This window comes from Bifidobacterium sp. LH_416, from assembly GCF_056357055.1.
This window is the reverse complement of record NZ_JBKEVJ010000007.1, coordinates 1-57671: the sequence shown is the minus strand read 5'-3', so window position 1 is coordinate 57671 and position 57671 is coordinate 1. Positions and strand designations below refer to the sequence as shown.

Genomic DNA, 57671 nt, shown 5'->3' with positions numbered 1-57671 from the left:
GCCTGTACTTCAAGGATGGTCGAGTCAAGGCATCGATTGCTTTGGCACGAGGCAAGAAGGAATTCGATAAGCGCCAGGCACTGCGCGAAGAGCAGGATAAGCGTGAGGCTTTGCGCGCGATGCGCTACGCCAATATGCGCCACTAGTCCTATTGGCTCCCCTGTACTTGTGCAGGGGAGCTTTTGTATGAGCCTGATAGCTGTAGGTGTCCACAAAGTGAACGATTTCTCGTAATATTAACCGCTCCGTAGCATTGCGATTCTACTCTCTGGAGCCAGCTGGGAAACATACCCGCCCAGTTGACTAGATGGAGAGAGGAAATCCAATGTCTCTAAGCAAGGGAATACGATCCGTGGCCGCAGCTACTTTGAGCGCGGCAATGCTTATCGCCGTGGCTGCCTGCGGCACCACCGATAGTGCGGACAATGCTTCCGCAAGCAATGATTCTGGTTCATCGTCCAGCAGCACGCAAGGCTTCGATACCAGCAGCATCAAGAAGGATGACGCGATTGCCGCGTTGCTTCCTGACTCGGTTGCCGGCGACGGTACGCTGACCGTTGGCACTGATACGTCCTATGCTCCGGCTGAATTCTTGGCCGAAGATGGCAAGACTCCGGTCGGATTCGATGTCGATTTGTCTAAGGCGCTGGCTGCAGTCTTCGGTTTGAAGGAAAAGACTGTTTCGTCTACGTTCGATTCGATTATTCCGTCCGTAGGCTCCAAGTACGATATCGGCATTTCGTCCTTCACTGTGACCAAGGAACGTCTGGACGCCGTTGATTTCGTCACCTATTTCAAGGCTGGCTCCACGTGGGTCACCAAGAAGGGCAACCCAGATAAGGTCGATACCACGAACCTGTGTGGCGTTAAGGTTGCTGTGCAGACCGGCACCACTCAGGAAGAGGAAGTCAACGCCGCCAACGATAAGTGCAAGGCGGATGGCAAGGCTGAAATCGATATTCAGTCCTCTAAGCTGCAAACCGATGTGACTACTGCTGTGGCTTCCGGCAAGGCATCTGTGTTCTATGCGGATTCGCCGGTGGCTGGTTACGCTATCGAACAGACCGGCGATACGCTGGCTGCTCTGGGCGACGATACTGGCGTGACGCCTGAGGCTGTGGCCATCAAGAAAGGTGATTCTGCCACTGCTGAGGCTGTGCAGAAGGCCATTCAAAAGCTGATGGATGATGGCACGTACAAGAAGATTCTTGATACGTGGGGCGTCTCCTCCGGCGCTATTGATACGGCTGAAATCAATCCTGCCGTTGATGAGTGATAAGGTCGGTGAGTTCCTGTGTATGCAGGGCTCACCGATTTTATATCGTATATGTATGCACGTTAGTGTATAAATATACCTAATGGTTCATGACGGTCGGTTCTGAGAGTGCCGACCGCCCAAAAGAAGAAGAGAAGAAGTTATGCAGTCCAAGAAGCTGAAGACTATCGCGGCCGCCGCTTTGAGCGCGGCAATGCTGTTCACCGCCGCTGCCTGCGGTACTACCGATGAGGCCACCTCCGGTTCCGACTCCACCTCTGGCGAGGCCAAGGCCATCACCAGCTACGATGTGAGCTCCGTAAAGAAGGATGATGCCATCGCTGCGCTGCTGCCGGAATCCGTGACCAAGGATGGCAAGCTCACCATCGGCACCAACCCGTCCTACGCTCCGGCTGAGTTCCTGGACGCAGACGGCAAGACCCAGATCGGCTACGATATGGATCTCGCCCACGCTCTGGGCAACGTCTTCGGACTGGATACGGAAATCGTCTCCTCGAACTTCGACACCATCATTCCGGCCATCGGTTCCAAGTACGATCTCGGCATTGCGGCATTCACCATTACCAAGGATCGTATGGAATCGGTTGATTTCGTTTCCTACTTCACCTCCGGTATGGCTTACGCTGTGGCCAAGGGCAACCCGAACAAGGTTGACGAAAACGATCTGTGCGGCCTGAAGGTGGCTGTGGAAACCGGTACCGTCGAAGAAGAAGCCATCAACGAAACCGCCAAGCAGTGCAAGGCTGACGGCAAGAAGGACATCACCATTCAGTCCTCCAAGCAGCAGACCGACGCTACCACCGCAGTGGTGACCGGCAAGGCTGACGTGTTCTTCGCTGACTCCCCAGTGGTCGGCTACGCCATCGCCCAGACCGACGGCCAGCTCGAGCAGCTGGGCAAGGACTTCGACTCCGTGCCGAACGCCATCGCCATCAAGAAGGGTGATACCGGCACCACCGAAGCCGTGCAGAAGGCCATGCAGAAGCTGATGGACGACGGTACCTACGGCAAGATCCTGAAGCACTGGGGCGTTGAGTCCGGTGCCCTGACCAAGGCCGAAATCAACCCTGACGTCGAGTAATCAAGGGGTAGTTCACCCTGTATAAAGAATGGGACGCTTCTGTTCACGTATGTTCACGTAACACAGGCGCCCCATTCATGCGTTAAGGTGCAACTTTAGTTCTTCAGGCTGTGACCAAACAGCCTCATTACATACACAAGGAATCAACACATGGCGAAGAAAGTAGTTGACGGCGAAGGACTCGATATCCCTAACCGCATCAAAGCCCTACCGGTTAAGCGCCCAGGCCCCATTGTGGCCGCAGTCATTGTGGCGCTGCTCGCCGCAATGCTCATTCAGGGCATGATCACCAATCCGCGACTGGATTGGCCTACCGTATGGAAGTACCTGTTTAACGAAAACGTGCTCGAAGGCATTCGCTACACCCTCGAGCTCACCGTAATCTCCATGGTGGTGGCCATCATCCTTTCCGTGATTCTCGCCATCATGCGTAAATCCATCAACCCGGTACTGCGCGGCGTCAGCTGGTTCTTCATCTGGTTCTTCCGCGGCACCCCTGTGTATACGCAGCTGATTTTCTGGGGCCTGTTCTCCGTGCTGATTCCTAAGCTCAGCCTCGGCATTCCTTTCACTTCCGTTGAATTCTGGAGCATCGACTCCAATGTGGTGGTTACCGCATTCAACGCGGCATGGATTGGTCTGGCACTGAACGAAGCCGCCTACCTGTCTGAAATCGTGCGCGCAGGTCTCGAAGCCGTTGATCCAGGCCAGACCGAAGCCGCAGAAGCACTGGGCATGAACCGTACGCTGATCATGCGCCGCATCGTCTTGCCGCAGGCCATGCGCATCATCATTCCGCCAACCGGCAACGAAACCATCGGCATGCTGAAGACCACATCATTGGTTACGGCAGTGCCATTCACACTTGAACTCCAGTTCGCCACGAACGCTATCGCCAACCGAATCTACAAGCCGATTCCGCTGCTGCTCGTGGCCTGCTTCTGGTACCTGCTCATCACGTCCATCCTCATGGTGCTGCAGTCTCGCTTGGAGAAGCACTTCGGCAAGGGCTTTGACGCTCGCGCTATGGGCACCCGCGGCAAGCAGCCGCCACTGCCGGGCAAAACCGAAGGCGAACCCAAGGATAACGTGAACAAACTGAACGAAGCCGCATTCACCGGCATGACCGCGTGAGAGGGAAGGCGAATCACATCATGACTGAACCAATGAATACCTCCACTCCGGCAGGCCAAGTAGTTCCCGCTATCAAAGCCACGCAAGTGCATAAGGCGTTCGGTACGCTGCACGTGCTCAAAGGCGTTGATTTGACTGTGATGCCCGGCACGGTAACAGTGATTCTGGGCCCCTCCGGTTCCGGAAAGTCCACGTTCCTGCGTCTGATCAACCAGTTGGAAACCCTGACTGGTGGCTCCATCGAAGTCAACGGCGAGCTCGTCGGCTACAAGCATGTTGAAAAAGACGGAAAAGACATGCTGCAAACCCTCAACGACAAAGAGATCGCAGCACAGCGCTCCAAGCTCGGCATGGTGTTCCAGCGTTTCAACCTGTTCCCGCATATGACCGCCATCGAAAACGTGATGGAAGCACCGGTTCACGTGCAGCACAAGTCCAAGAAGGAAGCTCACGATTTGGCCGTTGCCGAACTGGAGCGAGTCGGACTTGGCGATCGTCTGGATTACTACCCATCTCAGCTTTCTGGCGGTCAGCAGCAGCGCGTGGCCATTGCTCGCGCACTTGCTATGAAGCCGGAAATCATGCTGTTCGACGAGCCGACCTCCGCACTTGATCCGGAATTGGTGGGTGAAGTGCTGAACGTCATGCGTTCGCTCGCCAAGGAAGGCATGACCATGGTGTGCGTGACCCACGAGATCGGCTTTGCCCGCGAAGTGGCCGATCAGGTGGTGTTTATGGACGGAGGAGTCGTAGTCGAAAAGGGCGGCCCCGAAATCATCGATAACCCCACCGAGCCCCGCTTCAAGGACTTCTTGCAGCACGTGCTGTAATTAAATTTCGGCTCTCCTCTTGTGAGGAGAGCCGTTGTCGTAAACGCGACACGTTGCGCTGATAATGCGAAAACGTTCGGGTCGGTTCGACTCAAGACATATACGTCCGCTAGGGTAGAGGGCTATGTGTGGAATTGTTGGATATGCAGGAAATGTTGAAACCGCTTGTGGCAAGCCGCTAGAAGTTTGTCTTCAAGGCTTGGCTCGTCTTGAATATCGTGGATATGATTCGGCCGGTGTGGCATTGAGCGCGCCTGGCATGGATAAGGTGGCCGTGCGTAAGAAGGCCGGCCGTTTGAAGAACCTGGTCGAAGATATCGAACGTAAGCCGATGCCGCTGGCCACCGTAGGTATCGGCCACACTCGTTGGGCCACCAATGGTGAGCCGAGCGATGTGAACGCTCACCCGCACACCAGCATGGACGGCAAGGTTGCCATCATTCACAATGGCATCATCGAAAACGCATCCCAGCTGCGACTCGACCTGCAGGCCGAAGGTTATCGTTTCGCCTCCGCTACCGATACGGAAGTGGCTGCCAAGCTACTCGGCAAAATCGTAGACAAAATCATTGAAGAAGAAGGCCACCCAGACCTGTTCAAGGCAGTGCGTCGCATGGCTCGCATGCTCGATGGTGCGTTCACCATTCTTGCCACCGACTGCCGCCAGCCGGATATCGTAGTGGGCGCTCGCCATGATTCTCCGCTGGTCGTAGGCCTCGGCGAGGGCGAAAACTTCCTCGGCTCCGACGTGGCCGCATTCGTGGCATACACCAAGCGCGCCATGGAAATCGACCAGGATCAAGCCGTATGCGTGTCCGCAGACAAGGTTGTCGTCACCGACTTCGATGGCAACGTTGTTGCCAATCCGAAGACGTACACCGTGGATTGGGACGCTTCAGCTGCCGAAAAGGGCGGTTGGGATTCCTTCATGGATAAGGAAATCCATGAAGATCCGGCTGCCGTTCAGCGCACATTGCTCGGCCGTTTCGATACCAAGGGCGACATCACCCTTGATGAGGTTCGTATTGACGAGCATGATTTCAAGGCAATCGACAAAATCATCGTCGTAGCCTGCGGTACCGCAAGCTATGCCGGCCAGGTAGCCAAGTATGCCATCGAACACTGGGTGCGCATCCCCGTGGAAATCGAACTGGCACACGAATTCCGTTACCGTGACCCGATTCTGACCCCGCGTACTCTCGTGGTGGCCATCTCTCAGTCCGGCGAAACCATGGATACGCTGATGGCATTGCGTCACGCACGCGAGCAGGGTTCCAAGGTGCTGGCCATCTGCAATACTCAGGGCGCTTCCATTCCACGTGAATCTGATGCTGTGTTGTACACGCACGCTGGCCCGGAAGTGGCAGTGGCTTCTACCAAGGCATTCGTGGCGCAGATTACCGCCGCATATCTGCTTGGCCTCTACCTGGCTCAGGTCAAGGGAGCCATGTTCCGCGATGAGATTCACCAGGTATTGGACTCCCTGAAGGATATGCCGCGCAAGATCCAGTGGGTGCTCGATACGCAGCCTAAGGCCATTCAGGCCGCCGCCGAACGCATGGTGAACGCTAACTCCTTCCTGTTCCTTGGCCGCCACGTGGGCTATCCGGTGGCCTTGGAGGGCGCACTGAAGCTTAAGGAAATCGCTTACACCTTTACTGAAGGCTTTGCAGCCGGCGAATTGAAGCATGGCCCAATCGCCTTGGTGGACGAAGGCGAGCCGGTGGTGTTTATTGTGCCGCCGGAGCGTGGCCGTAACGTGCTGCATGCCAAGGTGATTTCCGGCATTGAGGAAGTCAAGGCTCGTGGCGCATATATTATCGCGGTAGCTGAGCAGGGAGACCCTGATGTGGAGCGGTACGCGGACGTGGTGTTCTGGCGCCCGGCATGCCCGACGCTGATGAGCCCGCTCGTAGACGTGGTGCCGCTGCAGCTGTTCGCCATGGACATGGCCAAGCTCAAGGGCTACGACGTCGATAAGCCGCGCAACCTCGCCAAGTCCGTTACCGTTGAGTGATGTTGAGATAGCAGTACCAGCATCGTCCGGGAGGGACCGGCAGGCACATTGTCCGACACGCTCCGGGCCGCTCTGGCCAAGCCTTTACGGTCTGACAATGTGTCTGCCGGCCCCTCCCTCGTATGTAGTTATGTGTTGCGTTGGATTGTGTAATGAGTAGACCACATCGATATGTCACTGAGGAGCCTCATATTCCGTTTGATGTGAACGTGCTCTATGAGGACGAGCGCATCATCGTGGTGGATAAGCCGCATTTTCTGGCAACCATGCCGCGCGGTATGTGGTACCGCGAAACAGTTTTGATTCGTTTGCGTGAGCAATTTGGTGAGCCGGATATTATTCCTGCACATCGTTTGGATCGTATGACGGCAGGCGTACTGGTATTTGTGCGCGATAAAGCCTGCCGCGGAGCGTATCAGATGCTGTTCCAAAACAAGCAGGCTGTGAAGGTCTACGAATGCGTGGCTCCTTGTGCACCGATTGCGCGTCCGCGCTTCGGCACAGTAACGCGATTGGAATCGCCCAGACCATTTCCGCTATTGCGATGCTCGCACATCACCAAATTACGTGGCGTTATGACTGCGTACGAAGAGCCGGGCGCAATCAATGCCGAAACATTGATTGAACGCGGCGAGTTGATATCAGCCAATCCCATGATGTGCCGCTACACACTCCATCCGCGAACTGGCAAAACCCACCAATTGCGCGTCCATATGAACTCGCTCGGCCTGCCGATTCTAGGAGACGACTTCTACCCGCGCATCGCCACCCGTCCGTACGACGATTTCAGTCAACCGCTGCAGCTAATCGCACGTGTGTTACGTTTCACCGATCCAATAACGGGGGAGAATCGTGAATTCGTTTCCCGCCAGACGCTTCAGATTTGATTTTTTAGAATGGCAAGGCCAGCCAATCCCTGCTCACTGAATCAACTGATGTCGCGCACGGAACCGCGTTCGATTAGTTCGGTGGGGATTACGGTTTTAACGCCGGTCGCTACTCTTTCTCCTTCGCACATGCGGCGCACCATGGAAAATGCAGTGGCTCCAACATCATTAAAGCGCATGCGCATGGTGGTGAGGTTTAGCCGTGGCACCATATCCACTAGAGAATTATCTACGCCGACTACGCTCACATCTTCCGGTACGCGCTTGCCGACCGATTGCAAGCCAAGAATAGCGCCATAGGCCATCTGATCGTTGGCGGCATAAATCGCCGTGCAGTTCGGATCATGAGCCAAAGCCACGCCGGCCTGATAGCCGGAGTCCGCGCACCAATCGCCAATGTACATACTGGGCACGGGCGCGCCCATTTGCTCTAACGCCTCACGCCAGCCGCGTGCGCGGGATTCCGCTGCGCGAGAGGTGGAGGGGCCGGCGATGTGGTACACGGTTTTGTGCCCCTTGCTCATCAGATAATCCACGATGGCTGTGGAGCAGCCGTACTGATCGCTATCCACAGTGGGACAGTAGTCGGCAGCACCTTCGGTAACCAGTACGACAGGAAGTTCCTTTGGTGGCTTGTAACCGACGAAATCGGAGATGCGTTCCTCGAGCACCACAATCACTCCGTCCACGGGCTGGCGCTGCATACGTTCGATGGCGGCGGCAAGTGTGCGCTCTGAACCGTGACGCATGGTTTGAATGGTGACTGAGTAATCGTCTTCTGCGGCGGCTGAGATGATGGCGTCGAGAATGCGGGAGTTACCGAAGGTGGCGGTATTGAACATCACTACGCCGATATCTTGGAACTTTCCGCGCTTGAGTGCACGCGCCGCATAATTCGGGCGATAGCCGAGCTTTTGCATGGCGGCTTCCACGCGCTGACGAGTTTCAGGTTTTACTGCGCTGCTGTCGTTGGCCACGCGGGAAACAGTCTGAGGGGAGACGCCTGCGGCTTTCGCTACATCTTGCATAGATACTTGTGATGCTCGCGCCATAATGAACCCCCGGTCAGTATCAACTTCAACTGTGTTCTCATGAATCTCTCATGAATAATGTCATTCATCATCGAACAAAACGGTAACGATAACATCATTGTTTTCGTGACCATTGTATCAGATATGACGAAAACCCTTGAATTCAACACGAGTGGACAATGTTTGAAATCGTGTTATGATGATAACGCAAACATTTTAGCAACCTTCGAAGGAGAGGGGTTGGAATGGCTTCAGCCGATATCTCTGCCGAACCTGTGAGCACGGGTGCGGTGCGTGTGAACAAGCATAAGGCGGATTGGCGTGGATGGAAGTTCATGTGGCCGTTCGCAGTGGTGTTCATCTTCGTGTTCATCATCCCGATCGTGTACGCCATCTACATTTCGTTCTTCAAGAAGCAGATGATTGGCGGCACCAAGTTCGTTGGCCTGCAGAACTACCAGCGTCTGCTTGTCGACCAGCAGTTCTGGAGCTCGGTCGGTCGTGTGGCCCTGTTCACTGTGGTGCAGGTGCCGATCATGCTGTTCCTTGCAGCTGCAATGGCATTGGCCATCGATTCGATGAAGCTGCACGGCACGAAGTTCTTCCGCATCTCCACCTTCCTGCCTTACGCAGTGCCCGCCGTGGTCTCCACGTTGATCTGGGGCTTCGTATACGGCGCCAAATACGGCCTGGTCGGCTCCTTCAACGACTTCTTCGGCACCAACATTGATGTGCTAAAGCCTTCCGTGCTGCTTGCCGCAATCGGCAACATCAACACTTGGGAGTTCACCGGTTACAACATGCTGATCTTCTACAGCTCGCTCTCCACGATTCCGCACAGCTTGTATGAGGCCGCCTCGATCGATGGTGCCTCCGAGTGGCAGATCGTCAAGTCGATTAAGCTGCCGGAGCTCAAGGGCTCGCTGGCGATCACGGTGATCTTCTCGATCATCGGTTCGTTCCAGCTGTTCAACGAGCCTTCGATTTTGCAGAACATGGTGCCGGGCAACGCGATCACCACGTACTACACGCCGAACATGTACGCGTACAACCTGAGCTTCTCCGGCAACCAGTCAAATTACGCCGCGGCTCTGGCCATCGTCATGGCCGTGATCACTATGGCCATCGCCTACGCGGTCCAGCTCAACAGCATGAAGGAGCAGATGAAGTGATGTGCCGGATGCTGATTGCTGAAATGACTGTGACTGTGATTGTGAAGGAGCGTGCGTGATGAGTGCAGCAACAAGTGCCCGTCTGACCGAGGCGGAATTGAGGGCCCAGGAGAAGGCTGCCAAAAGGGCCGAGAAGGAACGTCAGAAGCGTATCGCTCGCGATGAGGCTGCTGAGCGTAAGCGCAGCGAGAAGGCCGGCTTCGCGAACGTGAATAACCCGCGTCGTTCCACCCTGATGACCATCCTATGCGCCATCTTCGCGGTCTACTGCCTCTTCCCGTTCGTCTACCTGGCGATCAATGCCACCAAGACCCAGGCCGACTTCACCAGTACGTTCGGCATGGGCTTCGGCAAGACCTTCGCCCTGTGGGACAACATCGTCACCGTGTTCACCTATCAGGGTGGCATCTTCGGCCGCTGGCTGATCAACACCCTGCTTTACGTGGTGGTGGGCGCAGGCGGTGCAACCTTGCTGGCCATCATGGGCGGCTATGCACTCGCGAAGTTCCGCTTCCCGGGCCGTAAGGCCGTGTTCGCGGTGATTATCGGCTCCATCTCCGTGCCGGGCATCGCACTGGCCGTGCCGCAGTTCCTGCTGTTCGCCAAGCTGGGTTTGACCAACACCCCGTGGGCAATGATCATTCCGTCCTTGATTAGCCCGTTCGGCCTGTACCTCATGTGGATTTTCTCCGAGCAGGCCGTGCCGACCGAGTTGCTCGAAGCCGCCCGCGTGGATGGTGCAAGCGAGTTCCGCACGTTCTGGACCATCAGCTTGCCGCTGCTGGCTCCCGGTATTGTGACCACCGCTCTGTTCACGATCGTGGCCACTTGGAACAACTACTTCCTGCCATTGATCATGTTGAAGGATGCTGATTGGTACCCGCTGACCATTGGTCTGAATCAGTGGAAGGATCAGGCGTCCACCGCTGGCGGCCAGGCCATTCAGAATCTGGTAATCACGGGCTCGCTGATCACGATCATTCCGCTGGTCATCGCCTTCCTGTGCCTGCAGAAGTACTGGCAGTCCGGCCTCGCCGCAGGAGCCGTCAAGGAGTAAGACATGACTGAACACCGTCCATTCAACTGGCCGCAGCCACTTGCCGGCAAAAGCCCGCGCATCTGGTACGGCGGCGACTACAACCCTGACCAGTGGCCCGAGGAAGTCTGGGATGAAGACATCGAACTGATGCAGAAGGCCGGAGTCAATCTGGTCTCCGTAGCTATCTTCTCCTGGGCCAAGCTCGAACCAGAAGAAGGCGTCTACGATTTCGACTGGCTCGACCGCGTCATCGATAAGCTCGGCAAAGCCGGGATCGCCGTGGACCTCGCCACCGGTACCGCATCCCCGCCGATGTGGCTTACCCAAGCCCACCCGGAGATTCTATGGGTGGACTACCGTGGCGATGTCTGCCAGCCGGGCGCCCGCCAGCATTGGCGCGCCACCAGTCCCGTCTTCCTCGACTATGCGCTGAATCTGTGCCGCAAAATGGCCGAGCACTACAAAGACAATCCGTACGTCGTCTCCTGGCATGTGAGCAACGAATACGGTTGCCATAATCGTTTCGACTACTCCGATGATGCCGAACGCGCCTTCCAAAAGTGGTGCGAAAAGAAGTACGGCACCATTGACGCCGTCAACGACGCATGGGGCACCGCCTTCTGGGCGCAGCGCATGAACAACTTCTCCGAGATCATTCCGCCTCGCTTCATCGGTGACGGCAACTTCATGAACCCGGGTAAGCTGCTCGATTGGAAGCGCTTCAGCAATGACGCACTGCTCGACTTCTACAAGGCCGAGCGTGACGCCCTGCTTGAAATCACCCCCGGCAAGCCGCAGACCACCAATTTCATGGTCTCTGCCGGCGGCACAGGTCTTGACTACGACAAGTGGGGCTACGACGTCGACTTCGTCTCCAACGACCACTACTTCACTCCGGGTGAGGAGCACCTCGACGAGCTGGCCTACTCGGCCTCCTTGTGTGATGGCATTGCCCGTAAGAAGCCGTGGTTCCTGATGGAACACTCCACTTCGGCCGTCAATTGGCGTCCGATCAACTATCGTGTGGAGCCCGGCGAGCTTGTGCGCGACTCTCTGGCTCACTTGGCTATGGGCGCTGACGCTATCTGCTACTTCCAGTGGCGCCAATCCAAGGCCGGTGCTGAGAAGTGGCACTCCTCGATGGTGCCGCATGCGGGCCCTGACTCCCAGATCTTCCGCGATGTGTGTGAACTGGGTGCTGATTTGCACAAGTTGGCCGACGAGGGTCTGTTGAATACCACGTTGGTCAAGTCCAAAGTCGCAGTGGTCTTTGATTACGAGTCCCAGTGGGCTACGGAACATACCGCCACGCCTACACAGGAGGTACGCCATTGGACCGAACCGCTCACATGGTTCCGTGCGCTTGCGGATAACGGTCTTACCGCAGACGTGGTGCCGGTTCGTGGACCCTGGGACGAGTATGAAGCCGTGGTGCTGCCAAGTCTGACCATTCTTTCCGAAGAAACCTCACGCCGAGTGCGCGAGTATGTGGCGAACGGCGGCAAGCTGTTCGTGACCTACTACACTGGTTTGGTGGACGAGAAGGATCACGTTTGGCTCGGTGGATACCCAGGTTCCATTCGAGATGTTGTGGGCGTTCGTGTGGAGGAATTTGCCGCTATGGGCAATGATTTCCCCGGTGCTATGGATCATCTGGATCTAACTAACGGCACAGTGGCACATGATTTCGCTGACGTCATCACTTCCGTGGCTCCAACCGCTCATGTGATGGCTTCCTTCAAGGCCGATAAGTGGACTGGTTTCGATGGCGCCCCCGCCATTACCGTCAACGAATACGGTGACGGCAAGGCGGCATACATCGGCGCTCGCCTGGGCCGTGAAGGTTTGGCCAAGTCTCTGCCGGCCCTGCTGGAGGAGTTCGGCATCGATACGCCTGCGGAAGATGATTGCGGTGAAGTGCTGCGCGTCGAACGCGCTGATGCCGCCGATGAGAACCACTTCGTGTTCCTGTTCAACCGCACGCATGACATTGCCGTGGTGGATGTGGAAGGCGAGCCGTTGGTCGCGTCGTTGGCTCAGGTCAACGAGTCCGAACATACGGCGGCCATCCAGCCGAACGGTGTGCTGGTGGTGAAGCTGTAAAGGCTGTGCGTATGTGCGCTGTGCATATGTGCGGCGCGAGACCATAAGTCTATAAATACTGTCTCCTGCTCAAAGGCTGGGATTGTCGGAACCATTTTCGACAACCCCAGCCTTTTTCGTACGGTTCTGCATTGGCTGGAGCGTAGAGCTGCGCATGAGCATAAGCGTCCTAATGGCGCACAATACCTGTAGCAGATTGTGGGTGAGGTAAATGTTTACTAGAAAATACTGGTTATGTTTACGATAACACGCCGAGCGTAATTGTTTGCCAATACTGGACTCCTGTGTATACTGATAAATGTTATCGCAATCATAGTTTTGGAAATGGCGAGAGGAGCCACTTCTCGAGGTTGAGGAGAATTCCAAGGAGTTTGAATCAATCAAAAGCAATGATTGCGAACGACAAACATAGTTGAATCGTTCTGGACGATTCGAGGAAGGAGAACAGAACGATGAAGTTCACTACTGCTAAGAAGGCCATCGCTCTTACTGGCGCAGTTGCCATGCTGGCTTCCGTTGCTGCCTGCGGTTCTGACAGCGCTGGTTCTCAGCCTGAGCAGGAAAAGGATGTACAGGAAATTACCGTGTGGGCTTGGGAGCCCACGCTGACTCAGGTTGCTAAGGACTTCACGAAGAAGACCGGCATCAAGGTTGATCTGAAGAACGTCGGTACCAACACCAAGGAATACACTCAGCTTGATAACGCCATCGAGGCCGGTAACGGTGCTCCGGATGTGGCTCAGGTTGAGTATTACGCACTGCCGCAGTACGCCATTAAGGGCAACCTGCTGGACATCACCGACAAGACTTCTGGCTACGAGGACTTCTACACTCCTGGCCCGTGGGCTTCCGTGCAGTTCGCTGGCAAGGTCTATGGCCTGCCGATGGATTCTGGCCCAATGGCCTTCTTCTACAACAAGGAAGTCTTCGACAAGGCCGGTGTTGACGCCGAGCAGATCAAGACTTGGGACGACTACTATGAGGCCGCCAAGAAGATTCACGCTCTGGGCGACAACTACTACATCACTTCCGATACTGGCGACGCTGGCTTCTACGATTCCATGACCTGGCTGGCTGGCGGCACCCCGTTCAAGACCTCCTCCGACGGTTCCGAAGTGACCATCAACCTGACTGGTGATGAGAACGTGCAGAAGTTCAACGAGTTCTGGCAGAAGATGCTGGACGAAGGCCTGCTCGACACCAAGACCGCTGGCTGGTCTGAGGATTGGTTCAAGGGCATGGTTGACGGCACTATCGCCTCCCTGCTCACCGGTGCTTGGATGCCTGCAAACCTTGCTAACTCCGCTGCTGGTGGCGCTGGCAAGTGGCGTGTGACCCAGATGCCGACCGCTGACGGCTCCGCCACCAACGCTGAGAACGGTGGTTCTTCGCTGGCTGTTCTGGCTTCCTCCAAGAAGGCTGACGCTGCCTACCAGTTCATCGAGTACGCTAACCACGGCGATGGCGTGGCCACCCGTGTGGCTGGCGGCGCGTTCCCGGCTGACAAGGCTTCTATGGAATCCGATTCCTTCAAGAACGCCACCACCGTGAAGAACTCCGATGGTGAGGATGTGGACTACTTCGGTGGTCAGAAGTACAACGAGGTTCTTGCTCAGGCTGCTGAGAACGTCTCCTCCGACTACCAGTTCCTGCCGTTCGAGGTCAAGGCTCGCACCATCTTCGGCGACTATGTTGGCAAGTCCTACACTGGCGATCAGAAGCTCTCTGATGGTGTTGCTGCTTGGCAGAAGGCACTGCAGGATTACGGCAAGGATCAGGGCTTCACTGTGAAGTAAGCTCCACGTCTGAGTCTCATTCATAACTGACTGCAAAAGCTCCGAGTGCATTATGCACCCGGAGCTTTACTTATGCTCTCATGCTCTTGTCAAGGAATACATGATGCAGAATGATTCGAGCGCAGACATACTAGTAGACTCGGCACTATGAGTTTGATTGACCGGCGAATCAGAAGAATGGCAGCCGCAGCAGTGGCCGCCATTCTTTCCGTATCCCTCGCATCATGCGGGCAAGCCACCCAAGATAATCGCACTGAAATCACAGTGTGGAGCTGGGAACCCAGCATGGGCAAGGTCATCAGCCGATTCGAAAAAGCCAACCCGGATATCAAAGTCAACTGGACCAACATTTCCGGCTACAGCAATCTCAACACTGCTATTCAGGATGGCTACGGCACCCCAGACGTGGCACAAATCGAATATTATGCATTGCCGCAGTATGAGGTTTCCGGTCAGCTGCTCGACCTGACCGATCGCATTGGCTCGGATTATGCGAACTTCTTTACGCAGGGCACCTGGTCTTCAGTGCAGTTGGCTGGCCGCACGTACGGTTTGCCAATGGATTCTGGTCCGATGGGATTCTTCTATAACGAGGAAATTTTCCAGCAGGCTGGTGTGGACGCCACGCAGATTAAAACTTGGGATGACTATTATCAGGCTGCGAAAAAACTCAAGGATATCGGTGTATACATTGCCGCTGATTCCGGTGACGGCAGCTTCTATGACGCCATGATTTGGCTCGCCGGAGGCCGTCCATTCCACACTTCTGCAGACGGCAAAACTGTGACCATCGATCTGGAAAATGATGAAGGTACGCAGCGCTTCACCAAATTCTGGCAGAAAATGATCGATGAAGGCTTAGTGGATACAACTTCTGCCACTTGGTCGGATCGTTGGAAGAGTCGTGTGGGCAGCGGCACTATTGCATCAATGTTCACGGGCGCATGGATGCCCTCGATGCTGCTCTCCAATGTGCCGGGTGCTGCTGGTTTGTGGCGCGTGACAACGATGCCTACATTTGATGGTCAGCCGACTAACGCGGAAAGTGGCGGTTCGGCGCTCGCCGTACTGCAGCTCACGCGCAAACCGGATGCGGCATACCGGTTCGTGGATTTCGTCACCCATGACACGCAAGGTATCAGCGCGCGCGTGGCCGGTGGCGCATTCCCAGCCGATTACGCCACGCTGAATTCCGAGGATTTCTTGGATAAAACCACCATCACCAATGAGAGCGGTATTGAAATCCCGTATTTCGGTGGGCAGAAATTCAATCGTGTGCTTTCCGAAGCTGCAGAAGAGGTCTCTGCCGGGTACCAGTATTTGCCGTTTGAAGTGTATGCGCGCAGCGATTTCGAGACTACGGTAGGCAAGGCGTACAGCTGGGCCAGTAGCTTCCAGGCATATCAGCGCAGGCAGGCCGCCATCGAAATGGGATGGACTGATGATGACGGCAATCCGCTGCAGCCGCTCGAAGATCCGGGCGCGAAGGTGAGCCTTGAGCATGGCCTAACCCAATGGCAGAAAGACCTCAAGGAATACGGCTTCAACCAAGGCTTCACCATCAAATAACGCGAAAATACCGCGTGAATATGCAGCAGTGCGGCAAGCGCCGACTACCGCATATTGCGTGCGTAAATATTCGCCATACCCTTGAAAATCAGATCCGGGTCGTAGACATCGATCAAATCGGTATCGTCTGCGAACACGCGCCCCAAACCGCCAGTGGCAATCACTTGGAAATCTTCGCCGCCAAGCTCCTTGCGGAACTGCTCGATCGTGCGCTCCACGCCACCCAAGAACGTGTAATACAAGCCCGCCTGCATGCACACCTTGGTATTCGTGCCCAGAATCGTGCTCGGGCGAGTAATCTCCACCTCCGGCAGCTGAGCAGTATCGCCCCACAATGCCGCAGCACCCGTGCGAATACCAGTGGTGATTACGCCGGCATCGATCACACCGCGTGCATCCACATGCGTGAACGTGGTTGCCGTACCAAAATCAGCCACCAAAACCGGGCCACCGTACTCGTTGTATGCGCCAGCGCAATCAGCCAAAATATCCGCGCCAAGCGACTTTGGATCATCCACGCGCACATTCATGCCGGTTTTAATGCCCGGGCCAATAATCATTGGCTCAATATCAAGGAACTTGATAATGGACGCGCGGAAGGAATGCATTACTTTCGGCACTACCGAACAAATCACCACATCATCCACATCCTGCGGTGTGAATCCGCTCATATGCAGAAATTCAGTCAAGAACAGACCATATTCATCAGACGTGTGGTTCGCTTTGGACGTGATGCGATACGTGCCCATAGTGGTACGGCCTGAATCGCCATCCAAAAAGCCAATCACAATATTCGTGTTACCGATATCAACGGCGACCAGCATGATAACCCTCCAGCATTGAGATGGATTTCAGCGACAATTCTACTCCCGCGCCTATGATTGACCTTCGGTGGTCGACCCGGCTTGGGCGGCCAACCGCATTTACGAGAATTGCAGAGGAAGAACTATGTCTCAAGACAATGGTGTGCACGCACAGGGCGGCGCAACCAATGCAAATGGAGCAACCACGGACGCGAGCTTGGCTTCGCGCGCTAAGAATCCAAAGAAGAACGGCCCGAAGTGGTGGCTGGTTTCGCTGATTGCCGTTATCGTGGCAGTGGCTGTGGTGATTGGTGTCACCTTGGCATATGGCAATAAGAATGATTCCGCAGACGGTTCTGCGGGTGCATCTGGTGCGGCAAGTACGGTGACTATTGGTCTCAAACTGGCTCCTACGAATCTGGATATTCGCAATACCGCAGGTTCTGCACTCGATCAGGTGCTGATTGGCAACGTGTACGAGGGTATTGTGGCCCGCGATTCCAAGAATCAGGTGGCTCCGGGCTTGGCTTCCAGCTGGGAGGAATCCAGCGACGGCCTGACCTACACCTTCCACCTCAACAAGAACATGAACTTCTCCAACGGCGACAAGCTGGACGCTGAGGATGTGGCATGGTCTATCAACGAGCTCATCGCCAAGCAGTATCATGACGCGGACGCGCTCACTGCGGTGAACACGGTGGAAGCCAAGGATGCCAACACTGTGGTCATGACTCTGAACACCCCGAATTCCAACCTGCTGTGGACGCTGACCGGTCGCGCCGGCCTGGTGTTCGATAAGGACGCCAAGTACGACATGAAAACCGAGGCCGTGGGTTCCGGCCCGTACACGGTGGCCAAGTTCGTGGAGAATGATTCCATTACGTTGAAGGCCAACGACCAGTACTGGGGCAAGAACAAGGCCAAGACGCCGACCGTGGTCATCAAGTATTTGGCCGATGACAACGCTGCCGTGAACGCGATGAAGTCCGGTGACGTGCAAGTGCTCGCACCGATTACCGAAACTTTGGCCGGCCCGTTCAAGTCCGATTCGTCCAAGTACACGGTGAAGGCTGGCAACGGTACCGATAAGTACGTGCTCGGCTTCAACAATGCTTCCGGCTCCAAGCTTGCGGATAAGCGCATTCGCCAGGCCATCCGTTACGCCATCAATCACAAGGAGATCATCGCATCCCGCGGTGGCGCGGATAAGGCACTTGGTGGCCCGATTCCATCGCTCGACCCTGGTTATGAAGATCTGACTGGCTTGTATCCGTACGATCAGGCTAAGGCCAAGTCGCTGATGGCTGAGGCTGGCTACTCCGAAAGCAATCCGCTGGAATTGAGCCTGACCTACGCCAACATTTACGGCACTGAGATCGGCGACCAGCTGCGCTCGCAGTTGAAGCCCATCGGCATTGACTTGAAGGTGAATGTGGTGGAATTCTCCACCTGGCTGCAGGACGTGTACACCAACCACGATTTCGATATGTCGCTCGTGGACCACAACGAAAGCCACGACTTCTACTCGTGGGCCGACCCGACCTACTACTTCGGCTACGACAACAAGGACGTGCAGAAGCTATACAGCGAAGGCGTGGCCGCCACCACCGATAAGGAGCGTGACGCCAAGTTCGCCGAAGCCGCCAAGCTCATCTCCGAAGACGCTCCGGCTGACTGGCTGTTCAACTACCGCATCACCACCGTCACCGCCAAGGGCGTGCAAGGCTTCCCGTTCGACCTGAACCAAACCGTTTTGCCGCTTTACAACGTGACTTACACGAAGTAGGCCATTCCCTCGGCTCCCCTCTTTGAGGGGAGCCTAATCCCGGGAAGGATGCATATGCGATTCGTTATTCGCCGACTGCTGCTATTCGTAGCGGCCTTATTCGGCATTTCCATCGTGGTATTCGCGGCGTTGCGCATTCTGCCCGGCGACGTGGCTTCCGTCATGGCCGGCATCAACGCGCCCGCCAGCCGAGTGACGCAATTGCGCGAGCAACTGGGCCTGAATCGGCCGCTCGTCACGCAGTATTTCGACTGGATGGGTGCACTGCTTACCGGCGACTTCGGCACATCAATCCTGACCGGCCGCTCGGTAACCGCCCTCATCGGAACCCGCGCATCCATCACATTCCCGCTGATTATTCTGGGTTTGATTATCGCGCTGGCTATCGGATTGCCGCTCGGTTGCGCTGCGGTATTGGCCCGTTCGCCTCGCGTGCGCACGGCATTCCACGTGCTGGCCATTATTGGCGGCTCGGTTCCAGCGCTGTGGGGCGGTTTGCTGCTGATTCTCCTCTTCGGCAAAGGCGTTGGCATTATCGGCATTCTGCCCTCGCAAGGCTTCCCGCTCGACGGCTGGGGCGAGCCGGGCAGTGCCATCCTCGCCCTGATTCTGCCCGCTCTCACAGTCGGCATCATCGTTGGCGCTTCCCTGATGCGATACACGCGCGCGGCACTGGGGGATATCGCACAATCCGGATACATCGACATGGCCCGCTCCTGCGGCATGACCCGCACACAAGCTGTACTAAATGTCGGTCTTCGTCTCGCCATGCCGCAACTGGTATCAGTCATCGGCCTCACGTTCGCTTCAATGATTACCGGCGTCATGGTCATCGAAAACCTCTTCGCTCTGCCCGGTATCGGCAATGGACTGGTCACCGATGTAGGCAATCGCGATCTGATCGCCGTGCAAAGCGAACTGTTCCTGCTCGCTGCATTCTTCTTAGGAATCGGCCTGATTGTGGACGTGCTGCACCGCATCCTTGACCCGCGCCTAAAGAACGCCGACTCCGTTTCGGAGGTGACCGCATGAGTAGCAAACGCTCCACTGCGACTACTGCGACTACCGCAACTCGCACAACAATCATCCTCAGCTCCATGTGGCGCAAAGCTGAAGGCAAATTCGCGCTGACTGTGCTCACCCTATGGCTTGCTGTGGCGCTGATTTCTCTAATCTGGACTCCGCAATCCCTCTGGACCACCGACGGCTACCATGTGTGGGCCAAGCCGTCCGCCAATCACTGGCTCGGCACAGACGGTACCGGAGCTGATGTATTCAGCTGGCTGATGGCTGGCTCGCGCACCAATCTGCTCATTGTGGTACTCACCATCGTGGTGTCCGCTGTGTGGGGGCTCGCGCTCGTGGCCGCTATGGTGGCGCGAAATTCAGCGCTCGCCAACACGTCTGTAGTGGTGATTGATGCGCTAATTTCTATTCCTACAGTGCTAATTGCCCTGATTTTGGCGGTACCGCTGGGAGCTTCCATCACCGTGATTGTGATTGCCTGCGGCTTTGGCTATGGCTTGAATCTGGCTCGCGTGGCTCGGCCGTCCGCGCTACTCGCCGCGCGCTCGGCATATGTGGAATCGGCTCTGGCCAATGGCGCAAGCGGATGGCGCGTGCTGGTGAGCCATATCATCCCTAATATTCTTCCGGTTCTGGCCGTGCAGCTTTCGCTGTCTGCAGGAACGGCGGTATTGGCCGAATCTGGGCTGACTTACTTGGGCATTGGTGTGCCTTCCGGCGTGCCAAGCTGGGGCCATTCGCTGGCCACTTCGGTCAAGCTGATTAATGTGTTTCCGCTGACTGTGCTCTGGCCGGGTCTGATTGTGACGGTTGTGGTGGTGGCGTTGAACGTGTTCGGCGATGTGCTGCGCGACGCCATCGATCCGGTGGCCAATCCGGCATTGCGGCAGGCCTCGCAGGGCGCTTCATCTTCGGCTCAGCGTGATGCCAAGGAGGTGCAGGATGAGCGTTGATGTGCAGGGATTGAACATTGCCATCGGCGGCAAGCCCATCGTCACTGACGTGGATTTGTCGATTGCGGATGGCGAACGCGTCGGCCTGATTGGTTCGTCCGGTTCCGGCAAGTCAATGATTTCCAAGGCGATGCTTGGGCTTTTGCCGCTTAACGCTTCGGTTTCTGGCTCTATTGTGTTCGGTGGAGCACGTGCTGCGGAAGTGCCTCAGTCTCGTGGCGGAGAAGGTGCTGTAGCTCTGGGCGATATGCAGGTTGTGGGCGCTTCTGAACGGGAATTGGCGGATTTGCGCGGCCGATACGTGGGAACCGTGTTCCAGAATCCTTCCCGCTCGTTGAATCCGGTGATGACCGTGGCGCAGCAGGTCGGTTTGCCGCTGTATTTGCATTATGATTTGTCATTCCAAGAGCGCGTCGAACGCATCAAAGCCATGCTGGACAAGGTCGGCCTGCCGCAGGACGTGCTGCTGAAGTATCCGCATGAGCTGTCTGGTGGGCAGCAGCAGCGTGTGGGTATTGCTACGGCTTTGATTACTTCGCCTCGATTCATCATCGCTGATGAGCCAACTACTGCATTGGATTCGATTACGCAGCGTCAGATTGTGGATTTGCTGACCTCGCTGGTGGATGATGCTGGCGCCTCAATGCTGTTTATTACTCATGATTTTTCAGTGCTCGCGCGTGCTACTACTCGCTGTTATGTGTTGGAATCCGGGCGTATCGTGGATTCCGGAGCAACTGCCGACCTGTTGACGAACCCAAGCACTCCCGAATCCGAGCGCCTAGTTTCCGCCGCCCGCAGCCTCACCCTCCACTCCCCAAAGGAGTCCCACCATGACTAACCCAACGTCCCACACTTCGGCCCCCTCCTCTTCTTCGGCCCCCTCTGACGGGACTTCATCGTTAAGTGAGAAGTCCAGTGGACTTCTCATAGATGAAGTGCGAGACGATAGTCGAGCCAATAATACGCAGATGAAATCTGTCCATAATTGCGGGTCGGCTGTCAGCCGCAGGCTGACTGGGGGAGAGACAACACCAACTCGGTATCAAACCTTCCAATCAGCCCCATTGCTCTCCGCCCGCAACATCAACGCATCCTTCACCGACCGCAATATGCACCACGGCCTATTCGACTTCGCCAAGTCACCCCGCCGCCAAGTACTGTTCGACGTTTCCGCCGAAGTGCACGCAGGGGAGTGCCTGGCCGTCATTGGCGCTTCCGGTTCCGGTAAAACCACGCTGACTCGCATCATGCTCGGACTGGCCGCCGCCGATTCGGGTACCATCGAATACCGCGGAGCCGAGGTCCATCACGGCTCAGAAGGCATGCACACGCTGCGCGCCGAATCCTCCATCGTCTTCCAGGACCCGTTCTCCTCCCTCGATCCACGCTGGACCGTGGAACGTTCAGTTTCGGAACCATTGTGGCTGCGCCGCCGCGCGCTCGGTTTCGCAGCGGATGAAGTAGCAGGCAAAACCGCGCAAGCACTGGCCCGAGTAGGCCTTGATCCGCGCGAGTTCCTCGGCCGATACCCTTGTGATTTGTCAGGTGGCCAGGCGCAGCGCGTGGCCATTGCCCGCGCCATAGTCAACGAACCGCGCCTGATTCTGGCAGACGAGCCGATGAGTGCCATCGATGTAGCCGCACGCGTACAGATTCTCGAAACATTCCAGTCAATTCTTTCCGGAGCGGGTTCACACACCGTCGACCAGGCCGCAGGACACGCCGGACAGCCCATCAAACCCGCCATCATCATGGTTTCCCACGATTTAGGCGTGGTCCAGCACATCGCCGACCGCATTCTCGTGCTGCAGGAAGGCCGTGTAGTGGAATCCGGCCCAACCGAAGCCGTGCTCAACCATCCCCAGTCCAGCTACACCCGCCAGCTCATCGCCGCCGCCTCGCTGTAGTCAGTAATGTTCCTTGTATCGGCGGCAGTACGGGCATGATTCATGCCCACCCCAGCCAGCCGCCAAGCTTAATTGAGCATGATTGCGCCCTGCGAAGCCCGATGAGGCGAAGCTTGCCGGCATCCAGTAATTCGTGACGTGCGTACTTGACGCGCTTGACGATTACCTATTTTGGTTCTATGGTTAGTTACATAAGTAACTAACCAATGAGGTGGTTCGTTGATCGCGGCTGTTCAACGCTGCATTCCAAGGGGGTGAACCGAAGTTGCACTTTGATGATTCCAGCGGTGAGCCATTATTCAGGCAAGTGGCTGATCAGCTGAACGATGCAATCGTTTTGGGGCTCTACAAGGAAGGTGACCAAGTGCCAAGTACCACTGAAATTTCGACTACGTACCGCATCAATCCCGCCACCGTGCTCAAAGGCATGAACCTATTGGTAGAGCGTGGGCTGCTGGAAAAGCGACGTGGACTCGGCATGTTCGTGGCATCTGGCGCGGTCGAACGGGCGCGAGCGGCCAAACGTGAAGAATTCCTTACTGAACAGTTGCCGCAATTCGTCGCCGAAGCGCGGCGCCTGGGATTTGGCTCCAAAGAACTTACCGAGCTGATTGAGAAGGGGTATGCATCATGAACACTGCTGAGGATGCAACCGCAGAGGCAAAGCTCACCATTACGGATTTGTGCAAACGCTATGGCTCAACCGTGGCGTTGCGCGGTGTGAATCTCACTCTGCAACCGGCGATCTACGGCCTATTCGGGCGTAATGGAGCAGGCAAATCCACGCTGATGGGCGTTATGGCCAATCGACTGCTACCGAGCTCCGGTTCCATTGAGCTCAACAGCGCAAGCGTATTCGAGAACGAGGCCGCGCAATCGCGCATCTATCTACTCAATGAAACCGTGCCTTTCATGCTTGGGGCTCGGCTCAGCACGATTTTCAAGCGGGAAGAACGCTATTATGGCGGTTTCGACTGGGCCTTCAGCGCTCGCATGCTTGCTGAATTCGGCATTATGCCGAGCTCCCTGTATGGGCAGCTTTCGCTCGGCCAGCGCATGATTGTGCGATTGGTGGCGGCTTTATGTGTTCCCGTAGATGTGCTGCTGCTTGACGAGCCTGTACTCGGTCTTGATGCAGCCAACCGCGAATTGTTTTACAAATTCCTGCTCGAAACATACAGTGAACGGCCTCGCATCATCGTGCTCTCCACCCACATCATCAGTGAGATCGCGCATGTGGTGGAGCGGGTGATCATTCTGGATCAAGGCAGAATCATCGATAACTTCGATGCCGAATCGGTTGGATCCAGAGCCACAGTGCTGATTGGCGAATCGGATCGTGTAGACGCCTTTATTGCAGGCAATCAACTGCAAACTATCGTTCGTGAAGAATTGGGCAGTCTGATTTCCGTGGTGGTTCGCGGGCGGATCAATACAGATGACTTACCTTCTGGCATATCTGCCAGCCGACTCGGCTTGCAGGAATACGTTATACGAGCCACTTCAATGCCGGATGCGCCACAAGCCGAAAATAATGCAAGCGGTAGCACGGCAACCCGGCAATTCCAGAAAGGTCAATGACATTATGATTGGCGAAACGCAAGGATTGAGCAGGCAGTTCTGCCTGACATTGCGACGCAGCCTCACCGTGTACGGTGTGGTGCTCGCGGTGGGATTGCTGTTGTTTGTGCCGTTGTGCTACCAGTCGGTGGTACTCGGATACACCGGTTCGAGCGCGATTGCGTATCCGGGAATCAACGATGTCGAGCGTTATATGCGCCCTATCTTGATGCTCACCGCAATGGCCTGGCAATGGTTCTTCTTTGACTCTGCCATTTGCCATGGGGTCTCGCGCAAGTCATACATGAAAGTATCCGCGATAAGCGCTCTAGTGGTGCCGTTGGTGCTATCGATACTCTATGCGATAGCGCGATTCACACTTATCGCAACAGGCACGGCCATATGCTACGAGAAGTCAGGTGGGTGCAGAGTATTCGGACCGTTCTACGCGCCCCTGTCTGATCAATTCATGTACTCGTGGGAACGAATCGATTGGTCATTGGGAGAGGCGCATTACTCGTCAGCGCTCGCAGCTGGACACCTATTCGTATCCTTGAAGTTCTTCTCATTGATGCTGTCTTATGTGGCTATCGGTGCATTGATTGGTGCTGTACTGGCTTGGGCGGCAAGCAAGGGAATCTGGGCTGTTGCTATCGGGATTGTAGCCATATGGTATGCGGGCCAGCAGTTGAGTTCCTCGCCGTCGATGCTGCTGTATGTGCCCAAAGTGCAAGTGGTGAGTTCGTTCTTCGAGCAGGGTTCTGCGCAGAACTGGTTGGTGCAAGCGATGTCTGGGCGCGTGGTCAGTTATCCAGCGGATAACGTGGAACTCGGCACTTATGTGGTGTGGATTCCGCTTGCCGAGTCGCTGATATTGTTTGCCCTCTGTATGTGGCTTACATGGATGCTTACCAAATGGCGTGAAATTCACCCCGCTCGTCAGCGCTAGCTTCCGCTATGTGAACGCCCGCGACACGCAGTTGTCGCGGGCTGTGCTATGGTGTGAGGCATGCAGATTTTCTCATGTTGTTGTCGCTAACCGACGCCCCCGGGCGCACGGTCAGTGACGCATAACTTGAGAACGAGCATTCACATCGCAACAGGTTGGTTGCGAATCTTCCATGAATTTGAAACCGCGAAAAGTTGGCGCGGTGCAATGTAACGCATTGCAACAGTGGAATATCACAGAATCGCAGCAGAACTCTTTACGCGAGTGAAGGGGTGCGAATGCTCCACATCAATTCACTACTCACAGTCCGTTCGTCCGGGAACGTCGGTTCACGAAAACAACAGAACCAAATCATCGTTAACCAAACAACCCCTAATAACCCCGGACCAAAGGACTTCACATGACCATCCACAACAGCCTCGCGGAACTTATCGGCAACACCCCGCTTGTCAAGCTCAACCACATTCCGCAAGCAGCCGGCGTTAAAGCCACCATCGCAGTCAAAGTTGAATACTTCAACCCGGGCGGCTCCTCCAAGGATCGCATCGCCGAACGCATCATCGACGCAGCCGAGCGCTCCGGCCAGTTGAAGCCCGGTGGCGTCATCGTAGAACCCACCTCCGGCAACACTGGCGTCGGCCTGGCTCTCGTAGCCCAGCAGCGCGGCTACCGCACCATCTTCACCTTGCCGGACAAGGTTTCCGAATCCAAGCGTGCGGTACTACGAGCCTACGGTGCTGAAGTCATCGTGACGCCAACCGACGCCGGCCCGGATGATCCGCGCTCCTACTACCAAGTGGCCGAACGCCTCGCCAATGAGATTCCGGGAGGCTTCCGCCCGAACCAGTACGACAACCCGAACGGTCCGGAAAGCCACTATTACACCACCGGCCCGGAAATCTGGGAGGCCACGGATCACAAGATCACGCATTTCGTGGCGGGCATCGGCACTGGTGGCACCATCTCCGGTACTGGCCGCTACCTCAAGGAAGCTTCGAATGGTGCGGTGAAGGTGATTGGCTCCGACCCGGAGGGCTCCATCTACTCCGCTGATTCGCTCGCAGACGTGCACCAGTACGACATCGAAGGCGTGGGCGAGGACTTCTACCCGAAGGCATTCGACCGCAACATCACCGATGACATTGTCAAGATTGGTGACGCCGAAGCCTTCGAAATGACCCGTCGCTTGGCCGGCGAAGAGGCGCTGCTCGTAGGCGGCTCCTCCGGCATGGCCGTGGCCAGCGCCATCAAGTACGCGCTCGCCAATGATTTGGACGAAAACCAGCTTGTCGTAGTGCTCGCGCCGGATTCCGGCCGCAGCTACATGGAGAAGATCTTCAACGACGACTGGATGCGCGCCAACGGCTACGGCGACGTGGTAGACCGCACCACCAAGCCCTCCCTCGCCGAGCAGTATCTGTAAATAACCCGATATCAAAAACACCAATACCAACACACGCCGCGTATGCCGGCAGCTGCCGTACTCTCGAAGGCAGCACACTGGAAAGGAATGCAATCATCATGTCCGCTGAATACAATGCCAAGTTCGCCCAGAACGCTCTCGCCACCCGCGCCATCCACGCCGGCCAGGAGCCGGACCCCACCACCGGCGCTGTGGTGACGCCAATCTACGCCACCTCCACCTTCAAGCAGGACGGTGTGCTGGGCCTGCGCGGCGGCCATGACTACTCCCGCTCCATCAACCCCACGCGCACCAGTTTCGACGAACAGTTGGCTTCCGTGGAAGGCGCCAAGTACGCGCTAAGCTTCTCCTCCGGCCTGGCCGCCATCGACGTGCTGCTGCGCTCCACCATCAAGCCGGGCGACAACATTCTCCTCGGCAACGACGTGTACGGCGGTACCTACCGTCTGCTCTCCAAGGTATTCGTGCCGTGGGGCGTGGGCCTCGACGTGGTAGACATCACCGACCTCGCCGCCGTGGAAGCCGCACTCTCTTCCAAGCATTACGAGTACGTGTGGGTTGAAACCCCGTCCAACCCGCTGCTGAACATTACCGATATTGCCGCCACCGCCGAAGTGGCGCACAAGTACGGCACCAAGGTTGCCGTGGACAACACCTTCGCATCTCCGGCCCTGCAGCACCCGCTGGCCGATGGCGCTGACGTGGTGGTTTACTCCACCACCAAGTACATTGGCGGCCACTCCGACGTGGTTGGCGGCGCCGTGGTGCTGAACGACGAGGAAACCCGCGAAAAGGTGGCATTCCTGCAGAACGCCGCAGGTGCCGTGCCTTCCCCGTTCGACTCCTGGCTGGACATTCGCGGCCTGAAGACCCTGGATCTGCGCGTTAAGCGTCACAGCGCGAACGCACTGAAGGTGGCCGAATGGCTGGAATCCCAGCCGGCCGACGTGATTGAACGCGTCTGGTACCCGGGCCTCGAATCCCACCCGGGCCATGAGATTGCCGCCCGCCAGATGCACGGCGGCTTCGGCGGCATCGTCTCCGTGCAGCTCGCCGCAGGCGCTGAGGCCGCGAAGCGCTTCGTGGATCACACGCAGATCTTCACTCTGGCTGAATCCTTGGGTGGCGTGGAAAGCCTGATCGAGGTTCCTGCCGCCATGACGCACGCCTCCGTTGCCGGCACCACTCTGCAGGTGCCTGCCAACCTGGTGCGCATCTCCGTGGGCATCGAAAACGCCGACGACCTCATCGCCGACCTGAAGCAGGCCCTCGAGCGCCTGTAATACAACGCGCATCGGGCCGGCTGTAATGCGCTATGCTGCAATGCGCTATGGTTGGGAACCATGACGGCACAGGATGCGGCGCTGGCAGCGCTCAAACAGTATTACGGCTACGATTCATTCCGCCCCGGCCAGCAGGGTATTGTTGAAGCCCTGCTTGCCGGGCGGGATGTTCTGGGCGTTATGCCCACGGGCGCTGGCAAATCCGTGTGCTACCAGATTCCCGCCATCCTTCTGTCCGGCGTAACGATCGTCATCTCCCCACTGATTTCCCTAATGCGCGATCAAGTAGACGCGCTCAATGATGTCGGTATGCCAGCCGCATTCGTAAACACCACGCAAGACGTGGATGAGCAAGCTATGGTGCTCGCTCAGGCTGCAGCCGGCCAAATCAAACTCCTCTATGTGGCTCCGGAACGCTTGGAAACTAGCCGATTCCGAGATTTTGCCGCCCGCACGCCAATCTCCTTGATTGCTGTGGATGAGGCTCACTGCGTTTCCCAATGGGGTCAGGATTTCCGCGCCTCCTACCTCGGCATTGGCGAGTTCATTGCCGGCCTGCCACACCGCCCGTCCTTGGGCGCGTTCACCGCGACTGCCACGGAAGAAGTACGCAGGGATATCGTCAATCTGCTGGGCCTCAACAATCCCGCGGTCACCGTCACCGGATTCGACCGGCCGAACCTCTACTTCGACATAGTGAAGCTCGAAACCAAATACAAGGCTGCATGGGTGGCAAGCTATTTGGCTGAGCATAAGGGTGAATCCGGCATTATTTATTGCGCCAAGCGCAAAACCACGGAAGAGCTCGCAGCCACGCTGAACGATATGGGTCACGAAGCAGTGGCCTACCACGGTGGCATGCCTTCGGACGTGCGAGAAAAAGCGCAACGCGATTTCATCACCGACAAGGTGCCAGTAGTAGTGGCCACTAGCGCATTCGGCATGGGCATTGACAAGCCGGACGTGCGCTTCGTAATCCACTACAACATGCCTGAATCCATCGAAGCCTACTACCAGGAGGCCGGCCGCGCTGGCCGAGACGGTGAGCCGAGCCGCTGCACGCTGCTATGGAATGAGTCGGATATTGTGACCCGCCGCCTCCTCATGGATAGCGATTATGAGAATGCGCGCATGAGCCCTGAATGGCAGGAGACCGCGCGCCAGTCCAAGCGCAAGCGCCTGAACGGCATGATTGGTTACTGCCGCACTACGGACTGCTTGCATCGCTATATGACTCGGTATTTCGGCCAGGATTATGTCGCAGTCAGCGCGAATGGTGAGAACGGCACCAATGGTTCAAGCACGGCTGGCAAGTGCGGTGCCTGCTCAAACTGTGAAAGCACGTTCGCGACCACTGATGTGACTCATGTGGCCCGTGCCATCAGCCGATGCGTGCACGATGTGAATCAGCGGGTCGGCTCCGGCAAGATTGTCAAGATTCTGCACGGTTCTCAGGCTCAGGATTTGGCTTGGCTGAACCCGGAACAGCTGCCCACGTTCGGCATGCTCAAAGATGTGAACACTGCGCTGATTCGCGATGTGCTCAATCAAATGGCGAGCGATGGGCATTTATCTATTGCTGAAGGGCGATTGCCGATTGTGCAATTCGGTGACCGCGCTGCTGAAACGATTGCGCCTGATTTTCATTACGAGATTAAACAGGTGCAGCGCAAGCCGGCTGGTCGTGTGGCTAGTACGGCTAGGGGAGTGGCCGGTGAGAATGTGCCCAATGCGTCGGGTAGCGCGCTTGGTTCGTATACTCCTGATGATGATGCCGAGGCTCTGTTCCAAAAGCTACGCGAACTACGCCGCACAATTGCGCAAGAGATCGGCAAGCCGCCCTACATTGTGTTCTCGGACAAGACACTGCGTGATATGGCTGCGATCAGGCCGGTTACCAACGCACAGTTCCTAGCCGTCAATGGCGTAGGCGAACACAAGCTAGAACTCTACGGCAAGAGATTCATGGAAGTCGTAGCCGCGTTTAACGCGGGCAAATAAACCCCAATAAAAATCTCATATAGCTTTTGCACACCCGCACGCTCGCATTCATGACTACGATAGAAACCGGTAAATATGCAAAAACGTAGGAGGGTGAATCATGGCAGACGAACAAGCCGAAAAGCCGGTTGTTGAATCATTCCAGCTCGATCACACGAAGGTCAAGGCGCCGTACGTGCGTTACATTGATACTGAAAAGGGGCCGCATGGCGACGTAATCTCCAACTACGATTTGCGCCTGACCCAGCCGAACAAGCAGGCTATTCCGACTGGCGGCCTGCACACTATTGAACACACGATCGCTGTGCTGCTGCGCGAACGCATTCCGGGCTACATTGACTGCTCTCCGTTCGGCTGCCGCACCGGCTTCCACCTGCTGACCTGGGGCGAGCATTCCACTGAGGATGTGGCCAAGGCGCTGAAGGAATCATTGGAATTCATTGCCTACAAGGCAACGTGGGATGATGTTCCCGCCACCACCGAGAAGAGCTGCGGCAACTACCGTGACCACAGCCTGTTCACCGCAAAGGAATGGTGCAAGCAAATCCTCGAAGAAGGCATCAGCTCCGACCCCTTCGAACGCAAAGTCGTCTGACTCCCCGTACCCTTGGCTCCCGCAACACCCCGTCCACGCTATGACGCGGACGGGGTTTCTTATGCTTGCGGCATGATAGGTTTACCGTCAGTTCATGTACGTCATGTGCAAAGTCCACTGCGAGGGAAGAGGTAAAGGTGACTCAGGCGAACTCCGCAACTAAGGCGACGGGCCGCCGATTCCGCCATGCCACTATGCATGATTTGCCGCAAATGCAGAAGATTTACGCGCATGCTCGCGCTCTGATGGCTGCGAATGGTAATCCAACGCAGTGGGGTACTGAATTTCCGCGCGAATCTGTGATTATTGATGATATTGCGAATCAGCGCACGATGCTGTTAGTGGATATGCATAATGGTCGCGAGCGGATTCTGGCTCAGTTTGCACTCTGCCCGGGCAAGGATCCTACGTATGCTTCTATTGATGGCGCCTGGCTTGACAATGATACGTATGTGACGATTCATCGTATCGCTTCGTCTGGTTTGGTACGTCATGCTGCGCGCGACTGCATTACGTGGGCATTAAAACACTATGGCAATGTTCGCGCTGACACGCATCCCAACAACAAGGCGATGCAGCACGTGCTAGAAACCGCCGGTTTCGCCCGCTGCGGCCTCATCCAACTCCTAGATCGCCCCACCGACACGACGCGCATCGCCTACCAGCGTCACGAGTGGTAACCGCCACCCCCTGGCTCCCTTCCTTACCCACCCTCGGCTCCCCTTGTCAGGGGAGCTGTCAGCGAAGCTGACTGAGGGGTAGTCTGCAACAGATGAATCCGGCAAAGGTCCTTGCCTTTGCTACTACCCCTCAGACCCGCTTCGCGGGCCAGCTCCCCTGACAAGGGGAGCCAAGAAAGACGCAAAGAGGGGTGACTTCATTTGAAGTCACCCCTCTACAACTAATTCCTCAGGCCAACCGATCAGGCCTCAGCCTTCGTGGCCTCAACCTCAGCCTTGCCGGCCGCTCCAAGCTTGGAGCGCTTGCGGCTGTAGCCGAAGTACACGATCAGGCCCAGGCCGAACCAGATGGCGAATCGCACCCAGGTCTCCCAGTTCAGGCCTGCAATCAGGATGAAGCAGAACACGATGGAGATGATCGGCGTAATCGGCACGAGCGGTGCCTTGAAGCCGCGGTGTGCGTCCGGCTGCGTCTTGCGCATCCACAGAATACCTGCGGACACGATAATGAATGCGGACAGCGTACCGATGTTCACCAGCTCGAACAGCACGTTGATGTTAATGAAGCCACCGGCGATTGCGGTCAGAATGCCGAAGAACCAGGTGCCCTTGAACGGGGTGCGGTACTTTTCGTGCACGTGGCCGAAGAACTCCGGGAACAGGCCGTCGCGGCTCATGGCGTAGCAGATACGGGACTGGCCGTACAGCTGCACGAGCATCACGGTGGTCATACCAATCAGAGCACCGAGGTTCACGATTACGGCCAGCCAGTTCAATCCGGTGGCCAGAATCACGCCGGCAACAGGGGCGTCGATGAAGTTGGCGAACTCCTTGTACGGCACCACGCCGGTCATGATAAGCGTCATCACGATGTACAGCACGGTGGAAATGGCCAGGGAGAGCAGGATGCCGCGCGGCAGCGTCTTGTTCGGGTTCACGGTTTCCTCAGCGGAGGAGGAGACGGCGTCGAAGCCGATGAAGCTGAAGAACACAATCGAAGCGGCGGGCACGATGCCGTAAGGCTGCGTGGAGCCGGGCTGGAAGGTGTAGATGCCGTACGGGGAGAACGGGTGCCAGTTGGCCGGGTTCACGAACCACACGGTGCAGACGATGAACAGCACAATAATAATGAGCTTGATCATCACCATAATGTCGTTGGTGCGCTTGGTCTGGTTAATGCCGATGGACAGCACCCAGGTGATCAGCAGCACGATCACGAAGCCGGGCAGGTTGAAATACGTGGTAACGCCCGGAGTGGTGCCGTATGCGGCGGTCAACTCCACGGGCAGGTGCAGTCCGAAACCTTCAAGCAGCTTGTTGAAGTATCCGGACCAGCCGGCGGACACGGTGGCCGCCTGCAAAGCGTATTCCAAAATAAGATCCCAGCCAATAATGAAGGCGATCAGTTCGCCGAACGCCAGATAGGCATAGGAGTAGGCGGAGCCGGAAACCGGCGCCATGGAAGCGAATTCGGCGTAGCACAGGCCTGCGAAACCGCAGCAGATGGCGGCGAGCAGGAACGAGACGGACAGTGCTGGGCCTGCGGTAAGTGCACCTTTACCGGTCAACACGAAGATACCGGTACCGATGATCGCGCCGATGCCGAGCATCGTCAGATCGAAGGTGTGCATTGTGCGCTTTAGAGGAGTGGATTCAGATACCAGCTGATCCACGCTTTTCTTGCGGAAGAGATCCATGTTCTTCTCTCATGAACTTGGTTTATGGGGCTAAACCGGACGGATTTCCGGGATCCCGGCACGCCTCAACGCCGGGAATCAACAACGGTTCGCGTAATCGTATGCCATATACGTATGCCATATATTCGTGATATTCGTATAGTCATGCGGAGAACCGTATAGTTTGGTTAGTCTACGCCGCACGCGCGGACAACTATGTTTCGGTTCCGCGATAAGGGCCGTTTATGTGTAACTTTTGGGTTACTTTTCGTTCAAAGTTCGCTGGAATGTGGCTGAAGCGCCCACACGTCACATTGTCGCGCAAGAATAGGGACTCATGAGCATGAATGCAGCACCTGAAATTGATTTTTCCGGCGAGCAGGGCAAGGCCAATTATGCGGCCGCCCGTCGCCAATACCCCGCACAGGCCATTGTGGATTTGAAGGCTTTGCGAGACAACATGGCCCACTTGGTTTCCGTGGTTGGCGGTCCGAATTCCGGCACTGCGGTAATGGGTGTGGTGAAGGCGGACGCGTATGGCCATGGTCTGCTGCCGGCCGCGCTGGCTGCGCTCGCCGGTGGTGCGACTTGGCTAGGCACTGCGCAATCGCATGAGGCACTGCTGCTGCGCAAGCTTGGCATTGGCCCTGACCGCTGCCATATTTTGACTTGGGTATATAACGGTACGGAAGTTCCGTTTGATGAGTTGATTGCCGCGGATATTGATGTGTCTGTTGGCTCGCTGCCTGGTATTGATGCTGTGGCTGCGGCTGCACGCAAGCTTGGTAAGCCTGCCCGCGTGCATGTGAAGGTTGATTCTGGCTTTGGCCGTAATGGTTTTACTCCGGCTGGTTTTGACGCGGCGCTCGCTAAGCTGGTTCCGCTTGCCAAGGAGGGTGTGATTCAGATTATTGGCCAGTGGAGTCACCTGGCTGTGGCTGATTCTCCTGATGTGCCTGAGTTTGTGGCGTCTACGGATCGTCAGATTGAAACGTTCAAGGATTTCACTCGCCGTATGGAGGCTGCTGGTATTGCGCCTGAGATTCGTCATTTGGCGAATACGGCTGCCACGTTGGACCGCCCGGAGATTCATTTTGAGCTGACTCGCCCGGGTATTGGTTTGTATGGGTATGAGCCTGACCCGGCTATGGGTACGCCGCGCGACTGGCATTTGACTCCGGCCATGCGCCTGCAGGCTCAGCTAGGCACGGTGAAGGACGTGGAAGCTGGCCATGGTATTTCGTATGGCCGCACGTATTTGACTCCGGATAATACGTCGACTGCGATTGTGCCGCTTGGTTATGCGGATGGTATTCATCGTTCGGCTTCCGGTTTTGATATGGAAGGTGCCAAGCATGTGGAGAAGGAGGGCGGCCCGGTGCGTGTGATGACCACGCAGGGTCCGCGTCTGCTGCGCGTGTGCGGCCGCGTGTGCATGGATCAGTTCATTGTGGACTTGCATGGTTCTGCTGCTGAACTTGGTGTGCATGAGGGCGATACGGTTGAACTGTTTGGCCCTGGCCGTGGTGAGGATTTCGCTGAGCCGACTGCTGATGATTGGGCTCGTGCTGCTGAAACTATCAGCTATGAGATTTTCACTTGCCTGCGCAATCGTATTCCGCGTCTCTATGAGCATGCTGCTGAAGTGCTGCCGCCTGAGGATTTGGATAAGCTCAACCCGGCTTCGCTGCTGTAGTCTGTAGAAGTAATTGAGCTCTCAGCTGAACTAGCGCCTGGACTGCTGCGCTAGTGCATTAGTGCAGCAGAGCAGGTGAACACAAGGTAAATTCACTCCTTTATATATAGGTATAACTCGCATACGAATGAGGTCTTCTGGCACTCCCAGAAGACCTCGTTGCGTTTTTAAGAATGACTTGATATAGTTACCCGGCGGTCATTGAAGACCTGGTGGCGTGCAGTGACGGCACGCCGGTGAAAGTTCCACATTTTGTGGTTAATTTCACGTAACCCCCTATGAGAGGGTGTATAGCAGAACCCTTTATACCGCAGGTGAAAGTGGGTATTAGGGGGGGGTAAATCGCATTGTTGAGTATTTTTCGGGGGCTGTAAACCGCGTTTTTTAGCCGTTACTATCCGTTTTGTATAAGGCCTCGGGGCAAGTTGTGCCGCCCGACGAAGGGGTAATGCTTCGGGGCTGGTGAGAACGAGAACGCTACGCATAAACATGCGGGAAGAGATGAGACGGCAATGCGAAAGATTGCGGATCTGCTGAACGCGGCGAAGAAGATGACGAGTACATCCGTCAATAAGGCGACGGCTGCGATTGTGGCGCTCGCCATGCTGGGCACGGTGGCTGGAGTAAGCGCCACCGCAATGGCACAAGATGAGAATGCCGCCGAAGCGCAAACCCAGACTGCACAAACCACAGACGCACAAGACGCGCAGAGCACCGACACCCAGGATGCTCAGGCTGATACTACCCAGGCTGACGCCTCCACGGCCCAGTCCGATGATTCAGCCGCCGCTGACGCCAACGCGTCAGGCGATACCGGCAGCACGGTCGCCGCAAACGATGGCGTTAGCGCTGCTGCCGCAAACGTCGGTACGGTTGCTGGTTCGACCCCGTCGAACACTACGATGGATTTGTTCGACTACTGGCTGACCGGTCAGAACGATCAAGATAATAACGATAATGTTGCCAATACTCTGAATCAGGGTATTAACGCCGGTCATGATTTGAAGTTCATGCGCAAGAGTTGGGGTACCGAGGGTGGTAATTCTGGCACCAGTCCGGCAACCAATCCTAGCTTGAACGCTTGGACCGGTAAGATTACCGACCGCCAAGGTGGCCCATTCACTGGAATCGTGGAAAACAATCTTGATGCTAATGGTTATCCGGTGCTGAAGGCAGGAAACCTGTATGAAGGACAGCAGACAGGTGAGGATGATGGTGGTCGTATTCGGACCAATACCAGTGCGCGTACGACGAGGCAGTCTCTGTCATATCTGTTCAACCCGACTGAGTGTGGTGCTGTAAGTGGCTGCGCTGCGTATACGGGTGTGAAGGGCCTGCTGCAGGATGACAATGGCATGTACTCGTACAACAGCCAGGACAACTTCGCCAGTTTCAATAAGGATACGAATTCGTTCACGTTGTATGACAAGGGTGCGGTCGGTGTCGATTCAACTGCAGTGGCTGATCAATCGACTGGTCAGTTCTTCCCGTTCAACGATGCTGATGACGTGTTCGACAGCAACGGCAACAGCGCGGTGAACTCGAACAGCCCGGTGCTGAAGCACTACTTTGGTCTGCACATGAAGTCAACGTTCACTCAGCCGGCGAATGGTACCGTGGACGGCCAGCCCATGGTGTTCAACTTCTCCGGTGATGATGATGTGTGGGTGTTCATCGACGGCAAGTTGGTCGGTGATGTCGGCGGTGTGCATGATCGTCTGACGCTGAGCATTAACTTCGAAAGCGGCGCAGTGCAGGTGAAGAACGGCGCTTCGTATGGTGACAGCAACCACGTGTTTACTTCTACCACCATTGGCGCGGCGCTTGGACTCAATTCCGGCACTCTTCCCTCCGGTACCGAGCACACACTCGACTTCTTCTACATGGAGCGCGGCAACGGCAACTCGAACATGATGCTCGAGACGAACCTTGTGTATCATCCGGCTAACGAAATGCTCAAGATCGATCAGGCCGGTAACCCGATCCCGGACGTGACGTTTAACCTGTATGAGGCTGATGCGGATGGCAAGAAGACCAACCAGACTCCGGTTGCTTCCGGCACGACTGATAATAATGGTTCCTTCACCTTCACGAACAGCGCTGACAGCACCAAGTTGCTGACGTTGACCGAATTGTATGCCGACGGTGCTCATCCGGATTATGTGTTGGAAGAGGCAAATACTCCCGATGGGTATCGTAAGCCCACGGCTATGCACATCAAACTGCAAGAGGACAAGAACGGTCATATCTACGCAACTTCGGCGAACAAGTTCGAGACCGGTGCTATTGCCACACCGCGTGTGCAGACGACCATCACGTCGCTCACCATCACTGGTGAGCGTGAGGGGCAGACTGTAAAGAACACGATTACGAATGCCATGCTGAACAGTGGCAAGATTGTTGCGGTGGCGATGCGCTTTAATTCCTCCCAGCAATGCCCAGACGGTAGCACTGGCGTGGACTGCTGGCAGGCAGTTGTCGGTGATGCCGAGAACGGCTGGCTGGAGAACGGCACCGGTTTTGATGGTGTACTTAAGGCGGCTCAACAGAACTATAAGAATCACGGCGAAAACTACAACGCGTTCGCCAAGAATGAGAACGGCCAGTGGTCCGCTGACATTCAGGATTTGCCGGGCGAGCTTGGTGAGTATTACTATGCTGCCGCCAATGATGCTGATGTCAACTACGCGATTGGCTACTTCTACATCCCGAACACAGTGCTTCAGAACGAGAACAGCACGGATACGTCCGGTATGTATCGTCTTGACAGCGTGAATTACGACCGCATGTACGCGAGCGTAATTCAGGTTCCGAACATCAAGAACGTGCTAGTCGTGCAGAAGACCGACGTGAACGGCAACCCGATTGAAGCTAATGATGGTGACAACACCACGGCGAATGATGTGAAAGCCACGTTCGAGCTGTATCAGGACAATAACGGCGTGCCGGCCGACACTCCGTACTCTACGAAGACCACTACGGATCAGAAGGTTGCTGATGGTCGCCTTGGATTAGCGGGTGCGGTGAGCTTCCCTGATAACAAGAGTGTCGAAGGTGGCAATGACACCGCGGTGCTCAAGAACGGTACGTATTGGGTGAAGGAATCTGGGGCTCCGAAGGGCTATAAGCTCAACGAGCACTGGACGAAGGTGATTGTGAGCGATTCCGGCGTGTACGCGGATGCCACCGCGTACACGAAGGTTACAGCCGATGATGGGACCATCAGCATGCAGCAGGTCGCTACCGGCACGAAGGACAACATCTCCGTGAACGTCGGCCTTGGCACGCTCGTGCGTACGATGACCCAGTGGGCCGGCGATGGCGGTGACGATCCGTTGCAGTACGTCACGGGCACGCTGAAGACGGGCACCGAGTCCAATGGTTCGATTTCGTGGAATGCTGCAAGTGATGACGATCAGCGTATCAAGTACGAGTACGGCTTTAACGGTGGTACTACGGATACGGACACGAGCGGCATCCCTCTGCTCAAGTACGGCTACTTCTCCGTTGGAGATCGTGGACAGGCGTTGAAGCCGCAGTCGCTCGCCAATACGACGTTCTCCGTGGATGACGGCTATGCCGATGTCACGGTGAAACCGACCAATCCGAGTGCAACTTACACCAATCTGGACGCCACTCCGTTGCTGACTGGTTCGACCATTATCCGTGTGGCCGATGAGAGCACTTCCGCACAGGTGGATCTGACGTTCTACAAGCAGGTTGCTGGTGCAAACTGGGCCGGTAAGACGGCCGATGATCAGGCGCAGAACTTCGCGTTCACGCTGAAGCGCACTGATGATAAGGCTGGCAAGGTCACCTATCCAAAGTCGGCAACCGGTGGCACGACTGTTGCAACCGAGCTGGCTAAGGGCGGTACCGTCGCAGCGTCGACCACGGGTGAAATCAAGCAGGGCGCAGACAGTAAGCAGCTTATTGGTGCCGAGGAGACAGGTGTTAAGTACGGTTCCAAGTCAACTAATACTTTGCCGCAGCTCACGTTCAATGCAGACGGTGAATACACGTTCACTTTGACTGAGAACTCGACGGGCAAGGTTGCTGGCTGGAAGTACGACGAGACTTCCCATGCGGTCAAGGTCACGGTTGAAGACTGCGCAACAGCTTGCACCTACACCGTTCAGTATGACGGTCAAACAGCTGCTCCAACCTTCACGAACTCCTATGTGGCTGTGTCTGCACTGCCACTCACTGGTGGCATGTCGGCTCGTAACTGGCTGATTATCGGCGGACTGGCGGTGATTGCCGCTGGAGTGATCGCGATGATCGTCAACGAGTATCGCAAGCGCAACAGCATGATGCTCTGACCCAATCTGCGGCTTCTGGCTCCCCTCCTCGAGGGGAGCTGACACCGCAGGTGACTGAGGGGAGCAGCACACGCGAGCCCCTCACACAATTAAAGATTTGCGGATCGCGGTGGCCCTGCTAAGGGGCTGCGGCCTCCGCGATTGCAAGAAGAACAAAAACGTCGGTAGATCCTCTGCCGACACAAGAAGTAAAAGGAAGAGAGGATTTCTCATGAAGATGAGGAAGCTTTTCGCAGGCGTAGCCGCCGTGGCCACCCTGCTTGGTGGCATGGCATTCGGTGCCACCACCGCCAACGCTGCTGATGGTGATGTGGTTAACGATACTGCCACGTTCACGTTCACTGCTGAAACTAAGGCACAGCTGACTGGTCGTTCTGTCACTGCATACAAGATTGGTGAGTACGTACAGTATGGCGCTGATGACAATGTCGCATACGCTGTGCAGACCGTTGTCGGCAATGCTGAAGCTGTAAAGACTGCACTTGCGACTGCTGGTTATGACGCTTCGCCGGATTATTTGGCCAATGCTCTTGCTGAAGGCAAGCTCGACATTTCGGCTACTCGTCCGTGGGCTGATGGTACCACTCGTAAGTTTGCTGATAACCTTGCCAAGGCCACTCTGATCGGTGGTCAGGACGTGACTCTTACTCCGCAGGCAGTTGCTGGTGGTACTGGCGATGGAGCATATGCTGCAACCGTGGATCTTCCTGCTGGCATCTATCTGTTCGTTGACAACACTAATGCAACTGCTGACATCACTAAGGCCGTTCCGATGGTTGTTGCTTCCGGTACCGTTACGGACAATGCAGTGACCAGCCCGACGACTGGCGTAATCGTGAACTTCAAGAACTCGAAGAATGAGGACAAGACCAAGACTGCTGACAAGACCAGCGTTTCGGTCGGCGATACTATTGAGTACACGCTGTCCGGCAAGGTTGCCAACCCGGCACCTGCTTCCTTCGTGTTTACCGATCGTCCGGGCACTGGTCTGACCGTTGCTGCTAATACTACTTTCACGGTTACTACTGACGATGGTACTGCTGTTCCGGCTGATGATTACACGGTCGCTGGCCTTGATACCGAATTGGTGGGTGACGGCGCGAAGACCTTTACCGTTACCATCAATGCCGACAAGATTGCTAATTATGCTGGCAAGACCATCACGGTGAAGTACTCTGCCACTGTCAATGCTGCAGCCGCTAATCAGGATGAGGTTGTCAACGGACTTCAGGGCAATGACGGCAACTACAAGGAAACCACTGTGAGCCTGTACAAGTTCACCGTTCACAAGACCGATGCTGCCGGTAACGCTCTGCAGGGTGCTGGCTTCACCCTGTACAACGCGGATGGAACTGCTGCCATTCAGCGTGACAACGCAGATTACACTGTCACTTCTGACACCGAGGGCAACCTGACCTTCTCCGGTTTGGCTGCTGGTACTTACACCGTCAAGGAAACCATGGTTCCGGACGGTTACCTGCAGAACAAGCCTGAGTTCAAGGTGACGATTGCCGACAACGGTTCTGTGTCCCTTGCTGGAAAGGATGTCTGGGGTCTGGTTTCCCTCGCTAACAACATCTTCACTGTGAAGAACGTCAAGTCCGTCACTCAGCTGCCGCTCACCGGTGCTGCTGGCACTGCACTGTTCACTGTCGTGGCTCTGCTGCTGGCTGGCGCTGGCGTGACCGTGCTCGCCAAGAGCCGTGGCACCAAGCGCGCGCTGAACGCGTGAACCGCAATGTGATGCTTCGCCGCAATAACGAAGTAATCACACTTGATATATAACGAAAAGGACGCGTCAGCCATACGGTTGGTGCGTCCTTTTCCTTATTTCGCCCTCTTGCATGCGATTGCCAATCGCATAAGCTGTAAATCAAGCGCCACAATCGACGCTTTTAAGTTGTTTTCTTTGCTTACCGCAGTGCGATATCGATAATCTAGAAGTGTCTACGCATCTGATGCAGACGCCAATCATAACGGTTATCGAGCAGTGCGCCGTTGTTTGAGCCACATGCATGTTGAGTAAGTCGAACGGAGGTCGCTGTGGAAATCGGCGAGTTCACGAACGAGGAGATCTCATATCTGCGTTCGTTGCCAGCCGTTGAGCGCGTTACTAACGGGCGTATTCGGTACACGGAGCAGTTCAAGCGCGAATGTATCCGTCGCTATCTCGCTGGCGAGTCACCCGCGCGAATTTTCCATGACCATGGTCTTGACTCATCCCTGATCGGGTACAAACGCATCGAACGCTGCATCGCGCGTTGGCGTAGTCACTACGGTGACTCGGTAGGAGAGGAGAGCACCGGTGCTCGCCCCACTGCCGAACCTTTCGCCGCCGATCACACCGACGAGCGCACCTTCACCCCCAAACTCCGCGTACGCAACGGCAAGCGCGATTTACGTGATCTCCTCATCGCCCAACAAGTCCGCCGCATCGCCGAACTCGAGCACGATTTGGCTGAGGTCAAGCAGGAGCTGGCTGAGGCGCAGCACTTCCGCCAGCAGTTTGCCGCTAGTGTTGGTGGTGTGTCTGGGGCTGGTGCTGGTGCTGCGGATGCTGGCGTGGCTGGCGTTGGCTCTGTTGCTGAATCAGGCGCTGGCGATGATACCAATGTTGCCGACAATGCCGCCAACAGCGCCAATAGCGCCACAGAGTATGCGCCTAACACGTTGCCAGAAGACAAGGAGTTTTCTCCAACCGATCATTCCATCACCAAAATTCTTCTCGGGGGGGGGGTATCTGATTAAGGCTTTTTCAGCAACACACCACCACCGCCAAATCGCGGCGTCTCAAGCCACGCAATGGAGCACCGTGGCCTAAATGCTAGTGGCATTGCTGAGTTAAATCGTTGGCTGAGCTTATTCGTAGGGGGAAAGATGCTAAAGAAGAGGAAAAATAAAAAGGGCGCGAAAAACGTGAGTAAAGAAAGTTCGAAACCAGCGGCGAAGCAATCCCCTTGGTGGATAAAAGCGCTAGAGATAATAGTCCCCGTATTGATTTATGCATTTGCAGCTTGGAAGGTTTACCTATTTATTTGCAAGAAGCATCAGGGCGAGAAATCGGCATCTTATCCTCCGGATTCATGGTTCCCTGATGGTATTCACTCATTCTCATTCCAGCCGCTTGTTCCCTCGATTCTGTTTAGTCTCGTTATTCTGATTCAGATTGCTGTACTGGTCTTTTTAATATCTGAAGCTGTAGGGAAGCAACATCCAGGAGAAATGCTTGTTTTCTGGGCGGTAGGCTTGGTCGCTGTGATCGCAGGTCAATACACGAATGCCTTGCTTGTCCTTTTATCCTCTGGTAATAAGGATGTCCATCCTTATTGGTGGGAGCCGGTGGTGTTGCTTGCTTTGGGAATCGCGATAGTCGTAGGCAATGTATTCTTCGTTCCTAGTACTCCTATTTCTAGCATACGAGGCTGTGAGATAATAGTGGCGCTTAGCGTTACAGGCATTCTTTTTTACGCAATTCCATTTCCTCAGCAACTGCCTTGGGATTTCCTTTATTCAGTTGCAGTAGTAGCTGGATTGTGGATTAGCGTTGTTCTATTTCTTGATTTCATTCCTGAAACTAAAATGGGCATGTGGATTCTCGATCGAATCACTAACTTGCATGTTCGGCATGTGCTTCTTCGTTATCATGTGAATAATGTTGATTCGTTAGACGTTAATGATCCGTTGGGGTGGAACGTCCAGGCATTTAAGACTGTCACTGGCCATTATGAAGACAGTAAAACAAAAGACGTTTCTCTCAATATCGTTGCTGGCTGCATTATTATTCCTCTCACCATCCTGAATCAGAAGGAGAAGATTCCGGAAGGGCTGGTTGAGCTTATTACAGCGGATTCGGGAGCAACCATTTTGCCGCTGATGATTGTCTCTCTAGTCGTTTGCGGTATTCAGATTATCCGTTCCTATTACTGGAGAAGGATTAAGGCTCTGACGGTTGCGCTAGCCGACGTAGGCACGCTGCGATATGACCCCAACGGGAAAATCGATAATGATAATCTGGGCGGGATGGTTGAAGGCCAGGAAGCAGGAAAGCAGCTGGAAAACAAATATCAGCAGCTACAGAATTTGCTGACTCACAGGGCGATGAGGGGAACCTTTATCACGGTCAAATCGCCGAAGGAGATTCTGAATCTTGAAGATGGTAGCAATCTGACTTGGAACACTCAAGCGGACGGCAAGGGCGAGACGTGGAAGCCGGGAACATTTCACGTGCTTAATGAGGATACTGTTCTCTACGCATGTGATCCACAAGAGAATAAACCGGTAAAAGAGGCGAATACTGCTGCAACGGCGGAACCAGGTCCGCAAGCACAAAAGAAATCATAACTGACTATTTCAGGTTAGGTGTTTGCCGTTGAAGCGTCTTGTCGGCAAACACCTGCTTGGTGTTTTTGTGTTACTCCCTGATTCACCTTGATGCTGTAAACCCTGTGATAGCAACGATTCTGCACTTTTATGAGGGAGTTTTAGCTGTTCTGGAACATTTCATGAGGGAGTTTTTGCTCAGTTAGCACATTTCATGAGGAAGTTTGGCGTAGTTGGGGTCGGCTCGTGTTGATGCCTGCACCGCAATCGCAGACGGAATGTGCTTGGGTTGTGCCACGCGAGTGCAGAATCGGCTGATTTGCTCTGGCGTGGCATTCAAATTTGCCACGCCAGAGCAATTCGTGGCTTTCGGCGTTGGCGTGGCACGGTTTGAGGGCCTAAACCCGTGATTTGTGGTATTCGGAAAGAATGCGCCTGCCACGCCAGCGCATTTTGGGCCAATTCGCGCTGGCGTGGCACGGCGAGTGTAGTTCGTAAGTGCGTCTTTGGCCATCTTGCATCTGTGAATCGCCTGGGGTGTGGGCTACAAATGCAAATCAGCCCAAAATGCACGTGCATCCCACTCATACGTGCTGAATCCCCTCCCAAGCATACTCAGTGTATACAAAACTATTCTCAATTAGGAATAGTTTTGTATACACTAGGGATATGGTTATTAAAACGGATCGGACATTGCTTACGCGACGGGAGACGGCTCTCCGGCTTGGCGTGAGTGAGCGTCGGGTTAATGTGCTTTGTGCCTCTGGGCAGCTTGAGTCATTCTCCGAGGAGGGGATCATGCTGGTCGCGGAGGATTCCGTGCTCCGGCAATTACGCTGGCAGGGCAAGGATGGTCGTCCGTATTCGCCTGATATGGCATTTGCCGCATTGTATCTACTCAGCGGTTTGGATGCTCCGTGGTTGGGCCGACAGCAGAGGTATCGGCTCAAAGGGTATCTGAAGCAGGTAGATGCGGAGAATCTGGCTCGTCTTTCCCGGCAACGAGCGAGGATGCTTGAATACTGGTGCAGAGAATCCAACCTCGTCAAAATCAGCGGTTTGATTCGTCCTTCTGCCGGCACCGGTGAGCTGGCGAATTCATTTCAGCTGACCTCCACGGATATGGTGGAAGGCTATATTGCTGCCGGAAGCTTGGATGATGTCGTTCGGCAATGCCACTTGAAGCGGGGAGTGGCACCGATTCGAGTGCGGCTTCGCGTTGCCGATGATCTTCCTGATGGGGGAGAGCGGATGCCTATTGGCGTGTGCGCGGCCGATTTGGCCGAATCCAATGACCCGAGGGAACGACGTGCCGGATTGGAAATCCTCCAAAACCTGATTGATGAATACCGCAGTAAGGAGCAACCGTAATGATCCCAGCAGTTTATATCTCCAGCATTGGGCATCCGTGGAGTGCCGTGTACACAGTTGCTGCAGCGGATATTCCGGAATCATGGATGCTTGCGGGTGGACTTATGGTTCAGTTGCATGCCATCATGGGCGGATTGGCCGTTCGCCCAACTACTGATGCCGATTTGCTTGCCGACCTCATGGCTGATCGTCGAGGTGTCGCCAGATTACGGAGTATTCTTGCTTCTCGTGGATTCGAGACGCAGACGGGTACGTTGACTGGTTATACGACCCGTATGAGTGCGCCCAACGGCGACGTTGTGGATTTATTGGTCGCAGACCATCTGCCAAAATTCCTTGGTCGCGATGCGACTATCGCCGGCACGCCAGTGCTTTCCATGCCTGGTGGTGCACAAGCTGTGGAGCGTAGTATGCAAGTGCGACTTATTGACGATCAGAACCATGTTGATGCCATAATTCGCATTCCGGACCTGCTTGGTGCTTTGATTCTCAAAAGTGCGGCTTACAGTGTCGATCATGCAGGGTACGGCGAACGGCATCTTTATGATGCCGCCATGCTTGCGTCCCTCATTCCCGATCCCGATGCCGAGCTCGAACGTTTGCACAGCAGTACTGACCGAAAACGTATCAAACTCTTGCATGACAAACTCACGGAAGGATCGCCGTACTGGGGTAACCTCGACATTTCGCACCGGCAAGACGGGTTGGATGCCATTGAAACACTGGCCACGTGGTAATTGCGTGAGACCGATATGTTGATCGCAAGCGAATGAAGCCAGCCATTCAGGCCATAGTCGATGATGACGAAGACCTGTTGAAAACGAAGTACCGGAATCACCCTTTGACCGGACAATGGGCAGGATTCCGCGAGCTGCACATCGAGGGAGATTGGCAGTTTTGTGTGTGCCGCATTGCTAAAGGATGTGGCACACATTAACACTTCATCACCGCTCGGGGTTGTCGAGTAGGAGTGCGTTTCCTTCGTCGTAGGCGCGTAGGAGTCGGCGTAGTAAGAACGCAGTGAAGTAGGGTGCTGTAAACACGTGGTCGCTACTGCCGATGTTTCCGGCAGACAATTTCACGCCGAATCGTATTTCCTCATACGAATCCGAAGAAATCAACGTACGCATGGACTTGGCTGTTCCGTTTTTTGCTTTCACTTCTACCGGTACCAGCCATTCGCGTGTGCGGACGAAGAAATCCTGCTCCAGCGTGGAATTTTCTTTCTTGTAGTAATACAAGTCATATCCAGACTTTCGTAAAGCTTCAGCGACAATACTCTCGTACATTGCGCCTTTATAGACGCCGAGATTGCGATTAGCGCGCAAATCGTCGCTGGCTTCATCGTCAAGCATTGCCACGAATAGTCCAGTATCACCGAAATAGATTTTGAACTTGTTCTCATCGTAATTGCCTTTTAGCGGCAGTTCTGGGTAAGACAAGCATCTGCAGATATTGATCATTCCCGAAGTCTCGAGCCATTCCACGCATCCGCGGTAATCCTTAAAACGTGCGCCGCTTGCAACCTTACTGATTTGGAACTTCTTGTTCTCTTTAGCGAGCTGCACAGGAATGTGATTGAACACGTTAAGAATTCGAGCCTGATCAAGTCCTTGCGCGTATTTTCTGATATCTTCCTGATAATCCAAGATCAGCTGGCGCTGCAATTGCAGCGTTCCCTCGAACGTTCCCGTGCGCATGTGCATAGCCACAACCGCGGGCATGCCTCCCAGAATGCAGTAATCCATAAAAACAGAGGAGAATACGTTCATTTCCACATTTGAGAACGGGGTGGCGTCGCACAGATGCTTGAACATGCTTTCGATGACGGCGTCATCGTAGCCGCGAGCCCACAAAAACTCTTCAAAATCCAAAGACCGCATCTCGTAATCGGTTTTGTAGCCCACGCTGTTGCTCTCGATTTGCTTATAGCTGATGCCCAGCATCGAGCCGCTGCAAATCACATCGTACTGACCATCGATCTTGAAGAATTTCAACGCCGTAGCAATATCGGGATGAGCTTGGATCTCATCAAAGAAGATAAGCGTTTGTCCGGGAATGAACTTCTTTGACGGGTCAATGAGGGAAATATTGCGAATGATGTCATCCGTGCTGTAGCCGTCCGACGTTATTGCTCGATACTTCGGTTCCTCGACGAAGTTGATTTCCACCACCGAACGGTAATTCTGTAACGCGAAATGGTGGATAGTTTCAGTCTTACCAACCTGACGAGGGCCCTTGATGATAAGCGGCGAACGATTTTCATCAGCCTTCCATGCTTGAAGATAAGCATCAGCTTTACGCCGAAGATACATAGAGGCTCCTTCCCCCAAGTGCAGTGATACCAACGATTTTACACTTTTATGAGGGAGTTTTAGCTGTTCTGGAACATTTCATGAGGGAGTTTTTGGTGTTTTAGCACATTTTATGAGTGAGTTTTTGCTTGGTTATCACATTTCATGAGGGAGTTCGGTGGGGTTGGGTTGGCTCGTGTTGGTGCTTGTGTTGCTGCGGATATGAGTATTTGTGTGTGCCACATGCCTACAGACGTCGCGGACTGTGCCACGCGAGTGCGGAATCGGCTGATTTGCGCTGGCGTGGCATGAGGGTTTGCCACGCTGGTGCAATTTGGGGCTTTCGGCATTGGCGTGGCGCGGTTTGAGGTCCTAAACCTGCGGATTTGAGGTATTCGAGAGGAAGCATCTGCCACGCTAGCGCATTTTGGGCCAATTTGCTCTGGCGTGGCACGTTGGCGTGGTCCGCGCGCGTATCTTTGGGCCGGCTTGCATCTGTGAGCCGCCTTGGGTGTGGGCTACAAATGCAAATCAGCCCAAAATGCACGTGCATCCCACTCATACGTGCTGAACTTCAACGGGAACTGGTTCACGCATACGCCTGTTCGTTCATGTCGTCTGCAATACATTGCTTGCAGAGCGCGTCGGCTTTCTTGCGGGAGTAATTGGTGAAGATGCCATCGATGTTTTTCGTCGTGCCCGTCTTTTGAGGATGAATGATCTCTCCGATAATGGCCGGATTGTGTGTGGCGTATTCATTGGAGAGCATGTTCCAATCGGTTTCGGAGGTCATAGGGTTCGCCTGCAGCGTTCAATCAAAATGTCTTGTGCCACCATCATTATTGCATGTAAATACGCATGTTTTAATGCATGGGAGGATGATATGTCGACCTTGACAGTGCCTGTGGAGACGTTGGTGCCAATCAGCAGGTTCGGCCGTGGAACCGCTAGTGCGGAGTTCGCCAAGGTGGCGGACAATACGCCGGTCACGGTTTTGCGGAATAACGAGCCTGTGTACTTCATCATCAACGAGCATGATTACCGTCACTTCCGTGAGTTGGAAGAAGAGGTAAAGGAATTGCGTAACGCGGAGGCTCGCCGTCAGGCGGTGGACAAGGAATATACGCATACCTTCACCTCCGTTGATGACATGGACGGATACTTCGATGCGCTCTAGACTCTCCGGTATCGCAACCATCAAAGCGTTCGATAGGGACGCGAAGGATTTGAAAAAGAGGCATGTTGATCTCAAGCGAATGAAGTCGGCCATCCAGGCCATAGTCAATGGTGACGAAGACCTGTTGAAAACGAAGTACCGGGATCACCCTTTGACCGGACAATGGGCAGGATTCCGCGAGCTGCACATCGAGGGAGATTGGCTGTTGGTGTATTTCATCGACGGTGATGAGCTGGTGTTAGTGCTGACCCGCACTGGAACGCATGACGAGCTTTATTCTTCCAGAACGCCGAGCAATCTTATCCGCCAATACAAGAATGCAGAACGCAACATGCTCGGATAAGCGGACCAGTGGTGGCGGCCTAATGATGGAGGGTTTGGCCTAGTTGCTGCGGATATGAGTATTTATGTGTGTCGCATGCCTACAGACGTCGCGGACTGTGCCACGCGAGTGCAAAATCGGCTGTTTTGCGCTGGCGTGGCATTCAGATTTGCCACGCCAGCGAAATTGGGGGCTTTCGGCGTTGGCGTGGCACGATTTGGGGCTTTAAACCCGTGATTTGTGGTATTCGGAAAGAATGCGTCTGCCACGCCAGCGCATATTGGGCCAATTTGCTCTGGCGTGGCACGTTGGCGTGATCCGCGCGCGTATCTTTGGGCCGGCTTGCGTCTGTGGGCCGCTTGGGGTGTGGGATGTAAATGCATTTTCGACCAATCTGCATTTGTGCCCCATTCGTGTGTGGACCAAAAGTGCATTTGGAGCTTTTCTGCACGTACGTCCCGCTACTCATCGGAGTGAATCCACGGAATCCCGCCATTTGTGTGAAGTAACCTTCGTATGCTGTGTGGGCTATAAATGCAAAACAGACCAAAATGCGCGTGCATCCCATTCATGTGTGCTGCCCCTCCTAGGCAGGCTAGGTATACAAAACTATTCCCAATTAGGAATAGTTTTGTATACGCATGAATGATTGACCGGAGTCTCTGCGCCATTAATACGGATTCGCTGTCATAGTTGGTTGCACTCATTCCGAGAATTTCTTGCACTGGTCTCACCCCAACGCAAGAAATTCTCGGAATGGGCCTTTTTCCATCTATGCTGGGGTTATGGAAACAACGCGGGATGGGGAACCGGTATTGGCTAACGAAGGGTACACCGCCTTCGATGAGGAGCGGTGGGCTCCAGAGCCGCCGAAATCCAAATCCCGCACTGCCTTCGAGCGCGATCGCGCACGTCTTATCCATTCATCAGCATTGCGCCGCTTGGGCGCTAAAAGCCAGATTCTGGTGGCTGGAACCGATGATTTCGCCAGAACTCGCCTGACTCACACGCTGGAAGTCGCTCAAATCGGCCGTCAAATCGGAGCATTGCTCGGCTGCGACCCGGACGTGGTGGATTGCGCATGTTTGGCTCACGATCTTGGCCATCCGCCGTTCGGTCACAATGGGGAGCGAGCGTTGGCGGAAATCGCCAAGAATATTGGCGGATTCGAAGGCAACGCTCAGACCATGCGCATTCTGACCCGTTTGGAACCCAAAGTATTCCACCCAGATGGCCGCTCTGCCGGCGTAAACCTGACCCGTGCCGCATTGGACGCGGCAGTCAAATATCCATGGACCTTGGCCGAAGCCGATCAGCATCCGAAAGGGGAGCGGTCCAAGAAATTCTGCGTCTACCCGGACGATGAGCCAGTATTCCGCTGGCTGAAGCAAAATGCGCCGAAAGCCACCAAGCCGATGGAATGCCAGATCATGGATCTTTCGGACGATATTGCCTACTCCGTGCATGACGTGGAGGATTCCATCGCCACTGGAGCATTCGACCCGATTGTGTTGGCGGACCCGCAGATTCTCGACCATATTATTGAGCAGACTCGCGCCTGGTACGGAGCGAAATGGGATGCCGACAAGCTGCTCGCCGCATTCATGCGATTCCGCCGCGAGCATGTATTCCCCGCGCATTTCAACGGGTCACGTCAGGCGTTGGCTCAATTGAAGAACATTACGTCTGATTTGATCGGTCGATTCTGCTGGTCGGTGGAAACTGCCACTCGAGACACGTATGGTGACGGGCCGTTGACCCGGTATTCCGCAAACATCGTGATTCCTGAGGAAACTAATTACGAGATTATGGCATTGAAAGGCATCGCCGTGTATTTCGTGATGGCTCCGCGCGAACGCGAGCCATTCCATCAGGAAGAACTTCAGATTGTGGAAGACCTCATCGACGTGCTCATGGCCGATTCACCTGCCCCCTCAGACGCGTTGGAAAGCCAATTCCTCGCCGATTGGAACGAATCCACCAACGACGACGAGCGCCTGCGCGTAGCCATCGACCAAGTAGCCTCCCTCACCGACGGCTCCGCCCTAGCCCTCCACTCCATTCTGTGTTGAACCACCCCCTGGCTCCCCTTGTCAGGGGAGCTGGCCCGCGAAGCGGGTCTGAGGGGTAGTTCTAAAAGAGAGGGGTAAAAATTTTCCCTGTCCTTTACTTGGCGGTAGTCTAGAGAACTATGGTCGGGATGATTAAGAAAGAAGACGTTGAGAAGGTGCGCGCCGCCGCGGACCTGTATGACATCGTATCTGCGACCGTAACGCTTAAGCCTTCCGGTACGGGCACGTATGTGGGCCTGTGCCCGTTCCATGATGAGAAAACCGGCAGCTTCAACGTGCGCCCTTCGCTCGGTGTATGGCACTGCTTCGGCTGCGGTTTGGGCGGCGACGTATTCAAATACGTGGAGCAGTCCGAAAACATTGACTTCCGCGAGGCCGTGGAACTGCTGGCGGACAAATACCACATCGAACTGCACTACGAGAACAGTGGAAACGGTTCCGGTCATCCGGATGGCACTGGCTCCAAGCGCACGAGACTTTTGGAAGCCTGCGAGGAAGCGCAACGATTCTTCGTTTCTCAGATTCTCACCCAAGAAGCATTGCCGGCGCGCAAACTGCTCGGCGGTCGCAACTTCTCCCAAGCCGATTGCGAACGTTTCGGCTGCGGCTATGCGCCGCAAGGCTGGGACAACCTTGTGCGTCATTTAGCCTCCAAAGGCTTTACGCAAAAGGAGATTCTCGATGCCGGCTTGGCTCGCCAAGGCCAGCGCGGTATCTACGACTACTTCCGTGGCCGTGTGACATGGCCTATCCGCGATTCGACCGGCCGCACACTTGGCTTTGGTGCGCGCAAACTGTATGAAGACGATCAGATTGCGGCCAAATACATCAATACGCCGGATACGCAGCTCTACCGAAAAACCCAAGTGTTGTACGGCATTGATCTGGCGAAATCCGCGATTGTGAAAAAACGCCAAGTGGTGATTGTGGAAGGCTACACGGATGTGATGGCCATGCATTTAGCCGGCATCGACACCGCCATCGCCACTTGCGGTACCGCATTTGGCGCGGAGCATGCGAAAATCGTGCGCCGACTTATTGCTGACGATTCACTGGGTGCCGTGCAGCTGGTTGGCCCGCTCAAGGTTAAAGATCAGCCGCTGAGCTCACGAATCGTTTTCACTTTTGATGGCGATGCGGCAGGCCAGAAAGCCGCATTGCATGCATTCGGTCTGGATTCCGCGTTCCTCTCCCAGACCTTCGTGGCTGTGGCAGATGACAATCTCGACCCCTGTGACCTGAGAATAGAACGTGGCAATGAAGCGGTCCGCTCGCTAATCGCTCATGCCAAGCCGTTGTACGACTTCGTGATTGATGCCGCCATCGCACGCTTTGATTTGACCTACACGCCAGGCCAAGTTGGTGCAATGAAAGCAGTGGCACCGCTCGTTGCACAAATTCGAGACCGTTCCCTGTGGGACGCCTACGCGCGCAAGGCTGCAGGACGTATCGGCGTGGAGCTCGAAGTGATGCGCCGCGAAGTAATGAACGCTCGCCGGCAAATGCATGTGCGAGACGAAGATGCGTACACGGCCAAGCGCCGCTTCCAGAATGAGGCGTCTCGTGTGGAACCGGGTACGAACCCGTATGCCAATCCCGCTGCACGTAAGGTTTTGGAACGTCAAGACGCCAAAGAGCAAACGTACTTCAAGATCGATGACGCTGTGTTTATCGCTGAACAACAGTTCATGGCCACGCTGATTCAAGTGCCGCGTGCCATCGATCGCACCATGTTCGGCCAGCTGACGCTTGACCATTTCATGAGCCCAGTGTTCCGCACATTGTTCCAAGCCATTGCTGCGGCTGGAGGATTACCCTCGGACGATACGCCGCAAGGCTTGTGGATGCATAACCTCACCAAAGCAGGCGGTCCCATGCTCAACCAGGTTATCAATGAGCTGGCTGTTATGCCATTGCCTCTTCCGGGAGACGATACCGGTAATGGTGCGCAGCCGCCGCAGCCGAACGTTCCAGGTAATGCTGCAGCCGTGCAGTTGCGTCCCGCCACCAAGGAAGAGCAACGGTACGCCGCCGAACTACTGACCAGATTGTTGGACATGGGCTTCATGCGTCAAATCGGTTTAGCCAAACGACGCATGGCGCAGCTGCCGGACGGCGAAGAGAAGATTGCGCTGCTCGGGCAGATTGCGCGCATGGAAACCGCGCGCAAAGATCTGCAAGCGCAGGTATACGGAAATACTGTGGGCTGAGGCATCATGATGCGCATGTGATTATTCCCCGATGCCTGTATCGGTGCTAAGCTCGAACTCAACGTGAGTAATGTCACGATGTGGTGCAGAAGAACGAAGGGGTTCCCGAATCATATTCGGGGCATTGAGAAGGGCAAATCACGGTGGAATCGCAACAGCCAAATGGCGGTAACAGTCAGCCGAACAGTAATAATCAACAGCCTCCAACCCAATGGCAAGGCTCAGGGCAGAACAATAACGCCAATCAATGGCAGCAGCCCGGTCAGCCCAATCAATATGCGCAGCCTGCCCAATATGGCCAGCAGCCATACCAGCCCGGGCCATATGCACAACCGCAACAACAGCCACCGTATCCAGCACAGCAGTACCCGCAGCAATATCAACCGCAATACCAGCCGGGCCAATCGCAAGGCCAGCCTTGGAATTATCCACAGCAGCAAGGCCAATGGCAGCAGCCTCAAACGTCACCGCAGACGCCTCAGCAGCCGCAGTACCCACAGCAATATCAGCAATATCCGCAATACCAGTCCGCGCAGCCGAATCAGCCCGGCTATCCAAGCCCAGCGCCGGCTGATAGCAAAGCCTCGCGCAAAGACAAGCGCAAGCACAATAAGCAGAACAAGCAAGCGCAGCCCAAGGGCAAAGGCCGCAAGCCGAAGTGGTGGGTCATTCTCATCTCCGTCGTGGTTGCTCTCGCGCTCGTGTTCGGCATCGCATCCGTTGCCGGCTACTACATGCTGAAGGCGGACGGTGCCATCGACGGCATTATGGCCGACTCCACCATGCCCAACAAAGAGCAGGCGTATTCGGGCATGCCAAGCGACAAATACCAGTTCCGCGACCCCATCGCCGTAGATACGTATTACGAGTTCGAACTCGCAATGACCAATCCGGTCAAGATCAAAGACAACGTCAAGTGGGGCGAGGCTCAGATGACGGGCGTCGATCTAAGCCTTGACGACTGCCTCCGCGTCTATCAGGATTCCTCATTCGGCGTGCCAGTGCCCACAACGACGATAGCCACCGAACCATTTAACGAAGAAGACGGCACAGGTACCCTCACCTTGTCCGGCAGCATGGATTTGCCGAAGGACATGCAGCATGGCGATTCCATCGGCAAAGAGCATGGCTTCCTGCCTTCGGATGGCTACTATTACGTGCAGTATGTGGGCGCAAACGGCAAGAAACTCGCCAAACCTATCGTTCAGTTCTTCCGTGTCAAGGAGCATACGGATATCACCCGTCTGCCACAGGTGAACAACGTGACGCCAGTGGTCAACAAGGAGGGTGGCGTCGACATCTCCTGGGACAAGGTGGATGGTGCGAAGTCGTACAACGTGTATGTGTACATCACGCGTAAGGCGATCGGCAAAGATGGCGATGAGAATTACATGCCGGCATCGCGATCCATCGAGAAAATCGGATCCAGCACCAAGACTGAACTTCTTTCCGCCGACTATGACAAGCCGAAAGAGTACAACGACGATACGTTTGGCACGAGCGTGCTGAAGCAGAACATGGCATTCCAGTCGCTGGCTGTGGAAAGTCAGGACACCATTGAGCAGTGCCAGAAATCCACGCAGGAATACTGTGCCGAAATTCTGCAGGATGCCGGCGGTTCATGGGATGCTGATTCGGCAGGCAAACTGTATATCGTGGTTACCGCCGTCGATAAGGACGGTCACGAAGGCCGTTGGCATGCGGTTGATGCCAATAGTCTGGTGCCCACTATTCCAATCGGCCAGGCAACGCAGGCACAGACCTCGCAGTGGAGCTATGGTCTGAAGGGTATCTTCGGTGAGGAAAACACCATTGAAGAAGACATGCAGGCCTACGTGTACACGTTCGTGGAAATGGCGAATGGCGCCACGGTGGCTGTGCCCAGCGAATTCAGCGATTTGACCAGCAATGGCAGGAATGGCTGGCAATTTGTCTACAGCGCGCCTGGAACTAAGATCAAAAACACCGGAAACGTGTACTACGAGGGTGATTTGACCCAGACTTTCAGTCAAATCACCAAGGCTGCCACCGATGCGCTCCCCAAGGCCGGCGGTGTGCTCGACCGACTCAATTCGGTTGGTAAGGCGGACTGGACTGGATACGACAAGAAGAAGATTGATTCCGATACCAAGGAGTCTGCACTGTTCAACTTCGCATCCACTGATTTCGGCAAGTATCTGGCCAACAACATCCTCAACGGTCATGAGGTGATTGACATTACCAAGTACGCCAATGATCAGTACCAGACCAGCACGCAAGATGTAATGACCGAGGTGCTGTACCAGAACCCATATATTGCTACGGTGTCCGATCGCGTGAACTACACGGTTCGCAAGAATGGCAATAAGACAGTGATGTGGGTCAAGTATCCGGATGATTACAAGCAGCGTCAGCAGGAAGTCGAAAATCTGGTGAACTCCGCCAAGGGGCAATTCCAAGGTTCCGACAGCGATAAGGCCGTTGCCATCGACCGGTTCCTCGCCGGCAAGATGGAGTACGACTTTGATGCAGCCAATGCCGTAGGCGGTCGCGATAACAGCAGCAACGCGTTCGAAAGCGACAGCGCCATGAAGCAGTATCCGAATGCGTGGAGTGTGTATGGCATGGTCAGCGGTAAGGGTGTGTGCATGTCGTACGCCTACGCGTACCAGGTTCTGGCCAAGGCCGCAGGTTTGGATTCACGCGTGGTAGTCGGTTCCGTATCTGGCACGAGTGTTCCTCACGCATGGAACTACGTGTATATCAACGGTGACTGGCTGCTCATGGATGCCACATGGGATGATGACGGCAGCACGGCAACTGACAGGTACCAGCTCAAGAAGCCAGCCGAAGTAACCGATCACTTCGCTTCTAACCAAGACTGGACTCTGGCCTCCGAAACCAGCCAGTATAAGTGATTATTGGCGGAATCATCGGCCGAAAGCATTTTCCGGGTGGCGGCTCAACTGTTCCTTTTCGGTGGTGCTTCTAAAGGATGAAATCTCACGCTGACAAGCAGATGAATAATCGTTTGTCGTTAAGTATTTAACGACAAACGATAAATTCTGCTATTATTGAAGTGGTTCTTTTTTGGAAAGGACTACACAACGGCGTGAGAAATGAGGCCCACAATGGCGTCGAAAATGGCATCGGGAACTACCCCGAAAACTGGTCGTCCTTCCTCTGGGCGAATCGATGTATTGGGTCGTGCGGGTGCGGTGGCCCTCATCATCGCCCGCATTGGTACGGTAATCCTATGGATTGCTGCAGCAGTGACTGCTGTCGTGCTGATCGTTTTTATCGTGGCGTCTGGCATGCTTACGGTCAGCTACAACCAGTTGAGTTTCAATGTTGGCGGAGTTTTCAACATTGGAATTGCTGGGCGGGTATTGGATTACTCGATATATCTGCAACAGTATGACGGTGCTCCAATCAACACGATAGCTGTTATCGCCACCGGTGTGGCTAGGGCTGTTGTATACGCATTGTTAGCGTTGGCTTTCGGTCAGATTGCGGCGTTGTGCGACGAGCTGACAGGCTGGGTAGAGCATACTGAGCAGGTCTCTCCGTTCCGTGCTGCGATTTCGGAGCGGCTTGCTCGCATGGGTTGGTATCTCATTGCTGCGCCTGTAGTGGCTTTGGTGAACTACGTTATCTGCATGCTTGCTGGTGCCTCAGGCAGTGCGACTCTGTGGTTGAGTGGATTGCTGGTGATGATTGGCATCATGCTGCTTCTCCTCGCTCGAATTTTCGACTATGGCATGTCGTTGGAGCAGGAAGTCGACGGTTTGCTATGAGCGAGCAGGAATCTGACGGTACTGATGGGTGTATTGTACTGCGCCTCGACCGAATCATGGTGGAACGCGGACGATCGCTGAACTGGCTTGCCGAGCAGGTGGGCATCACCAACGTGAACCTTTCCAAAATCAAAAACAACCGCGTTTCCGCCATTCGCTTTTCCACGCTCGCCGCCATTTGCGAAGCCCTAGATTGCCAGCCCGGCGACATCCTCGAATATCTGAAGGAATGAGGGACGCAACATCTTGGCTCTGGATTGGCAACGGGATGTTGGGCTGTTTTTAGAGGGTCTTTCCTTGTTTGATGAACTCCATGGGGCTCAGGTATCCGAGGGCCGAGTGGAGTCGTTGGTGGTTGTACCACCACACGTATCGGTCGGCGTCCGAGCGCAGCTGTTCCACGCTGGTGTAGACGTTCCTGTGGATGAGTTCTTTCTTGAGAAGCCTGTTGGTGGACTCGACCACTGCGTTGTCGCACGTCGTGCCCGGCCTTTACGATTCGGCAGATGCGTCGTCTCGACAATGTCACGTCCTCATGGGCGAGGGCGTGCTTGATCTCCCCTAGCCGGCTTGCCGCTCCTGTTACCGCTGTACGATCGGGTGTTTGAACTTCTCTTCGTAATGACGCGGATGCCTCAGATCGGCTATGATCATCAACTTTTTCGTTGCCTAGTCCCTCACAAAACTGTCCAACACAATTGCAGCCGATCCATCTTTCGAACCGCCTAATCGGGATACAATGAAGCGACATCCGCAAAGAGGAGAATGGAGAGGGTAATGAGCGACTCGCAGCAACAACCATCGGCATCACAGCAGTCAGCCGATTCAACCAATCAGCCACCACAGGCAACTCCGCAGGGCTCCATTCCGGAACAGCCTGTACCCCAGCCGGCACCGAAATACGGGGCCTACGCCCCGCAGCAGCCAGTGCCGCAACAGGACTCACCCCAACTCGGTACTTTGGCAGCGATGGCACAAGCCCATCAGGAGAAGAAGGCCTCAAGGCCGGTGAGGCAAATCGTATTAAAGATGAGGGAAGTTATCATCATAGGCGCTGCCGCGCTTATCGTCGGAGCTGTTTGCGGGGGAGCCGGAATGTACGCCTATGCGACGCCGGTAATCCAATCTGCAAAGAGCGAGTTGGATCAATACAAAACTGATTATTCGAAGCTTCAGGAGGAGCATGACAAGACGGCGGCCGATCTCTCCGATTATGAACGCCTGTATGGCACATACAACAGTCTGAATGACGAAGTGGACGACCTCAAAGGCAAGGTCAGTGACGCCCAGAATCAGCTCGACGCATTGAACGGCGAGATAGACAAGGTGAAAGGCGAACCGATTCACCTTCCCGCTGGCGAGTTTACGGTAGGCAAGGATGTGCCTGCTGGTCGTTACATTATCAGCGGTGAGTCGAACTTTGGATTGGCTACAATGTATTGGACGGTTCATTGAGGGACTAGGCAACGAAGGAGTTGATGGTCATGGCCGACCCGAGGCATCCGCGCAGGTTCACGGAGGAGTTCAAAAG

The 57671-nt window shown here is 55.2% G+C and carries 46 protein-coding genes and 1 pseudogene (1 of these 47 running past the window's edge); 41 read left to right on the top strand and 6 right to left on the bottom strand.

Annotated elements, in window-relative coordinates; genetic code table 11:
* The 7 genes from smpB to AC1AY0_RS11285 form a co-directional block, all read left to right on the top strand.
* A protein-coding gene (gene smpB / locus AC1AY0_RS11315) for an SsrA-binding protein SmpB (protein WP_033889531.1) crosses the window boundary here: on the top strand, nt 1-146 show its 3' end. The gene continues 331 nt to the left of window position 1, outside the view; 146 of the gene's 477 nt are visible here — the last part of the coding sequence; its start codon lies beyond the left edge, outside the window; it ends in the stop codon at nt 144-146.
* A gap of 179 nt (nt 147-325) precedes the next feature.
* Nucleotides 326-1276 carry an ABC transporter substrate-binding protein gene (locus AC1AY0_RS11310; RefSeq protein WP_476524345.1) on the top strand — a complete coding sequence of 317 codons (951 nt, stop codon included), beginning with the start codon at nt 326-328 and terminating at the stop codon, nt 1274-1276.
* Between the two features lie 142 nt (nt 1277-1418).
* Nucleotides 1419-2357 carry an ABC transporter substrate-binding protein gene (locus tag AC1AY0_RS11305; RefSeq protein WP_476524347.1) on the top strand — a complete coding sequence of 313 codons (939 nt, stop codon included), beginning with the start codon at nt 1419-1421 and terminating at the stop codon, nt 2355-2357.
* A 150-nt stretch (nt 2358-2507) separates the two neighbouring features.
* Nucleotides 2508-3491, top strand: a complete 984-nt coding sequence (locus AC1AY0_RS11300) for an amino acid ABC transporter permease (protein ID WP_476524348.1) — start codon at nt 2508-2510, stop codon at nt 3489-3491.
* 32 nt (nt 3492-3523) lie between these two features.
* The gene (locus AC1AY0_RS11295) at nt 3524-4321 is read left to right on the top strand and encodes an amino acid ABC transporter ATP-binding protein (RefSeq protein ID WP_476524404.1); all 798 of its coding nucleotides are present in this window, start codon (nt 3524-3526) and stop codon (nt 4319-4321) included.
* Nucleotides 4322-4445: 124 nt separating this feature from the next.
* A complete protein-coding gene (glmS, locus tag AC1AY0_RS11290) occupies nt 4446-6338 on the top strand; it encodes a glutamine--fructose-6-phosphate transaminase (isomerizing) (protein ID WP_476524349.1) in 1893 nt (630 codons plus the stop codon).
* Nucleotides 6339-6490: 152 nt separating this feature from the next.
* Nucleotides 6491-7225 carry a pseudouridine synthase gene (locus AC1AY0_RS11285; protein ID WP_476524351.1) on the top strand — a complete coding sequence of 245 codons (735 nt, stop codon included), beginning with the start codon at nt 6491-6493 and terminating at the stop codon, nt 7223-7225.
* Nucleotides 7226-7266: 41 nt separating this feature from the next.
* Here AC1AY0_RS11285 and AC1AY0_RS11280 read toward each other — a convergent pair whose 3' ends face one another.
* A complete protein-coding gene (locus AC1AY0_RS11280; RefSeq protein ID WP_476524352.1) occupies nt 7267-8253 on the bottom strand; it encodes a LacI family DNA-binding transcriptional regulator in 987 nt (328 codons plus the stop codon).
* 248 nt (nt 8254-8501) lie between these two features.
* Between AC1AY0_RS11280 and AC1AY0_RS11275 the strand changes: the two genes are divergently transcribed.
* The 5 genes from AC1AY0_RS11275 (at nt 8502) to AC1AY0_RS11255 (ending at nt 15935) form a co-directional block, all read left to right on the top strand.
* Nucleotides 8502-9428, top strand: coding sequence for a carbohydrate ABC transporter permease (locus tag AC1AY0_RS11275; RefSeq protein WP_476526452.1), 927 nt, complete (start codon nt 8502-8504; stop codon nt 9426-9428).
* A gap of 58 nt (nt 9429-9486) precedes the next feature.
* Nucleotides 9487-10485 (top strand): carbohydrate ABC transporter permease, encoded by a 999-nt coding sequence (locus AC1AY0_RS11270; protein WP_476526450.1) that lies wholly within the window; start codon nt 9487-9489, stop codon nt 10483-10485.
* Between the two features lie 3 nt (nt 10486-10488).
* Entirely contained in the window at nt 10489-12570 is a 2082-nt protein-coding gene (locus AC1AY0_RS11265) for a beta-galactosidase (RefSeq protein WP_476526448.1), read from the top strand.
* Nucleotides 12571-13022: 452 nt separating this feature from the next.
* Entirely contained in the window at nt 13023-14366 is a 1344-nt protein-coding gene (locus AC1AY0_RS11260) for an ABC transporter substrate-binding protein (protein WP_476526446.1), read from the top strand.
* A gap of 147 nt (nt 14367-14513) precedes the next feature.
* Complete coding sequence (locus AC1AY0_RS11255; protein WP_476526444.1) at nt 14514-15935, top strand: ABC transporter substrate-binding protein; 1422 nt, start codon at nt 14514-14516, stop codon at nt 15933-15935.
* A gap of 44 nt (nt 15936-15979) precedes the next feature.
* Here AC1AY0_RS11255 and AC1AY0_RS11250 read toward each other — a convergent pair whose 3' ends face one another.
* A complete protein-coding gene (locus tag AC1AY0_RS11250; protein WP_476524362.1) occupies nt 15980-16759 on the bottom strand; it encodes a type III pantothenate kinase in 780 nt (259 codons plus the stop codon).
* 124 nt (nt 16760-16883) lie between these two features.
* Here AC1AY0_RS11250 and AC1AY0_RS11245 point away from each other — a divergent pair, with 124 nt between their 5' ends.
* The 13 genes from AC1AY0_RS11245 to AC1AY0_RS11185 all read left to right on the top strand — a co-directional run bounded on the left by AC1AY0_RS11245 (nt 16884) and on the right by AC1AY0_RS11185 (nt 30904).
* Entirely contained in the window at nt 16884-18524 is a 1641-nt protein-coding gene (locus AC1AY0_RS11245) for an ABC transporter substrate-binding protein (protein WP_476524363.1), read from the top strand.
* Nucleotides 18525-18578: 54 nt separating this feature from the next.
* Entirely contained in the window at nt 18579-19556 is a 978-nt protein-coding gene (locus tag AC1AY0_RS11240) for an ABC transporter permease (protein WP_476524365.1), read from the top strand.
* On the top strand, nt 19553-20503 hold the full coding sequence (locus AC1AY0_RS11235) for an ABC transporter permease (RefSeq protein WP_476524367.1): 951 nt from the start codon (nt 19553-19555) through the stop codon (nt 20501-20503). The genes AC1AY0_RS11240 and AC1AY0_RS11235 overlap by 4 nt, the downstream gene beginning before the upstream one ends.
* Nucleotides 20493-21344 carry an ABC transporter ATP-binding protein gene (locus tag AC1AY0_RS11230; protein WP_476524369.1) on the top strand — a complete coding sequence of 284 codons (852 nt, stop codon included), beginning with the start codon at nt 20493-20495 and terminating at the stop codon, nt 21342-21344. The genes AC1AY0_RS11235 and AC1AY0_RS11230 overlap by 11 nt, the downstream gene beginning before the upstream one ends.
* Before the next feature lie 271 nt (nt 21345-21615).
* Nucleotides 21616-22413 (top strand): ABC transporter ATP-binding protein, encoded by a 798-nt coding sequence (locus AC1AY0_RS11225; protein WP_476526467.1) that lies wholly within the window; start codon nt 21616-21618, stop codon nt 22411-22413.
* Between the two features lie 307 nt (nt 22414-22720).
* A complete protein-coding gene (locus AC1AY0_RS11220) occupies nt 22721-23047 on the top strand; it encodes a GntR family transcriptional regulator (protein ID WP_476526442.1) in 327 nt (108 codons plus the stop codon).
* Entirely contained in the window at nt 23044-23994 is a 951-nt protein-coding gene (locus AC1AY0_RS11215; RefSeq protein WP_476526440.1) for an ATP-binding cassette domain-containing protein, read from the top strand. Before AC1AY0_RS11220 ends, AC1AY0_RS11215 begins: the two co-directional genes overlap by 4 nt.
* A gap of 4 nt (nt 23995-23998) precedes the next feature.
* A complete protein-coding gene (locus AC1AY0_RS11210; RefSeq protein WP_476526439.1) occupies nt 23999-24922 on the top strand; it encodes a hypothetical protein in 924 nt (307 codons plus the stop codon).
* Between the two features lie 400 nt (nt 24923-25322).
* A complete protein-coding gene (locus AC1AY0_RS11205) occupies nt 25323-26345 on the top strand; it encodes a pyridoxal-phosphate dependent enzyme (RefSeq protein WP_476524375.1) in 1023 nt (340 codons plus the stop codon).
* Nucleotides 26346-26443: 98 nt separating this feature from the next.
* Complete coding sequence (locus tag AC1AY0_RS11200) at nt 26444-27628, top strand: cystathionine gamma-synthase (RefSeq protein ID WP_476524377.1); 1185 nt, start codon at nt 26444-26446, stop codon at nt 27626-27628.
* A gap of 60 nt (nt 27629-27688) precedes the next feature.
* Nucleotides 27689-29629, top strand: a complete 1941-nt coding sequence (gene recQ, locus AC1AY0_RS11195; protein ID WP_476524379.1) for a DNA helicase RecQ — start codon at nt 27689-27691, stop codon at nt 29627-29629.
* A 100-nt stretch (nt 29630-29729) separates the two neighbouring features.
* Nucleotides 29730-30224 (top strand): S-ribosylhomocysteine lyase, encoded by a 495-nt coding sequence (locus AC1AY0_RS11190; protein WP_476524381.1) that lies wholly within the window; start codon nt 29730-29732, stop codon nt 30222-30224.
* 137 nt (nt 30225-30361) lie between these two features.
* Nucleotides 30362-30904, top strand: a complete 543-nt coding sequence (locus AC1AY0_RS11185) for an N-acetyltransferase (protein WP_476524383.1) — start codon at nt 30362-30364, stop codon at nt 30902-30904.
* A 242-nt stretch (nt 30905-31146) separates the two neighbouring features.
* Here AC1AY0_RS11185 and AC1AY0_RS11180 read toward each other — a convergent pair whose 3' ends face one another.
* A complete protein-coding gene (locus tag AC1AY0_RS11180; RefSeq protein ID WP_476524384.1) occupies nt 31147-32601 on the bottom strand; it encodes an APC family permease in 1455 nt (484 codons plus the stop codon).
* A gap of 316 nt (nt 32602-32917) precedes the next feature.
* Here AC1AY0_RS11180 and alr point away from each other — a divergent pair, with 316 nt between their 5' ends.
* The 8 genes from alr to AC1AY0_RS11140 all read left to right on the top strand — a co-directional run bounded on the left by alr (nt 32918) and on the right by AC1AY0_RS11140 (nt 45226).
* Nucleotides 32918-34276, top strand: a complete 1359-nt coding sequence (gene alr, locus AC1AY0_RS11175) for an alanine racemase (RefSeq protein ID WP_476526437.1) — start codon at nt 32918-32920, stop codon at nt 34274-34276.
* Nucleotides 34277-34788: 512 nt separating this feature from the next.
* Nucleotides 34789-38598, top strand: coding sequence for a fibro-slime domain-containing protein (locus AC1AY0_RS11170; protein WP_476526435.1), 3810 nt, complete (start codon nt 34789-34791; stop codon nt 38596-38598).
* Between the two features lie 211 nt (nt 38599-38809).
* The gene (locus AC1AY0_RS11165; protein WP_476526433.1) at nt 38810-40330 is read left to right on the top strand and encodes a SpaH/EbpB family LPXTG-anchored major pilin; all 1521 of its coding nucleotides are present in this window, start codon (nt 38810-38812) and stop codon (nt 40328-40330) included.
* Between the two features lie 311 nt (nt 40331-40641).
* Nucleotides 40642-41346, top strand: coding sequence for a hypothetical protein (locus tag AC1AY0_RS11160; protein ID WP_476526432.1), 705 nt, complete (start codon nt 40642-40644; stop codon nt 41344-41346).
* Nucleotides 41347-41475: 129 nt separating this feature from the next.
* A complete protein-coding gene (locus AC1AY0_RS11155; RefSeq protein ID WP_476526430.1) occupies nt 41476-42939 on the top strand; it encodes a hypothetical protein in 1464 nt (487 codons plus the stop codon).
* Nucleotides 42940-43716: 777 nt separating this feature from the next.
* On the top strand, nt 43717-44289 hold the full coding sequence (locus AC1AY0_RS11150; RefSeq protein WP_476526428.1) for a helix-turn-helix domain-containing protein: 573 nt from the start codon (nt 43717-43719) through the stop codon (nt 44287-44289).
* The gene (locus AC1AY0_RS11145) at nt 44289-45026 is read left to right on the top strand and encodes a hypothetical protein (protein WP_476526427.1); all 738 of its coding nucleotides are present in this window, start codon (nt 44289-44291) and stop codon (nt 45024-45026) included. Before AC1AY0_RS11150 ends, AC1AY0_RS11145 begins: the two co-directional genes overlap by 1 nt.
* Before the next feature lie 32 nt (nt 45027-45058).
* A complete protein-coding gene (locus AC1AY0_RS11140) occupies nt 45059-45226 on the top strand; it encodes a type II toxin-antitoxin system mRNA interferase toxin, RelE/StbE family (RefSeq protein WP_476526425.1) in 168 nt (55 codons plus the stop codon).
* A 7-nt stretch (nt 45227-45233) separates the two neighbouring features.
* Here the strand turns inward: AC1AY0_RS11140 and AC1AY0_RS11135 are convergent, their stop codons facing one another.
* Both AC1AY0_RS11135 and AC1AY0_RS11130 read right to left on the bottom strand, forming a co-directional pair.
* On the bottom strand, nt 45234-46604 hold the full coding sequence (locus AC1AY0_RS11135) for an ATP-binding protein (protein WP_476526424.1): 1371 nt from the start codon (nt 46602-46604) through the stop codon (nt 45234-45236).
* A 568-nt stretch (nt 46605-47172) separates the two neighbouring features.
* Nucleotides 47173-47376, bottom strand: a complete 204-nt coding sequence (locus AC1AY0_RS11130) for a hypothetical protein (RefSeq protein WP_476526422.1) — start codon at nt 47374-47376, stop codon at nt 47173-47175.
* A 90-nt stretch (nt 47377-47466) separates the two neighbouring features.
* Here AC1AY0_RS11130 and AC1AY0_RS11125 point away from each other — a divergent pair, with 90 nt between their 5' ends.
* The 7 genes from AC1AY0_RS11125 to AC1AY0_RS11095 all read left to right on the top strand — a co-directional run bounded on the left by AC1AY0_RS11125 (nt 47467) and on the right by AC1AY0_RS11095 (nt 56373).
* Complete coding sequence (locus AC1AY0_RS11125; RefSeq protein ID WP_476524398.1) at nt 47467-47760, top strand: prevent-host-death family protein; 294 nt, start codon at nt 47467-47469, stop codon at nt 47758-47760.
* Complete coding sequence (locus AC1AY0_RS11120; protein WP_476526420.1) at nt 47729-48103, top strand: type II toxin-antitoxin system RelE/ParE family toxin; 375 nt, start codon at nt 47729-47731, stop codon at nt 48101-48103. The genes AC1AY0_RS11125 and AC1AY0_RS11120 overlap by 32 nt, the downstream gene beginning before the upstream one ends.
* A gap of 764 nt (nt 48104-48867) precedes the next feature.
* Entirely contained in the window at nt 48868-50154 is a 1287-nt protein-coding gene (locus tag AC1AY0_RS11115) for a deoxyguanosinetriphosphate triphosphohydrolase (protein WP_476524784.1), read from the top strand.
* A gap of 119 nt (nt 50155-50273) precedes the next feature.
* A complete protein-coding gene (gene dnaG / locus AC1AY0_RS11110) occupies nt 50274-52364 on the top strand; it encodes a DNA primase (protein WP_476524783.1) in 2091 nt (696 codons plus the stop codon).
* A 143-nt stretch (nt 52365-52507) separates the two neighbouring features.
* The gene (locus AC1AY0_RS11105; RefSeq protein ID WP_476524782.1) at nt 52508-55261 is read left to right on the top strand and encodes a transglutaminase domain-containing protein; all 2754 of its coding nucleotides are present in this window, start codon (nt 52508-52510) and stop codon (nt 55259-55261) included.
* Nucleotides 55262-55486: 225 nt separating this feature from the next.
* Nucleotides 55487-56140 carry a hypothetical protein gene (locus AC1AY0_RS11100; protein WP_476524781.1) on the top strand — a complete coding sequence of 218 codons (654 nt, stop codon included), beginning with the start codon at nt 55487-55489 and terminating at the stop codon, nt 56138-56140.
* On the top strand, nt 56137-56373 hold the full coding sequence (locus AC1AY0_RS11095) for a helix-turn-helix domain-containing protein (RefSeq protein ID WP_476524780.1): 237 nt from the start codon (nt 56137-56139) through the stop codon (nt 56371-56373). The genes AC1AY0_RS11100 and AC1AY0_RS11095 overlap by 4 nt, the downstream gene beginning before the upstream one ends.
* A gap of 49 nt (nt 56374-56422) precedes the next feature.
* Here the strand turns inward: AC1AY0_RS11095 and AC1AY0_RS11090 are convergent.
* Nucleotides 56423-56620 (bottom strand): annotated as a pseudogene (locus AC1AY0_RS11090) (integrase core domain-containing protein); the annotation flags it as partial.
* A 297-nt stretch (nt 56621-56917) separates the two neighbouring features.
* On the opposite strand from AC1AY0_RS11090, the gene AC1AY0_RS11085 reads away from it, so the two are divergent.
* Nucleotides 56918-57595, top strand: coding sequence for a coiled-coil domain-containing protein (locus tag AC1AY0_RS11085; RefSeq protein WP_476526419.1), 678 nt, complete (start codon nt 56918-56920; stop codon nt 57593-57595).
* Nucleotides 57596-57671 lie beyond the last annotated feature (76 nt).

Excerpts from the sequence above, each read along its gene's own strand:
- AC1AY0_RS11310 (WP_476524345.1), top strand. The coding sequence starts at position 326 with ATGTCTCTAAGCAAGGGAATACGATCCGTGGCCGCAGCTACTTTGAGC.
- AC1AY0_RS11305 (WP_476524347.1), top strand. The coding sequence starts at position 1,419 with ATGCAGTCCAAGAAGCTGAAGACTATCGCGGCCGCCGCTTTGAGCGCG.
- AC1AY0_RS11300 (WP_476524348.1), top strand. The coding sequence starts at position 2,508 with ATGGCGAAGAAAGTAGTTGACGGCGAAGGACTCGATATCCCTAACCGC.
- AC1AY0_RS11295 (WP_476524404.1), top strand. The coding sequence starts at position 3,524 with ATGAATACCTCCACTCCGGCAGGCCAAGTAGTTCCCGCTATCAAAGCC.
- glmS (WP_476524349.1), top strand. The coding sequence starts at position 4,446 with ATGTGTGGAATTGTTGGATATGCAGGAAATGTTGAAACCGCTTGTGGC.
- AC1AY0_RS11285 (WP_476524351.1), top strand. The coding sequence starts at position 6,491 with ATGAGTAGACCACATCGATATGTCACTGAGGAGCCTCATATTCCGTTT.
- AC1AY0_RS11280 (WP_476524352.1), bottom strand. The coding sequence starts at position 8,253 with ATGCAAGATGTAGCGAAAGCCGCAGGCGTCTCCCCTCAGACTGTTTCC.
- AC1AY0_RS11275 (WP_476526452.1), top strand. The coding sequence starts at position 8,502 with ATGGCTTCAGCCGATATCTCTGCCGAACCTGTGAGCACGGGTGCGGTG.
- AC1AY0_RS11270 (WP_476526450.1), top strand. The coding sequence starts at position 9,487 with ATGAGTGCAGCAACAAGTGCCCGTCTGACCGAGGCGGAATTGAGGGCC.
- AC1AY0_RS11265 (WP_476526448.1), top strand. The coding sequence starts at position 10,489 with ATGACTGAACACCGTCCATTCAACTGGCCGCAGCCACTTGCCGGCAAA.
- AC1AY0_RS11260 (WP_476526446.1), top strand. The coding sequence starts at position 13,023 with ATGAAGTTCACTACTGCTAAGAAGGCCATCGCTCTTACTGGCGCAGTT.
- AC1AY0_RS11255 (WP_476526444.1), top strand. The coding sequence starts at position 14,514 with ATGAGTTTGATTGACCGGCGAATCAGAAGAATGGCAGCCGCAGCAGTG.
- AC1AY0_RS11250 (WP_476524362.1), bottom strand. The coding sequence starts at position 16,759 with ATGCTGGTCGCCGTTGATATCGGTAACACGAATATTGTGATTGGCTTT.
- AC1AY0_RS11245 (WP_476524363.1), top strand. The coding sequence starts at position 16,884 with ATGTCTCAAGACAATGGTGTGCACGCACAGGGCGGCGCAACCAATGCA.
- AC1AY0_RS11240 (WP_476524365.1), top strand. The coding sequence starts at position 18,579 with ATGCGATTCGTTATTCGCCGACTGCTGCTATTCGTAGCGGCCTTATTC.
- AC1AY0_RS11235 (WP_476524367.1), top strand. The coding sequence starts at position 19,553 with ATGAGTAGCAAACGCTCCACTGCGACTACTGCGACTACCGCAACTCGC.
- AC1AY0_RS11230 (WP_476524369.1), top strand. The coding sequence starts at position 20,493 with ATGAGCGTTGATGTGCAGGGATTGAACATTGCCATCGGCGGCAAGCCC.
- AC1AY0_RS11225 (WP_476526467.1), top strand. The coding sequence starts at position 21,616 with ATGCACCACGGCCTATTCGACTTCGCCAAGTCACCCCGCCGCCAAGTA.
- AC1AY0_RS11215 (WP_476526440.1), top strand. The coding sequence starts at position 23,044 with ATGAACACTGCTGAGGATGCAACCGCAGAGGCAAAGCTCACCATTACG.
- AC1AY0_RS11210 (WP_476526439.1), top strand. The coding sequence starts at position 23,999 with ATGATTGGCGAAACGCAAGGATTGAGCAGGCAGTTCTGCCTGACATTG.
- AC1AY0_RS11205 (WP_476524375.1), top strand. The coding sequence starts at position 25,323 with ATGACCATCCACAACAGCCTCGCGGAACTTATCGGCAACACCCCGCTT.
- AC1AY0_RS11200 (WP_476524377.1), top strand. The coding sequence starts at position 26,444 with ATGTCCGCTGAATACAATGCCAAGTTCGCCCAGAACGCTCTCGCCACC.
- recQ (WP_476524379.1), top strand. The coding sequence starts at position 27,689 with ATGACGGCACAGGATGCGGCGCTGGCAGCGCTCAAACAGTATTACGGC.
- AC1AY0_RS11190 (WP_476524381.1), top strand. The coding sequence starts at position 29,730 with ATGGCAGACGAACAAGCCGAAAAGCCGGTTGTTGAATCATTCCAGCTC.
- AC1AY0_RS11180 (WP_476524384.1), bottom strand. The coding sequence starts at position 32,601 with ATGGATCTCTTCCGCAAGAAAAGCGTGGATCAGCTGGTATCTGAATCC.
- alr (WP_476526437.1), top strand. The coding sequence starts at position 32,918 with ATGAGCATGAATGCAGCACCTGAAATTGATTTTTCCGGCGAGCAGGGC.
- AC1AY0_RS11170 (WP_476526435.1), top strand. The coding sequence starts at position 34,789 with ATGCGAAAGATTGCGGATCTGCTGAACGCGGCGAAGAAGATGACGAGT.
- AC1AY0_RS11165 (WP_476526433.1), top strand. The coding sequence starts at position 38,810 with ATGAAGATGAGGAAGCTTTTCGCAGGCGTAGCCGCCGTGGCCACCCTG.
- AC1AY0_RS11155 (WP_476526430.1), top strand. The coding sequence starts at position 41,476 with ATGCTAAAGAAGAGGAAAAATAAAAAGGGCGCGAAAAACGTGAGTAAA.
- AC1AY0_RS11150 (WP_476526428.1), top strand. The coding sequence starts at position 43,717 with ATGCTGGTCGCGGAGGATTCCGTGCTCCGGCAATTACGCTGGCAGGGC.
- AC1AY0_RS11145 (WP_476526427.1), top strand. The coding sequence starts at position 44,289 with ATGATCCCAGCAGTTTATATCTCCAGCATTGGGCATCCGTGGAGTGCC.
- AC1AY0_RS11140 (WP_476526425.1), top strand. The coding sequence starts at position 45,059 with ATGAAGCCAGCCATTCAGGCCATAGTCGATGATGACGAAGACCTGTTG.
- AC1AY0_RS11135 (WP_476526424.1), bottom strand. The coding sequence starts at position 46,604 with ATGTATCTTCGGCGTAAAGCTGATGCTTATCTTCAAGCATGGAAGGCT.
- AC1AY0_RS11130 (WP_476526422.1), bottom strand. The coding sequence starts at position 47,376 with ATGACCTCCGAAACCGATTGGAACATGCTCTCCAATGAATACGCCACA.
- AC1AY0_RS11125 (WP_476524398.1), top strand. The coding sequence starts at position 47,467 with ATGTCGACCTTGACAGTGCCTGTGGAGACGTTGGTGCCAATCAGCAGG.
- AC1AY0_RS11120 (WP_476526420.1), top strand. The coding sequence starts at position 47,729 with ATGACATGGACGGATACTTCGATGCGCTCTAGACTCTCCGGTATCGCA.
- AC1AY0_RS11115 (WP_476524784.1), top strand. The coding sequence starts at position 48,868 with ATGGAAACAACGCGGGATGGGGAACCGGTATTGGCTAACGAAGGGTAC.
- dnaG (WP_476524783.1), top strand. The coding sequence starts at position 50,274 with ATGGTCGGGATGATTAAGAAAGAAGACGTTGAGAAGGTGCGCGCCGCC.
- AC1AY0_RS11100 (WP_476524781.1), top strand. The coding sequence starts at position 55,487 with ATGGCATCGGGAACTACCCCGAAAACTGGTCGTCCTTCCTCTGGGCGA.
- AC1AY0_RS11095 (WP_476524780.1), top strand. The coding sequence starts at position 56,137 with ATGAGCGAGCAGGAATCTGACGGTACTGATGGGTGTATTGTACTGCGC.
- AC1AY0_RS11085 (WP_476526419.1), top strand. The coding sequence starts at position 56,918 with ATGAGCGACTCGCAGCAACAACCATCGGCATCACAGCAGTCAGCCGAT.